General features: G+C 69.2%; 55 protein-coding genes, 1 tRNA gene and 1 pseudogene (2 of these 57 cut by a window edge). 40 read left to right on the top strand and 17 right to left on the bottom strand.

Annotation, left to right across the window (positions count from 1 at the left end; genetic code table 11):
- A protein-coding gene (locus tag SM754_RS08285) for a DUF92 domain-containing protein (RefSeq protein WP_323675750.1) crosses the window boundary here: on the bottom strand, positions 1–1,176 show its 5' portion. It extends 159 nt beyond the left edge of the window; 1,176 of the gene's 1,335 nt are visible here — the first part of the coding sequence; the start codon lies at positions 1,174–1,176; the stop codon falls past the left edge of the window.
- 148 nt (positions 1,177–1,324) lie between these two features.
- Here SM754_RS08285 and gcvT point away from each other — a divergent pair, with 148 nt between their 5' ends.
- Positions 1,325–2,470, top strand: a complete 1,146-nt coding sequence (gene gcvT / locus SM754_RS08280) for a glycine cleavage system aminomethyltransferase GcvT (RefSeq protein WP_323675749.1) — start codon at positions 1,325–1,327, stop codon at positions 2,468–2,470.
- Entirely contained in the window at positions 2,467–2,850 is a 384-nt protein-coding gene (gene gcvH / locus SM754_RS08275; protein ID WP_323675748.1) for a glycine cleavage system protein GcvH, read from the top strand. Before gcvT ends, gcvH begins: the two co-directional genes overlap by 4 nt.
- A 474-nt stretch (positions 2,851–3,324) precedes the next feature.
- Here gcvH and SM754_RS08270 read toward each other — a convergent pair whose 3' ends face one another.
- A complete protein-coding gene (locus tag SM754_RS08270; RefSeq protein WP_323675747.1) occupies positions 3,325–4,281 on the bottom strand; it encodes a nucleoside hydrolase in 957 nt (318 codons plus the stop codon).
- A 128-nt stretch (positions 4,282–4,409) separates the two neighbouring features.
- Between SM754_RS08270 and SM754_RS08265 the strand changes: the two genes are divergently transcribed.
- From SM754_RS08265 to gcvPB, 3 genes are all read left to right on the top strand, one after another.
- Positions 4,410–5,411: a PfkB family carbohydrate kinase gene (locus tag SM754_RS08265; RefSeq protein WP_323675746.1), complete on the top strand. Its 1,002-nt coding sequence runs from the start codon at positions 4,410–4,412 to the stop codon at positions 5,409–5,411.
- Positions 5,412–5,728: 317 nt separating this feature from the next.
- Entirely contained in the window at positions 5,729–7,066 is a 1,338-nt protein-coding gene (gene gcvPA, locus SM754_RS08260; RefSeq protein WP_323675745.1) for an aminomethyl-transferring glycine dehydrogenase subunit GcvPA, read from the top strand.
- Complete coding sequence (gene gcvPB / locus SM754_RS08255) at positions 7,063–8,532, top strand: aminomethyl-transferring glycine dehydrogenase subunit GcvPB (protein ID WP_323675744.1); 1,470 nt, start codon at positions 7,063–7,065, stop codon at positions 8,530–8,532. The genes gcvPA and gcvPB overlap by 4 nt, the downstream gene beginning before the upstream one ends.
- A 96-nt stretch (positions 8,533–8,628) precedes the next feature.
- On the opposite strand, the gene SM754_RS08250 is transcribed toward gcvPB, so the two are convergent.
- Positions 8,629–8,796, bottom strand: a complete 168-nt coding sequence (locus tag SM754_RS08250) for a DUF7838 family putative zinc beta-ribbon protein (protein ID WP_323675743.1) — start codon at positions 8,794–8,796, stop codon at positions 8,629–8,631.
- A 274-nt stretch (positions 8,797–9,070) separates the two neighbouring features.
- Between SM754_RS08250 and SM754_RS08245 the strand changes: the two genes are divergently transcribed.
- The 4 genes from SM754_RS08245 (at position 9,071) to SM754_RS08230 (ending at position 11,327) form a co-directional block, all read left to right on the top strand.
- Positions 9,071–9,319 carry a hypothetical protein gene (locus SM754_RS08245; protein ID WP_323675742.1) on the top strand — a complete coding sequence of 83 codons (249 nt, stop codon included), beginning with the start codon at positions 9,071–9,073 and terminating at the stop codon, positions 9,317–9,319.
- Positions 9,320–9,488: 169 nt separating this feature from the next.
- Positions 9,489–9,866, top strand: a complete 378-nt coding sequence (locus SM754_RS08240) for a hypothetical protein (protein ID WP_323675741.1) — start codon at positions 9,489–9,491, stop codon at positions 9,864–9,866.
- On the top strand, positions 9,853–10,665 hold the full coding sequence (locus tag SM754_RS08235; RefSeq protein ID WP_323675740.1) for a hypothetical protein: 813 nt from the start codon (positions 9,853–9,855) through the stop codon (positions 10,663–10,665). The genes SM754_RS08240 and SM754_RS08235 overlap by 14 nt, the downstream gene beginning before the upstream one ends.
- A 128-nt stretch (positions 10,666–10,793) precedes the next feature.
- A complete protein-coding gene (locus SM754_RS08230; RefSeq protein ID WP_323675739.1) occupies positions 10,794–11,327 on the top strand; it encodes a cob(I)yrinic acid a,c-diamide adenosyltransferase in 534 nt (177 codons plus the stop codon).
- Positions 11,328–11,373: 46 nt separating this feature from the next.
- On the opposite strand, the gene SM754_RS08225 is transcribed toward SM754_RS08230, so the two are convergent.
- A complete protein-coding gene (locus tag SM754_RS08225; protein WP_323675738.1) occupies positions 11,374–12,321 on the bottom strand; it encodes an MBL fold metallo-hydrolase in 948 nt (315 codons plus the stop codon).
- Positions 12,322–12,600: 279 nt separating this feature from the next.
- Here SM754_RS08225 and SM754_RS08220 point away from each other — a divergent pair, with 279 nt between their 5' ends.
- From SM754_RS08220 to SM754_RS08185, 8 genes and pseudogenes are all read left to right on the top strand, one after another.
- Positions 12,601–12,870 (top strand): DUF7553 family protein, encoded by a 270-nt coding sequence (locus SM754_RS08220; RefSeq protein WP_323675737.1) that lies wholly within the window; start codon positions 12,601–12,603, stop codon positions 12,868–12,870.
- 45 nt (positions 12,871–12,915) lie between these two features.
- A tRNA-Val gene (locus SM754_RS08215) sits at positions 12,916–12,990 on the top strand.
- Positions 12,991–13,425: 435 nt separating this feature from the next.
- Positions 13,426–13,842 carry a hypothetical protein gene (locus SM754_RS08210; protein WP_323675736.1) on the top strand — a complete coding sequence of 139 codons (417 nt, stop codon included), beginning with the start codon at positions 13,426–13,428 and terminating at the stop codon, positions 13,840–13,842.
- An 847-nt stretch (positions 13,843–14,689) separates the two neighbouring features.
- On the top strand, positions 14,690–15,832 hold the full coding sequence (locus SM754_RS08205; protein ID WP_323675735.1) for a PstS family phosphate ABC transporter substrate-binding protein: 1,143 nt from the start codon (positions 14,690–14,692) through the stop codon (positions 15,830–15,832).
- A gap of 63 nt (positions 15,833–15,895) precedes the next feature.
- The gene (gene pstC / locus SM754_RS08200; protein WP_323675734.1) at positions 15,896–17,017 is read left to right on the top strand and encodes a phosphate ABC transporter permease subunit PstC; all 1,122 of its coding nucleotides are present in this window, start codon (positions 15,896–15,898) and stop codon (positions 17,015–17,017) included.
- Positions 17,014–19,674 carry a phosphate ABC transporter permease PstA gene (gene pstA, locus SM754_RS08195; RefSeq protein WP_323675733.1) on the top strand — a complete coding sequence of 887 codons (2,661 nt, stop codon included), beginning with the start codon at positions 17,014–17,016 and terminating at the stop codon, positions 19,672–19,674. The genes pstC and pstA overlap by 4 nt, the downstream gene beginning before the upstream one ends.
- A 70-nt stretch (positions 19,675–19,744) precedes the next feature.
- Positions 19,745–20,599 (top strand): annotated as a pseudogene (gene pstB / locus SM754_RS08190) (phosphate ABC transporter ATP-binding protein PstB); the annotation flags it as partial.
- 95 nt (positions 20,600–20,694) lie between these two features.
- On the top strand, positions 20,695–21,330 hold the full coding sequence (locus tag SM754_RS08185; protein WP_323675731.1) for a DUF8071 domain-containing protein: 636 nt from the start codon (positions 20,695–20,697) through the stop codon (positions 21,328–21,330).
- Positions 21,331–21,416: 86 nt separating this feature from the next.
- Here SM754_RS08185 and SM754_RS08180 read toward each other — a convergent pair whose 3' ends face one another.
- The 3 genes from SM754_RS08180 to SM754_RS08170 form a co-directional block, all read right to left on the bottom strand.
- Positions 21,417–21,719 carry a Sec-independent protein translocase subunit TatA/TatB gene (locus SM754_RS08180; RefSeq protein WP_323675730.1) on the bottom strand — a complete coding sequence of 101 codons (303 nt, stop codon included), beginning with the start codon at positions 21,717–21,719 and terminating at the stop codon, positions 21,417–21,419.
- A gap of 133 nt (positions 21,720–21,852) precedes the next feature.
- Positions 21,853–22,455: a YIP1 family protein gene (locus SM754_RS08175; RefSeq protein ID WP_323675729.1), complete on the bottom strand. Its 603-nt coding sequence runs from the start codon at positions 22,453–22,455 to the stop codon at positions 21,853–21,855.
- A 33-nt stretch (positions 22,456–22,488) separates the two neighbouring features.
- The gene (locus SM754_RS08170) at positions 22,489–23,214 is read right to left on the bottom strand and encodes a thymidine kinase (RefSeq protein WP_501993763.1); all 726 of its coding nucleotides are present in this window, start codon (positions 23,212–23,214) and stop codon (positions 22,489–22,491) included.
- Positions 23,215–23,779: 565 nt separating this feature from the next.
- Here SM754_RS08170 and SM754_RS08165 point away from each other — a divergent pair.
- Entirely contained in the window at positions 23,780–24,505 is a 726-nt protein-coding gene (locus tag SM754_RS08165; RefSeq protein WP_323675728.1) for a guanosine phosphorylase, read from the top strand.
- Positions 24,506–24,703: 198 nt separating this feature from the next.
- Here the strand turns inward: SM754_RS08165 and SM754_RS08160 are convergent, their stop codons facing one another.
- Entirely contained in the window at positions 24,704–25,498 is a 795-nt protein-coding gene (locus SM754_RS08160) for a DUF547 domain-containing protein (protein WP_323675727.1), read from the bottom strand.
- A 148-nt stretch (positions 25,499–25,646) separates the two neighbouring features.
- Here SM754_RS08160 and SM754_RS08155 point away from each other — a divergent pair, with 148 nt between their 5' ends.
- Entirely contained in the window at positions 25,647–27,125 is a 1,479-nt protein-coding gene (locus SM754_RS08155; RefSeq protein ID WP_323675726.1) for an HPP family protein, read from the top strand.
- Between the two features lie 137 nt (positions 27,126–27,262).
- Here the strand turns inward: SM754_RS08155 and SM754_RS08150 are convergent, their stop codons facing one another.
- Positions 27,263–28,441, bottom strand: coding sequence for an NAD-binding protein (locus SM754_RS08150; RefSeq protein ID WP_323675725.1), 1,179 nt, complete (start codon positions 28,439–28,441; stop codon positions 27,263–27,265).
- 117 nt (positions 28,442–28,558) lie between these two features.
- On the opposite strand from SM754_RS08150, the gene SM754_RS08145 reads away from it, so the two are divergent.
- The 4 genes from SM754_RS08145 to SM754_RS08130 all read left to right on the top strand — a co-directional run bounded on the left by SM754_RS08145 (position 28,559) and on the right by SM754_RS08130 (position 32,275).
- Entirely contained in the window at positions 28,559–29,833 is a 1,275-nt protein-coding gene (locus tag SM754_RS08145) for a potassium channel family protein (RefSeq protein ID WP_323675724.1), read from the top strand.
- Positions 29,834–29,888: 55 nt separating this feature from the next.
- On the top strand, positions 29,889–31,064 hold the full coding sequence (locus SM754_RS08140) for a TrkA C-terminal domain-containing protein (RefSeq protein WP_323675723.1): 1,176 nt from the start codon (positions 29,889–29,891) through the stop codon (positions 31,062–31,064).
- 67 nt (positions 31,065–31,131) lie between these two features.
- On the top strand, positions 31,132–31,404 hold the full coding sequence (locus SM754_RS08135; protein WP_323675722.1) for a ubiquitin-like small modifier protein 1: 273 nt from the start codon (positions 31,132–31,134) through the stop codon (positions 31,402–31,404).
- Positions 31,405–31,498: 94 nt separating this feature from the next.
- Complete coding sequence (locus SM754_RS08130) at positions 31,499–32,275, top strand: Nif3-like dinuclear metal center hexameric protein (protein ID WP_323675721.1); 777 nt, start codon at positions 31,499–31,501, stop codon at positions 32,273–32,275.
- Between the two features lie 43 nt (positions 32,276–32,318).
- Here the strand turns inward: SM754_RS08130 and SM754_RS08125 are convergent, their stop codons facing one another.
- Positions 32,319–32,546 carry a hypothetical protein gene (locus SM754_RS08125; RefSeq protein WP_323675720.1) on the bottom strand — a complete coding sequence of 76 codons (228 nt, stop codon included), beginning with the start codon at positions 32,544–32,546 and terminating at the stop codon, positions 32,319–32,321.
- Between the two features lie 234 nt (positions 32,547–32,780).
- Here SM754_RS08125 and SM754_RS08120 point away from each other — a divergent pair, with 234 nt between their 5' ends.
- Positions 32,781–33,665 (top strand): mechanosensitive ion channel family protein, encoded by an 885-nt coding sequence (locus SM754_RS08120; RefSeq protein ID WP_323675719.1) that lies wholly within the window; start codon positions 32,781–32,783, stop codon positions 33,663–33,665.
- A gap of 35 nt (positions 33,666–33,700) precedes the next feature.
- Here SM754_RS08120 and SM754_RS08115 read toward each other — a convergent pair whose 3' ends face one another.
- The gene (locus tag SM754_RS08115; RefSeq protein WP_323675718.1) at positions 33,701–35,050 is read right to left on the bottom strand and encodes a PAS domain-containing protein; all 1,350 of its coding nucleotides are present in this window, start codon (positions 35,048–35,050) and stop codon (positions 33,701–33,703) included.
- Between the two features lie 136 nt (positions 35,051–35,186).
- Here SM754_RS08115 and SM754_RS08110 point away from each other — a divergent pair, with 136 nt between their 5' ends.
- The 4 genes from SM754_RS08110 (at position 35,187) to SM754_RS08095 (ending at position 37,993) form a co-directional block, all read left to right on the top strand.
- Complete coding sequence (locus SM754_RS08110) at positions 35,187–36,242, top strand: deoxyhypusine synthase (protein WP_323675717.1); 1,056 nt, start codon at positions 35,187–35,189, stop codon at positions 36,240–36,242.
- Between the two features lie 88 nt (positions 36,243–36,330).
- Positions 36,331–36,795, top strand: a complete 465-nt coding sequence (locus tag SM754_RS08105) for a universal stress protein (protein ID WP_323675716.1) — start codon at positions 36,331–36,333, stop codon at positions 36,793–36,795.
- A gap of 66 nt (positions 36,796–36,861) precedes the next feature.
- Positions 36,862–37,521, top strand: coding sequence for a cyclase family protein (locus SM754_RS08100; RefSeq protein ID WP_323675715.1), 660 nt, complete (start codon positions 36,862–36,864; stop codon positions 37,519–37,521).
- Between the two features lie 187 nt (positions 37,522–37,708).
- Complete coding sequence (locus SM754_RS08095) at positions 37,709–37,993, top strand: hypothetical protein (RefSeq protein ID WP_323675714.1); 285 nt, start codon at positions 37,709–37,711, stop codon at positions 37,991–37,993.
- 265 nt (positions 37,994–38,258) lie between these two features.
- Here the strand turns inward: SM754_RS08095 and SM754_RS08090 are convergent, their stop codons facing one another.
- The 3 genes from SM754_RS08090 to heR all read right to left on the bottom strand — a co-directional run bounded on the left by SM754_RS08090 (position 38,259) and on the right by heR (position 41,570).
- Positions 38,259–40,337: a hypothetical protein gene (locus SM754_RS08090; RefSeq protein WP_323675713.1), complete on the bottom strand. Its 2,079-nt coding sequence runs from the start codon at positions 40,335–40,337 to the stop codon at positions 38,259–38,261.
- Positions 40,338–40,508: 171 nt separating this feature from the next.
- On the bottom strand, positions 40,509–40,673 hold the full coding sequence (locus SM754_RS08085; RefSeq protein WP_323675712.1) for a hypothetical protein: 165 nt from the start codon (positions 40,671–40,673) through the stop codon (positions 40,509–40,511).
- A 63-nt stretch (positions 40,674–40,736) separates the two neighbouring features.
- Positions 40,737–41,570 (bottom strand): heliorhodopsin HeR, encoded by an 834-nt coding sequence (heR, locus tag SM754_RS08080; protein WP_323675711.1) that lies wholly within the window; start codon positions 41,568–41,570, stop codon positions 40,737–40,739.
- A 421-nt stretch (positions 41,571–41,991) separates the two neighbouring features.
- Between heR and SM754_RS08075 the strand changes: the two genes are divergently transcribed.
- The 3 genes from SM754_RS08075 (at position 41,992) to SM754_RS08065 (ending at position 44,178) form a co-directional block, all read left to right on the top strand.
- Complete coding sequence (locus SM754_RS08075; protein WP_227133759.1) at positions 41,992–42,186, top strand: cold-shock protein; 195 nt, start codon at positions 41,992–41,994, stop codon at positions 42,184–42,186.
- Positions 42,187–42,338: 152 nt separating this feature from the next.
- The gene (locus SM754_RS08070) at positions 42,339–42,536 is read left to right on the top strand and encodes a heavy-metal-associated domain-containing protein (RefSeq protein WP_323675710.1); all 198 of its coding nucleotides are present in this window, start codon (positions 42,339–42,341) and stop codon (positions 42,534–42,536) included.
- Positions 42,537–42,822: 286 nt separating this feature from the next.
- Entirely contained in the window at positions 42,823–44,178 is a 1,356-nt protein-coding gene (locus SM754_RS08065) for a S8 family peptidase (RefSeq protein ID WP_323675709.1), read from the top strand.
- 16 nt (positions 44,179–44,194) lie between these two features.
- Here the strand turns inward: SM754_RS08065 and SM754_RS08060 are convergent, their stop codons facing one another.
- Entirely contained in the window at positions 44,195–45,439 is a 1,245-nt protein-coding gene (locus SM754_RS08060) for an ornithine cyclodeaminase, nickel-pincer nucleotide-dependent (RefSeq protein WP_323675708.1), read from the bottom strand.
- A gap of 151 nt (positions 45,440–45,590) precedes the next feature.
- On the opposite strand from SM754_RS08060, the gene SM754_RS08055 reads away from it, so the two are divergent.
- Positions 45,591–46,190, top strand: coding sequence for a class I SAM-dependent methyltransferase (locus tag SM754_RS08055; RefSeq protein WP_323675707.1), 600 nt, complete (start codon positions 45,591–45,593; stop codon positions 46,188–46,190).
- A gap of 145 nt (positions 46,191–46,335) precedes the next feature.
- Here the strand turns inward: SM754_RS08055 and SM754_RS08050 are convergent, their stop codons facing one another.
- Positions 46,336–46,620: a translation initiation factor eIF-1A gene (locus SM754_RS08050; protein WP_227133752.1), complete on the bottom strand. Its 285-nt coding sequence runs from the start codon at positions 46,618–46,620 to the stop codon at positions 46,336–46,338.
- Between the two features lie 139 nt (positions 46,621–46,759).
- Here SM754_RS08050 and SM754_RS08045 point away from each other — a divergent pair, with 139 nt between their 5' ends.
- Together SM754_RS08045 and SM754_RS08040 are read left to right on the top strand one after the other, a co-directional pair.
- Complete coding sequence (locus tag SM754_RS08045) at positions 46,760–47,236, top strand: dihydrofolate reductase (protein WP_323675706.1); 477 nt, start codon at positions 46,760–46,762, stop codon at positions 47,234–47,236.
- 135 nt (positions 47,237–47,371) lie between these two features.
- The gene (locus tag SM754_RS08040; RefSeq protein ID WP_323675705.1) at positions 47,372–47,983 is read left to right on the top strand and encodes a translation initiation factor IF-2 subunit beta; all 612 of its coding nucleotides are present in this window, start codon (positions 47,372–47,374) and stop codon (positions 47,981–47,983) included.
- A gap of 146 nt (positions 47,984–48,129) precedes the next feature.
- Here SM754_RS08040 and msrB read toward each other — a convergent pair whose 3' ends face one another.
- Positions 48,130–48,543, bottom strand: a complete 414-nt coding sequence (gene msrB, locus SM754_RS08035; RefSeq protein ID WP_323675704.1) for a peptide-methionine (R)-S-oxide reductase MsrB — start codon at positions 48,541–48,543, stop codon at positions 48,130–48,132.
- 113 nt (positions 48,544–48,656) lie between these two features.
- Between msrB and SM754_RS08030 the strand changes: the two genes are divergently transcribed.
- The 6 genes from SM754_RS08030 to bioD all read left to right on the top strand — a co-directional run.
- On the top strand, positions 48,657–49,502 hold the full coding sequence (locus tag SM754_RS08030) for a COX15/CtaA family protein (protein WP_323675703.1): 846 nt from the start codon (positions 48,657–48,659) through the stop codon (positions 49,500–49,502).
- 226 nt (positions 49,503–49,728) lie between these two features.
- Positions 49,729–51,405 (top strand): Na+/H+ antiporter NhaC family protein, encoded by a 1,677-nt coding sequence (locus SM754_RS08025; protein ID WP_323675702.1) that lies wholly within the window; start codon positions 49,729–49,731, stop codon positions 51,403–51,405.
- Positions 51,406–51,515: 110 nt separating this feature from the next.
- Positions 51,516–52,643 carry a biotin synthase BioB gene (gene bioB / locus SM754_RS08020; RefSeq protein WP_323675701.1) on the top strand — a complete coding sequence of 376 codons (1,128 nt, stop codon included), beginning with the start codon at positions 51,516–51,518 and terminating at the stop codon, positions 52,641–52,643.
- A gap of 21 nt (positions 52,644–52,664) precedes the next feature.
- On the top strand, positions 52,665–53,765 hold the full coding sequence (gene bioU / locus SM754_RS08015; protein ID WP_323675700.1) for a (S)-8-amino-7-oxononanoate synthase BioU: 1,101 nt from the start codon (positions 52,665–52,667) through the stop codon (positions 53,763–53,765).
- A 119-nt stretch (positions 53,766–53,884) separates the two neighbouring features.
- Entirely contained in the window at positions 53,885–55,117 is a 1,233-nt protein-coding gene (locus tag SM754_RS08010) for an aminotransferase class I/II-fold pyridoxal phosphate-dependent enzyme (RefSeq protein WP_323675699.1), read from the top strand.
- Between the two features lie 5 nt (positions 55,118–55,122).
- Positions 55,123–55,765 carry the 5' portion of a dethiobiotin synthase gene (bioD, locus tag SM754_RS08005; RefSeq protein WP_323675698.1) on the top strand. It continues 62 nt past the right edge of the window, so 643 of the gene's 705 nt are visible here — the first part of the coding sequence; its start codon is at positions 55,123–55,125; the stop codon falls past the right edge of the window.

The raw sequence follows: 55,765 nt of genomic DNA, 5'->3' as shown, positions 1-55,765 counted from the left end.
CGCCGCGAACACCACGCCGGCGCCCGCGACGCCGACCGCGGGGAACAGCGCGTACGCGGCCGCGGCGACGAGTGCTGCGCCGACGAACCCCGCGAGCTCGCCCTGCCACGTGACGGCGCCGTCGGTCCCGGGGTCGACGCGCTCGAACGTCGTCACGAGCCGCGGGTCGTCGTAGACCGCGCCGATCTCGCTGGAGAGCGTGTCGCTCATCGCGGTCGCGAGACTCCCGACGAACGCGAACAGGTACACGTCCTCCGCGAGCGGGACGTACCCGGGTCCGACCGCGGCGTACCCGACGACCGCCGCGAGCGCGACCGCGGAGTTCCCGAGAACGTTCCCGCTCCCCCTGGCGCCCTCGTTGTCCTCCGCGACGCCGCGCGCGGCCTTCTCCTCGTACCTGAACTTCGTCGACAACCCGCCGACGCCGTAGAACGCGATGAGTATCGCGAACCACTCCAGGCCGCCGAGGACGATGGTGAGCAGCCCCAGCAGGACGCCCGTGAGCATCCCGGGGACGCTCGCGGTCTCAAGGTAGTACGAGACGTACCCGAACGCGACCGTGACGCCGACCGCGAGCGCCACCTCGCCGCCGTCGGGGTTCGCGACGAGGTCCTCGAGGAACCAGAGCGTGAGCGCGACCGACCAGAGCACGAGCGGGTCGTCGCGCTCGAACAGCGCCGCGCGGACGAGCGCGCCCAAGACGGCTCCGGCGACCGCGAGGAAGGCGAGTTCGGGGAGTGCGTCGCGGACGCTCGCGCCCTCCCGGAACAGCGTGAACGCGGCACCGGGGACGAACGCGACCGACCCGCCCGCGGCGAACCCGGCGCTCGCCGCGAACGGGTCCGGGTACCGCTGTTTGACGGCTTCGCTCGTGAGGTTCCCCCAGACGAGCAGGAGGACCGTCCCGACGAACACGCCCAGCGAGAGCTCCGCGATGAACCCGAGGATACCGAGGCCCGTGGCGGCGAGCGTGAACCCGATGAGGCCGTAGAGCCGGTCCTCCTCGCGGTCACCGGGACGCGCGAACAGTTCGAACAGCGGCCCCTCGTCGACGGCGGCGGTGAACGCGAGGACGACCGCCGGGATGGCGACCGCCAGTCGACCGAGGACGGGCACCGCGAGCACGAGCGACCCGACGAGCGCGAACGCGCCCGCTCGTCGAACGGTCCGATTCACGCGCCGTCGTTTTCCCGGACGTTACTTACCTGTTCCGAACGCGTCGGCGCACTCACGGACGAACCCGCCGCGTCGCGTGACAGTCGGGACGGGGGCGCGGGGAACCGGGATACGAAAGCATTACTTGCCGGCGGGCGACGACTCCGGTATGGCCCTGGAGACGCCGCCGTTGCGCGACCGTCACGCCGAGGCCGGCGCGAAGTTCACCGAGTTCGGCGGGTGGGACATGCCCGTCGAGTTCGATGGCATCCGCGCCGAGCACGAGGCCGTCCGGTCGACCGCGGGCATCTTCGACGTCTCGCACATGAGCGAGATCGAGGTGTCTGGACCGGACGCCGAACGGCTCATGCAGCGCTTGACGACGAACGACGTCACCGCGCTCGACGCCGGTGACGCGCAGTACTCGACGATCACCGACGATGACGGCGACATCATCGACGACACGGTCGTCTACCGGCTCCCCGGGACCGACGGCGGTTCCGGAGCGGACGCGGGCGAGTCGGACGGCGGGAGCGAGTCGTCGTTCCTGTTCGTGCCGAACGCCGGACACGCCAAGCAGATGCACGACCGGTGGACCGCGTACCGCGACGAGCACGACCTGGACGCGACGGTGTACGACGCGACGTACGACTACGGGATGTTCGCCGTCCAGGGCCCGGATGCGATCGGGCACGTCGACGACGCGACGGACGTCGCGGTCGAGGACCTGTCGCGGTTCAGTTCGACGTGGGCGACGGTCGCCGGCGTCGAGTGCCTCGTCGCGCGAACGGGGTACACGGGCGAGGACGGCGTGGAGCTCGTCGCCCCGTGGAATCACGCGCCCGAGGTGTGGGCGGCGTTCGCCGAGGAGCGCGACGTGACGCGGTGCGGGCTCGGCGCGCGCGACACCCTCCGGCTCGAAGCCGGACTCCTCCTCTCCGGCCAGGACTTCGACCACGAGACCGACCCGCGGAACCCCTACGAGGCCGGGATCGGGTTCACGGTGAAGCTCGACACCGAGTTCGTCGGCCGCGACGCCTTAGAGCAGGCGAAGGCGGAGGGCATCGACGAGAAGCTCGTCGGGTTCCGGCTCGTGGACCGCGGCGTCCCCCGGCACGGGTACGACGTCACGGACACCGACGACATCGTCGTCGGCGAAGTGACGAGCGGCACGATGAGTCCGACGCTCGACGACCCCATCGGGCTCGCGTACGTATCGACCGACCACACGGACCCGGGGACCACGCTGCGCGTCGTGGTCCGCGGGCAGTCGAAGAAAGCACGCGTCGAATCACTCCCCTTCTACGAACGATGAGCTTCGACATCCCCGACGACCGACGGTACATGGAATCGCACGAGTACGCGGCCCGCGACGGCGACACGGTCCGCGTCGGCATCAGCGACTTCGCGCAGGACGAGCTCGGCGACGTGGTGTTCGTCGAACTCCCCGACGTCGGCGACGACGTCACTCACGACGAGGCGTTCGGCGTCGTCGAGTCCATCAAGGCAGTGAGCGACCTCTACGCGCCCGTCAGCGGCGAGGTCACGGCCGTGAACGAGGACCTCTTCGACGCACCGGAACTCGTCAACGACGACCCCTACGGCGACGGCTGGATGCTCGAGATCAGCCTGAGCGACGAGAGCGAACTCGACGACCTCCTCTCGGCGGACGAGTACGACGCACAGGTCGCCTGAGTCGCGGTCGATTCCCTCTCGCAGAACTACCGTAACGGACTCAGAGAACGGTCTTCGAGTATCCACTCCTCTTCCCAGAAGTCCGAGTCAGCGTTCCGTCGACTGAATCGGTAGAGACAGGTCACAGACATGACACTCAGTCAGATTTTCTATTCTGGGGTATTCACGGGGAAACCCACCCAGTGCCATCACAGATAGAACATTTCACAGTGCTGCCCTTCAAGGCGGCACGATCAGCTTTACAACAGGTCTTGCAAGAGTATGTGCCCTTCTTATTTTTGCAAACTCCTTCCCCATCGCAATGCCCACACGTTACGTGTGTGTCTCCCATACCATCTGTCCTCGCGCAAAATGTATAAATCCAGCCATTAGATTTCTAACTATTCGAACCCTATCATCGTTAGTTCTGCATCCCTGTCGAACGGGTGACTCGGGGTTTCGACTGTGAATCGAAGCGGGCAGATGTTCTGCGCGTTACCGCGAGCGTTCGGGGTCGCCGTGCAGGAGCATGTCGGCGAACATCGTCTCGAAGGCGTCGGCGTCGATTTCCTCGACGACTCGCGTTCTGGGTTCGCCGTCGGTGATGGCGAGTTCGTCGACCATGCTGTAGCCGCGCGTGAGGCCTTCGCGTTCGTCGACGTCGACGTGATACGTGTTCGCCTGCGTGACGAGGTCCGGTGCGAGGGCGCAGGCGACGGTGAGGGAGTCGGGTTGGGTGGTGGCGTCGACGCCGAGGCGTTCCTTGCTGAACTCGCGGGGGTGTTCGGTGATTGTCGTGAAGAACTCGGCGTACTCGCTGTCGGCGTCCTCGAACACGGCGAGTGCGTCGCTTTCGAGCATCGCCTGCCGGACGGTGAGGCCCCAGTCGACGAGCGTGACGTCCAGTTCGTTCAGGACGACCTTCGCGGCGTCGGGGTCTACCCAGAAGTTGTACTCCGCGCTCGGGGTGTCGTTCCCGAGCGTGTTCACGGCGCCACCCATGACCAAGACGTCGTCGAGGAGCGCGCCGAGTTCGGGTTCGCGGCGGAGCGCGAGCGCGACGTTCGTGAGCGGGCCGATGCAGACGAGCGTCACCTCGCCGGGGTGTTCGCGGGCAGTCTCGACGATGGCGTCCGGCCCGTAGCCCTCGGCCGACGGGACGCCGGTGTCGGGGTATATCTCGCCACCGAGGCCGCCGTCGCCGTGGATGTGGTCGACGTGCTCGTGGTCCTTCACGAGCGGTGTGCGTGCGCCCTCGTAGACCGGGACCGCGTCGCCCTTCCCGGCGAGCTGGAGGGTGTACTTGGCGTTCGCGACCTGATGGTCGAACTCGACGTTCCCCGCGACGATCGTGAGCGCCTCCAGGTCGACGCTGTCGGCGAGCGCGGCCATGAGGATGCCCATCGTGTCGTCCCCTGCGGTGTCGGTGTCGATGAGTACGCGACGTCCCATGCCTGGGGAGAGCACGACCGGTACCATAATCGCGTCGGCACGGTCCGGACGGGGCGAGGCGGGGCGGGCGCGCCGGCCTGCGCGTCGAGTCGGGAACGCTCTTCGCCGTGGCGGGCGTCGGGGCGGGTATGAGCAGGGTCGTGAGCTTCGGGAGCGTGAACGTCGACCACGTCCGGTACTGCGACCGGGCGTGGCTCGACGACGCCGCCGAGACGTACGCGTGGTTCCCGGAACCGGGAGAGACAGTCAGTGTCGAGTCCGTGCCGGCGTCGTTCGCCGAGGCGTTCCACGAGACGTTCCTCGGCGGGAAGGGCGCGAACCAGGCGGTCGCGGCGGCGAGCGCGGGCGCGGACGCGTCGTTCGTCGGTGCGGTCGGCGTGGACGCGGGCGAGCACGCGGTCCGCGAAGGGCTCGCGTCCCGCGGCGTGGACGTCTCCGGGGTGGAGGATGCACCGGGGCCGACGGGCGCGGCGTACGTCGCGGTGGACGACGCGACGGGCGAGAACCACATCGCGGTCGTCCCCGGTGCGAACGCGTGGGTCGACGCGGCGACCGCGCGCCGGCACGCCGACGCGCTCCGGGGCGCCGACTGCGTGCTCCTCCAGAACGAGCTCCCTGGGGACGCCGTGCTGGGTGCGCTCGACGTGCTCGCAGCGGCCGACGCGGACGGCGGCGGAAGCGACGCGGCCGGAACCGGCGACGGCGACCGGCCGCTGGTCGTGTACGACCCCGCGCCGGCGGACGCCGCGGCCGAGCGCGCGCTCGCCCACGGGTGCGTCGACGTCGTGACGCCCAACGCCGGCGAGCACGCGCGACTCCGGGACGCCATCGAGGCGTTCGACGGCGTCGTCGTGCGGACGCGTGGGGCCGACGGCGTCGCCGTCTCACCGGGCGCGCGCGGTCCGTGGACCGGCGAGGCGTTCGAGCGACGGCCGCCCGCGGTCGACCCCGTCGACACGACGGGCGCGGGCGACGTCTTCGGCGGGTTCCTGGCCGCCGAGCTCGCGCGCGGCACCGCGATGCCCCGCGCCGTCGAGCTCGCGACCGTCGCCGCCGCGCTCTCGACGACCGTCGAAGGCGTGCAGAGCGCGGCGCCCGACCGCGAGACCGTCCGCTCGTCCCTCGCGTGACCGCGCTTCCGGCGTCGTACCCGGCGCGAGCGTCCGTCGCTCGCCGACCGGCGAGCGGGCGCGGCAACTATCGCGAGTAGTATGCAGGAACGAACCTATCGAACCGAGCACAAACGCATCATCTGAGCACGTTCGTGGATACTCTCGGGCCCGGAACCGTACCGCTCATGTGGGAGGGGTTCGAACCGCCGGCAGAGAACCGACGCCGTCGGCGACGGGCGCGTCGCGGTCGCCGCTCGCGCCGCGGACGGACACCGACCATCACCCACGCATCCACCACGCATGACACCAGCCACAGACCAGGAGGGCGCCGGCGCATGAACGGACGAGACACCACCGGAACGCCGTACGCACCGCACAGCGACGCGGAGACCCGGACGATGCTCGACGCCATCGGCGTCGATAGCGAGGAGGAGCTGTTCGACATCCCCGAGGGCGTCCGGTTCGACGGCGACCTCGGTATCGACGCGCGGACCGAACGCGAGATCCGCGCGGAGATGGCGGACGAGCTCGCGAAGAACCGCGACCTCGTCGAACTGCTCGGGCGCGGGCACTACGACTACTACGTCCCGAGCGCGATCGAGCACCTCGCGGACCGCTCGGAGTTCCTGACGAGCTACACGCAGTACCAGCCGGAGGTCACGCAGGGGTTCCTGCAGGCGCTGTTCGAGTACCAGAGCCTGCTCGTCGAGCTCACGGGCCTCGGCATCGCGAACTGCTCGATGTACGACGCCGCGACCGCGCTCGGCGAGGCCGCGACGCTCGCCGAACGCCTCCGCGCCACCTCCGGAAGACGCGTCCTCGTCCCCGAGCACCTCGAGAGCGGCCGCCGGGAGGTGCTCGCGAACTACGTCGCCGGCACCGACCTCGTCGTCGAATCGTACGCGATGGACGACGGGAACGTCGACGTCGACGCGCTCACCGAGCGCGTGGACGAGGAGTCCGTGATGGTGTACGCGGAGACGCCGACCGTCCGCGGCTGTATCGAGGAGCACCTCGACGCGGTCGGCGACCTCGCCGACGACGCCGACGCGCTGTTCGTGCTCGGGAGCGACCCCGTCTCGCTCGCGCTCCTCGAGGAGCCCGCGAGCGTCGGCGCGGACGTCGTCGTCGGGTCCGCGAGCGCCCTCGGCCTCCCGCAGAGCTACGGGATGGACCTCGGGCTGTTCGCGTGCCGCGAGGACTTCGTCCGGCAGGTCCCCGGTCGACTCGTCGGCGCGAGCACGGACGCCGACGGCACGCGCACGTACACGCTCACCTTGCAGACGCGCGAACAGCACATCCGTCGGGAGCGCGCGACATCGAACATCTGTACGAACCAGGCGTGGGTCGCGCTCCGCGCCGCGATGCACGCGACCGGCCTCGGCGCGGACGGCCTCGCTGACCTCGCGAAGCGCGACGTCGCGGACGCCCGCGACCTCGCCGCGCGCGTCGACGACGTCGAGGGCGTCCAAGCACCGCATCACGACCGTCATCACCTGCGCGAGTTCGTCGCGCACACCGACCAGCCCGCGACGGCCATCGCCGACGACCTCGTCGACGAAGGGTACGCGGTCCACGTCCTCGACGAACACCACGTCCAGCTCTGTACCGTGGGGACGACCGACGCTGAGCGCGACGACTTCGTCGCCGCGCTCGCGGAGGTGGCACGATGACTGGCGACGCTCCCGACGCCGAGTCGGGGACCGAGGACGGGTTCCACTTCGACCAGGCGCGCTGGAGCGACGGCGACCGCCACGAACCCCTGAGCGCCGAGAAGCGCACGACCGAGGCCGAGTACGAGGACAGCCCGCTCCCCGACGACCTGACCCGGGACGAGCTGGAGCTTCCGAAGCTCGAGGAACCGGACCTCGTCCGGCACTACACGCGGCTGTCGGAGATGAACTACGGGATCGACAGCGGCCCGTACCCGCTGGGGTCGTGCACGATGAAGTACAACCCGGCGTTCACCGAGGACGTCGCCGCGGACCCGAGCGGCCTCGTGCACCCGGACCGACCGGTCGAGGCCGTGCAGGGCACCCTCTCGGTGCTGCATTCGCTCCAGGACTACCTCGCGCGCATCGGCGGGATGGACGCGGTGACGCTCCAGCCGCCGGCGGGCGCCGCGGGCGAGTTCACTGGCGTGCTCGTCGCGGACGCGTACCACGAGCACAACGGCGAGGACCGCTCGGAGATCATCGTCCCGGAGAGCGCGCACGGGACGAACTTCGCGAGCGCCGCCCTCGCCGGGTTCGACGTCGTGAGCCTCCCCGGTGGCGAGGACGGTCGAGTCGACCTCGCCGCGCTCGAGGGCGCACTGAGCGACGACACCGCACTGCTGATGCTCACGAACCCGAACACGCTCGGGCTCTTCGAGCGCGACATCGAGGAGGTCGCGGACATGGTCCACGACGCCGGCGGCCTGCTGTACTACGACGGCGCGAACCTGAACGCGCTCCTCGGCCGCGGCCGCCCCGGCGACATGGGGTTCGACGTCATGCACTACAACGTCCACAAGACGTTCGCCACCCCCCACGGCGGCGGCGGTCCCGGCGCCGGCCCGGTCGGCGTCGTCGACGACCTCGCCGAGTTCCTTCCGGACCCACAGGTCGTCGAAGCACCCGACGAGACCGCCCTCAGGTACGAGTTCGAGACGCCCGAGCGGTCCATCGGGAAGGTCCACGGGAAGTACGGGAACTGGCTCGTGCTCGCGAAGGCGTACGCGTACATCGCGCGCCTCGGCGACGACGGCCTCAGCGACGCGAGCGCGAAGGCGGTGCTGAACGCGAACTACCTCGCCACGCAGGTCGAGTACGACGTGCCCTACGGGCCGTTCCACCACGAGTTCGTCGCAAGCGCCGGCGATCAGGACGCTGCGGACGTCGCGAAACGCATGCTCGACTACGGCGTGCACCCGCCGACGACGAAGTGGCCGGAGATCGTGAGCGAGGCGCTCATGACCGAACCCACGGAGATAGAGGGCAAGCGCACGCTCGACCAGCTCGCTCGCGCGTTCAACGAGGTCGCAGGCGAGGACGACGAGACGCTCGCCACGGCGCCCGAACGCACGACCGCGGCGCGCATCGATCAGACCGAAGCTGCACGCGACCTCCGCCTCAGCTGGCGCACGCTCGAGAAGTAGCGGCACCCATCCCCGTTCTCGTGCGAGGCAGTCGCTCAAGCGCGACGGCGCTATCGCTCGACGGTCGAGGACTCGCAGAGCAGAGAACGTCGGGACTCAGGCTTCGGACGTGTCGACCTCGCCGTTGACCTGTACGAACCCGTAGTCGCAGTCCGGGCAGTGCCACTTGACCTTCTCGCCGAGGTGCAGCGTCGTACTGGCTGCTCTGTAGAAGACGCGGTCGTCGTCGCAGTCCGGGCAGTAGTGCTCTAACTCGAGGCTCATATCTGTGGTTTTCCGGGTCGCGCAGTTGAACGTACCGATTTCGTGGACGACCGCCCGTCCGGCCCCGACCCGATAAACCGCATCCTGCGATAGCAAATCCGCGAGGAAGTCTCGTCGACGTGCACCACCGGACGGCGGCGAGAAGCACGCTACCCACGGTTCTGCCCGTCCGCGCCGTCGAGATCGACGCGAGCCGTAGTCCCGTTCGGTCCAAGTGAAAGCCGCGTTTGAGCCAAGCGCGGGAATGAAGTACCATCGAATCGAGATGTCAGATATGCCTACCGCCCAGTCCTCCACCACGTCCGTGACGCCGACACGGCTCGCGAGCGCAACCGCCGCCCTCCTCGGGATCGCGCTCGCGAGCTACGGCGGCTACACGCAGTACACCATCGCGAGCCGGGTCGCCGCCAACGCCTGCGACGGGTGCTCGCCCTGGCATCCACTCTTCGTCCTCGCACCGCTCGTCGTCGGCATCACACTCCTCGCGGCCGGGTCCTACGCGTTCGCGAAGACGACCTGCTGACCAGCGACGTCATCGACTGCAGGCACCTCGCGGACTGGCTCCGCGGACGTCAGTCGACCGCGATGATACCGGTCTACCGTACTCGTGTTCTCCGGTAGCGTTCGTGGAGACGATGCTCGGGTGCAAGTTCGGCCTCGGTTTTTTTCCGCCATCGAGGCGACGACGAGCTATGGCAGACCACAAGTGCTGGCTCGTCGTCGCGGTCGCCGACGACGGCGACCCCGAGTTGCTCCGGGACGCCGTCCTCGACGACTGCCCGGAGCTGGCGGCCGGACAGCGAGAGGGCGACGCCGTCGTCTTCCAGGGAACGTGCCACTATCTACGGCCACTCCGACCCGCACTCGAGGACGTGGCCGACCACGTCGACCACCTCGTGTTCGTCGCCTCACTCGAAGGAGGCGGTGGCGCTACGCACAGCGAGTATCACGCCAACCCGACGGACCTTCGCCACCCCGACGACGAGATCCGGAACGAACAGAGCCGCTGGGAGACGTTCTCCCACTTCGACTACTACGCGTCGCGGTACGGGGTCGATGGCGCCATCTGACTCCGACTCGGTCGAGGCGTACTGCGAGCGCATCGCCGACGCCGAGCCCTCCGCGCGGGACGCCCTCGCTGGCGACCTCCAGCGGTACGTCCTCACCGACCTGCCGCGGTGGATAGAGGTCACCGACGATGCCGTCCAAGCCATCGCGCCCTTCGTCGACGCCGACTCGCCGACGGTCAGGGCGACGGCCGTCTTCGTGCTCCGGTACGTCGCGGAGTTCGACCCGGACCGGTTGACCTTCGAGCGCTCGCGTGCGGCGACGCCAGTCCTGGAGGCGTTCGAGGACGCTGACCGCCGCGTCAGGCAGGTCGCCACGAATCCCTTCAACACGGGGACACTGGTGAGCGACGCCCTCGAAGACGACGCGTTCCGACCGAAGTCGAAGGCGTGGGTCGCGGAGACGCTCCTCGAACGGCTCCGGGAGCCGGTTCCCGTGGTCCGGAAGCGCGCCGCCTGGCACGTCGAGAAGAACGCCGTCGCACTCGGCGCCGCCCACCCCGACGTCGAGTCGGTCGTCGCCGCGCTCGTCGATGCGTTCGAGGACCCACTGGATGCGAACGCGCCCGACCGTCGAGCCAGGAGCCCCCGGTACGCGGCCCTCAGGGCGCTCGAGGCGCTCGCCCCGGTGGAACCGGGGTCGGTCTCGAACCACGTCGACGCCGTCGCCGCGTTCCTCGACGACGACCGACTCGGGGTTCCAAATCGGGCCGAGGGCGTGCTCGTGAGCCTCCACGAGGCCGGCTGTCTGTCGGGCAGCGACGCCCCCGAAGCGGTCGATGACTTCCCCGACGACCGCTGAGACCCGACGTCGGCCCAGCTCGCAAGACGCTGCCACGGCCACCGTAACGCGAATTCTATATCGCGTTTGTTGGTTTATCGCACGTGTTCCGGGCGATAGTTAAGTGCCAGCGGGCCCGACGGTGTCGCATGAAGATATACACCGGTCGCGGCGACGAGGGGATGACCGACCTGCGGGACATGAGTCGCGTGTCGAAGACCAGTCCGCGCATCGAGGCGTACGGGACCGTCGACGAGTTGAACGCGCTCATCGGCACCGTCCGGCCGACCGGTCACGACGACGTCGACGATATCCTGGAAGGCGTCCAGAACCACCTGCACGTCGTGCAGGCGGACTTCGCGAACCCGGACCCGGACGAGGGCGACCCGCAGGTGCGCGAGACGCACGTGGACGAGGTCGAGGAGTGGATCGACGCGTTCGAGGACGAGCTCGACCCGCTGGAGTCGTTCATCCTCCCGACGGGCTCGGAGAAGGGCTCGCGGCTGCATCACGCCCGGACCGTGTGTCGGCGCGCGGAGCGGCGCGCGGTGGAGTTCGCCGCTGGCGACCCGGTGAACGCCGAAGCCATCCAGTACCTGAACCGGCTGTCGGACGGGCTCTTCACGTGGGCGCGCGTGGTGAACAAACGCGACGGCGTCCGCGAGGAGAATCCGACGTACTGACCGCGGTCGACGAACCCGCGGTCTTCGAACCGGCCGCGAGGAGTTCTCAGGTGCGTTCGTAGACGACCATCCCGCCTTGCTCGCGTCGCGTCACCTCGCCGCGGGCTTCGAGGACGTCCAGGTGACCGACGGCCTCGCTCATCCCGCTGAACTGCTCGGTCGCGGGCAGGTCCTCGAAGAGTCCGTCCATCACGTCGACCGCGGTGGTCGGGCCGTCGAGGAGGCCGTGGACGTTCTCGGTGCGGTCCTCGTGTGCGGCGAGGATCTCGTCGATGCGCGTGACGGGGTCGTCGATGACCTCGCGGTGCCCGGGGAGCATGCGGTCGTAGTCGGCGTCGCGGAGGCGTTCGAGTGCGTCGTTGAACGCGGGGAGGACGCGCGGGCGGTCGTCGTGGTGGTCCATCGGCGGTTGGAGGAGTGGGTTCGGGGTGATGTCGGGGAGGACGTTGTCGCCGACGATGACGCGTCGTTCGTCGTCGTGGTCGTACGCGAACGTGAGTTCGCCGGGGGCGTGGCCGCGCGTGGTACCGACGTGGAGCGTGGTATCGGCGACGGTGACGGTGTCGTCGGCGTCGAGGACGCGGTCGGTGTCGACGTCGGGTGCGTACTGGACGTACGCTTCTGGGAGTTCGGTGACCGTTCTGGCGGTCGACTGGGCCATGCCGTGGCGTTGGAAGAACTCGCTGAAGAACGACTGTTCGTACTGGAGGCGCTCCGCGAAGGCGCCGATGATGTGTGCGGCGGGGTCGCTGGCGAGGACGCGTGCCCCCTGGTCGCGGAAGCGTTTCGCGAGCCCGAAGTGGTCGGGGTGGGGGTGCGTGACGAGTACCTGCTCGATGTCGTCGGGGTCGAGTCCGCGTGCGTCGAGTTCGGTGAGGAGCGTCGACCAGGCTTCCTCGCTCGCGGGGCCGGGGTCGACGATGGTCCGCCCGGCGACGTAGGCGTTGACCGGGCCGACCTGGAAGGGGGTCGGGATAGAGAGTCGTTCGAACACGCGAGTGGCGTACGCGATGGTGCTGGTAAACGGTTTGGGCTGAAGCAGGAGAGAGCCGTGCCGCGGCGGGGCCGCGTGATGCCCACGGCTCGTTCGCGGGTCGTCGGTCACGAGGCGACGACCTGGTGGTTGGGACAGACGGTTCGCGTGGCGGGGTTCGCCCGCCGCCACGGTTTTAGGTATGCCTAAATCATTGGTAAAGCTGCCGGTTTCGGCTGGCCTAAACTGAGGCGAGGCGTCGGCGACAGATTCTTGTCCTATCCAGACCAACAGTATCGTATGAACAAGCACTTCGAAGACACTCGGTACTACCTCAAGCGAGCCGGCGAGCACGCGACCGCGGGCATCAAGGAGGAACTCGAACCCGTCATCGACCGCGTGAACGAGCTTCGCGGAATCGAACAGGAACCCGAGCCGTCGCGCGTCGAACAGCTCCAGGCGGACCTGAAGGAGATAGAGGAGCGCGCGGAGGGCGAGGCGCGCGAGCGCATCGTCGAGGCCCGCGAGAAGGTGGCTGCGTACCGCGACCGCGAGACGCAGTCCGCCTGAGGAACGGAACCCTTTAGTTCACCAACCGGGTACTCACGAGTGCCTGGGTTGGTGGTCTAGCCAGGTTATGACGGCTCCTTCACACGGAGCAGGCCGGCGGTTCGAATCCGCCCCAACCCATTTCCTTCTGCACTTTTGCGGAGTCGCGGCGCTTCCGCCGTAACGCGATTTAACTCTGAGTCTCCTGTAAGTTGGTCGCGTCCAACGCGTGCGGGTCGACCACGTCTGCCGATAACGAGAAAGGAGAATCGCGATGATGCCAAATCTACCGACGTCAGATCTGCACCGTTTCAAATAGGATGTCATAGTGAGGAATACGCCCCGACCTTCTCGCGGAAGACAGCGTCGGGTCGTGCAGTTACTAAGGCCTACAAAACTCGAAATTTATATTGTAGAGGCTGTGTTGAAACCCTCAGAAGGTGACAGTTCTTGACCCGGTTGTGGTCAAGATAGAGCGCCTACATAACAGGAGCGGCCAGTTGAGGTGCTTCCTGATTTAATAGTAGTAGCAGATGACCACAAGGGATTAGATACCACGGTCAAAAACATCGAAAAATGCCCTCCTCTCGACGTACCGTACTCGGACTCGTTGGTGGAACGATCAGCGGAGGTCTTGCTGGCTGTACGGGTTCAAACACCTCCTCGGTTGACCTTGGAGTATCAAATACGACGTCCGAGAAGCAGTCGCTATACATCGAAATTCTCCCGGCGAGTGTGGAGGAAGGGATATCAGAAAACGCATTATTTGCAGCGTGGTTCGAGGTGGGTGCAGACCGATCAGATAAGTCGTACAAACAGAAAGAAAAGATATTCGCTGAACAGAAAGCCCTCGTCCGGGTGAAGACTGACAACGGCTATATCGGGGAATACACGTTTATCCCCGATTGCCCGGCTGACGGAAAGACAGGTGAAGCGATCGAAGTGAGACTCGTATCCCCTAATCACATCCAATTTAGCCAGAACTCGTGCTGATACGTATGCAGGCCTATGTAACGTCTGTTTCACCGTGATAAATGTCGAACTGATGTGGTTTCAACAGAGCCATTGTAGATATTCAGAGCTACTCATCCATATCAAACAGCTCCCGACGAAGCTGTCGCTTCTGTTCTTCCGTGCGCTGGTCGTAGTGTTCTTCAAGAACAGCAGGTGAGACATCCATTCGGTCGGAGACGAGTTCTTTTGAGTGACCATCATCCAACCATGCGGTGATGGCTGACCGGTGGATGGAGTGCGGCCTCATCGAGTCGGGACAGTCAGAAGCGTGTTCCCATGCCGTCGCTTCACAAGCCTCGATCTCACGTCCGACCGTACACGTCGTTGAATAATAGCACGGACGCGTTCGCGCTCGAATATGTCTGCGTAGCGTCGTTCTCGCGGGACGACCGTATTCCGTCGTAAGTAGATGGTTCGGAGCTTGCTTCTTCGAAGTCGTGCTGTCGGTGAGTGGTGGGGATGGGAGCTGGCCGTGAGGTTGGGGGGGGGAGTGTAGTGGGTGGAGTATATAGACGACGGAGTGGGGTGTGATGACACGCGTGTTGGGGTCCGTTGGTCGACGGTTCGACTCGTGCGTTCGGGGTCGAGTGTGGGTTCTTCGGTCGGGGTTCCGCTCGCCGGTCGTGGCTCGCCCGGGCGGCCTGGTAACTGGTATCGTGCGTTCTGGTGCGTCCTCTCGACGTTCTACGGGTCGTTCGTCGATTCGCCTTCCAACCGTCCTGTGAGAATATACCACTATATATCGATATGTTCAGTATGGAAGTTCTGTAGTCGCCTATAGGAATATTAGCAACCGCTTTAGTACGAATCCGCCATGGTACCCGTAATGGCGGAAGACCCGGAGCGGTATCCCGGTAGGGCATCGCGGCGTGAATTCATCGCCACGGCCGGCGTCGCTGGGGTGGCGGCGACGGCGGGTTGTATGGGCGACTCGCTGCGTGGTGCGCGGCGCGCGGAGGGCGCGTCGACGTCCACCGAGACCGCGTCGTCCGGGGAGTCTGGTGGAGAGTCTGACGGGGCGTCGGGCGGCCCTGGCACGCTGACCTCCGGTGGCTCGTCGACGGTGTACCCGATCATGAACTCGGGCGGGTCGTACTGGAACGCGAACCGGCCCGCGAGCGACGCCGAGTACTGGCCGCACGACGAGTACGGTATCGACACGGACGAGAACCTCGCGGATTACTGGGCCGGGCTGTACGGGTTCGAGCCGGGCGAAGACGGGAAGGCGCCGTTCCGGTTCACGGTCGCGCTCTCGCACTCGGGGACGGGCGTCGAGAAGGTGATGGACGAGCAGATCGATATCGGGAACTCCTCGGGGGACGTCGAGGACGAACTCCCGGACCGCGAGTCCTACGAGCAGTTCACGGACCACGTCGTCGGCGTCGACGGCCAGCCGCTCGTCGTCTCCGAGGAGATCGCCGACGCCGGCGTCGAGCAGATCACCGGCCAGCAGCTCAAGGACCTCTACAAGGGCCGTCTCACGAACTGGAGCGAGCTCGGCGGTCCCGACAGGGAGATCCAGGTGCTCGGTCGCGTGAAGGGCTCCGGGACGCGGACCTCGTTCGTCTCGAACGTCTTCGGGAACCCCGGGGAGGACACCTCGGTCGCGAACCGGTTCGGGCAGAATCAGCGGCTCGCGGAAGCGATCGGGCAGGCCGACAACGCCATCAGTTACCTGGCGTTGACGTTCATCGACGCCGACGGCGTCTCGCCCATCGCGCTCGAGTGGGAGGGGACGACGTACAGCTATCGGGACGACCGGAACGGTCTGGACTCGAAGGCGTACCCGCTGAGTCGCGACCTGCACGCGTACACGTGGGATGGGACGAGCGAGCAGGAGGCGGCGTTCCTCCGGATGCTCCTGAGCGACTTCGGGCAGGACACGTTCGTGGAGCCGAACAACTACTTCGCGCTCGGGGACCGCCGACAGGAGGCGCAGCTCGCGAAGCTCCCCGAGCCGACGAACTGACGCGACCGCGACGGGCGACAGGAACGAGAGACGAACGACGCGACAGACCCTACAAGATACGAAATGTCCAGCAACTTCATATCGAACGCTCGCACAACACTCCTCGGCCAGGACGCGTCGGAGGGCGCGCTGCTCACGGTCGGCCTGGCGGCGCTCTTGCTCGTCGCGACCGTGGGCGTCTTCCTCGTCGCGCCGGCGCTCGCGCTCCCGACGCTCGGCCTGTTCGCGCTCGCGACCGTGGTCTCGTGGGTGACGCATCAGGCGGAGACCGCGCGACTGCTGACGCTCGTCGCGACGGTATCGACCGTGTTGACGGTGACGTTCATCACGGTGTACCTGTTCGCGAGCGCGTTCCCCGCGGTCGGCGAACACGGACTCGGGCTGTTCCTGATTCCGGTCGTCGACGGGGAGGTCCGGTGGTTCTTCTGGCTCGACGCGGTCCTCCCGTCGGGCGAGACGTATTGGAACCCGCTCTCGGGCGTGTACTCGCTGATTCCGACGATATGGGCGACGGTCATCGTGACGACGATCTCGGCGTTCGTCGCCGGGCCGCTCGGGTTGTTCGGTGCGCTGTTCATCAGTGAGGTCGCAAGCGATGGCGTGCGCGAGGTCGTCAAGCCCGCCGTGGAGGTCCTTGCGGGCATCCCCTCCATCGTCTACGGGTTCATCGGGTTCCAGGTACTGAACGGGTTCATCCAGACGTCGTTCCTCGACGACGGTGCGTCGTTCCTCATCGCGGGGCTGGTCGTCGGGTTGATGGCGCTCCCGACGGTCGTGTCGGTCGCCGAGGACGCGCTGTCGAGCGTTCCGCGCTCGATGAAGGACGGGTCGGTCGCGATGGGGGCGACGCAGTGGCAGACGATGAAGTCCATCTCGATCCCCGCGGCGTTCTCCGGTATCTCGGCGGGGCTCATCTTGGGGCTCGGTCGCGCGATCGGTGAGACGATGGCTGTCGCGGCGATCATGGCGGCTGGCGTCGGGTTGTCGAACCCGCTGTTCGACGTGTTCGACGCGAGCGCGACGCTGACGAGTCTCATCGCGACGAACTACGGGAGCGCTTCGGAGAGCACCATCGACGTGCTGTTCGTCGCGGGCGTCATCCTGTTCGTCATCGTCGCCGGGATGAGCGTCATCTCGCAGTTCATCGAGCGTCGCATGAAGGAGAAGCTGCGGGGGCAAGCATGAGTGACGCGTACGCTCGGGACACGACGCTCGTCGGTGCGGACTCGCGGCTGTACGACCGCGCGCTCGACGGCGTCATCTCGCTGACGGTCGTCGGGTTCGCGGTCGCACTGCTGACGCTCGTGCAGGTGGTCGGGCTCGCGGCGAGCGGCGCGGTGCTGGGCGAGTTCCTGCTGGCGTTGACCGCGGTCACGGCCGGTGGCGTCGGCGTCGTCGCCGCGCTCTCGTGGGCGAACGTCGTGCCCGTCACGTCCGAGCGGTTGCGTGGCGTCGCCGGTGGGTTGCTCGTGTCGACGGTGCTGTTGACTGGGGTGGCGTACGCGTCCGGGTTGACGCTCGCGGCGCTGCTCGGGTGGCTGCTCGTCGTCGAGGCGGTGGTCGTGGTCGCCGCGGGCGCCGCGAGTCGACTGGGTGTCGTGGAGACGACGCCGGATGCGAGCGCTGGCCTGCTCGCCGGTGGCGCGTTCGGCGTCGTCGGGTTGGCCGTCGGCGCGGGCGTCGGTGGGTCGCTCGTCGGGTTCGAGTCGCTGGCGTGGGTCGCGGTCGCCGGGGTCGTCGGCGCCGCGCTCCTCGTTGTCACGGTCGTCGCACGCGAGGACGTCGGGTCGACGGTGCCCGCCGGACTGATCGTCGGCGTGCTCGGCGCGACCATCGCGTCGGCCGCCATCGGCGTCGGCTGGGAGTGGAACCCGGCGGTCGTCTCCGGCGGGTTCACGGGCGGTGTCGTCGTCCCGATATTCGTCCTGACGGGGTCGCTGCTGTCGGCGTGGTCGGCGGCGAAGGCCCGCGAGGGCTTCGGCGCGCAGGGCCGCCAGTACGGGACCTTCCTCGTCATCAACCTGAACGCGCTCCTGATGCTCGTCGTGATGGCGGCCATCGTCGTGTTCGTGACGCTGAAGGGCGCCGGGTACGCGTTCCACGGCTTCGAGATTGGCGCGGCGTCGGCGTTCCTCGCGACGCTCCCGTTGCTGGCGCTGGCCGCGAGTCGCGCGAGCCAGCCGGCCGGGACGGAGGAGTGGCGCGGCGGCGCCCGGCAGCTGCTCCGGGTGCTCCCGGTGTCCGCGGTCGGTGCGCTCTCGGCGCTGTTCGCGTACGTGGTCGTGACGGGGCGCGCACTCGCGTACGACTTCACGTACACGGTGCAGGTGAACCGCCAGCCGGAGGTCATGGAGACGAGCGTCTCGGTGACGCGCTCGCTCGTCGTCGGCTCGCCGCTCGTGCTCGTCGCGAGCGTCGCCCTGCTCGCGTACTTCTTCCGGCGGTACGGCAGCCTCGAGAACGTCGGGGACGACCTCCCGCTCGTCGCGCAGGTGCGTCGTGCGCTCCCGCTCGTCGTCGGAGCGCTCGTGGTGCTCGGCGGCGCGTTCGGTATCCTCGGCGCGAACCCGTTCGGAGTGACGGCGCTCGGTGGGACGGTCGCGTACTGGGTGGTGACCGTCGCCGCGGTCGCCGCGATGGCCCTCGCGCTCGCGCCGCTCGCGGCCGTGCTCGCCGGCGGTGACCCGCGGAACGTCGGCGAGCGCGCGGTCCGGGTCGCGCCGCTGTTCGTCGTCGGCGCGTTCGGCGGGCTGTCGGTGCTGCTCGCGAGCGCGTTCCTGGAGTCGACCGCGCGGACGGTCCCGAACGTCGCCGGCGTCCCGGTGGTGCCGTTCGCGGCGTTCGTCGGCGCCGCCGGCTTCCTCGCGGTCGCCCTCCTCCTCGCGTTCGGGAAGGGGAACGTCGAGGAGTCCATCACCGGGCGGTTGGTCGCCGAGGAGGTGACGCTCAGTCTCGCCGCGGCCGCCGGGTTCGTCGGCGTGCTCGGTGCGCACGTCGCCGGCACGGGCGTCCCGTTCCGCGTCGGGTCGTTCGCGGTCGCCACGCAGGGGTCGCTGTCGTGGCCGATGGCGATGCAGGCGTACATCCCGCTGGGCGTCGAACCCGGCGGTATCTTCCCGGCGGTCGTCGGGACGATATGGCTGGTCGTGGGCGCGACCGCGTTCGCGATCCCGCTCGGCCTCGGCGCGGCGGTGTTCCTCACGGAGTACGCCGAGCAGGGTCGGTTCACGAACCTCGTGGAGATCGCGACGAACGCGCTCTGGAGCACGCCGAGCATCGTCTTCGGGCTGTTCGGGGCGGCGTTCCTCATCCCGCGACTGGGTGGCGACGAGTCGCTGCTCGCGGGGATGCTCGTCCTCGGGTTCATGCTCCTCCCACTCGTCCTCATCACGAGTCGCGAGTCCATCATGGCGGTCCCGGACGAGTACCGGGACGCGAGCGCGGCGCTCGGCGTGGACCAGTGGACGACCATCCGGAGCGTCGTCGTCCCGGCGGCGATGCCGGGCGTCATCACGGGCGTCATCCTCGGCGTCGGCCGGATCGCGGGCGAGACCGCGCCGCTCATCCTCGTCCTCGGCTCCACGCTGAACGCGACGGAGTCCGTGGACGTCATCGGCGGATTCCGGTTCATCGCCGAGCCGCCGTTCGTCGTGAACGACGCGCTCACGGCGGCGTCGGCGAGCCTGCCGACGCAGGTGTGGGCGGTCATCGCGGCGGGCGTGAGCGGGTCGCCGTCGATGGGGTGGGCGAGCGCGTTCATCCTCCTGATGGTCGTCCTCTCGTTCTACGCGGTCGGTATCACGGCGCGAACGATCTTCCGGCGGAAACTCGACTATGAGTAAGCAAGAATCAGACTTCGACGACGACAGCACAGGCATCGAGACCGCGAGCACGGAGTCCTCGACATCGACGACGGTCGCGGGCGAGACCGCCGAGCAGACCCGTGACGAATGGACGTCCTTCGAGTTCGAGGGTGAGGCGAAGCTCTCGGTGGAGGACCTGAACGTGTGGTACGGCGACGACCACGCGCTGAAGGACGTGTCGATGGACATCCCGGAGAACTCGGTGACGGCGCTCATCGGCCCCTCCGGCTGCGGGAAATCCACCTATCTGCGGTGTCTGAACCGGATGAACGACCGCATCAAGGCCGCCCGCATCGAGGGCAGCGTCGAGCTCGGCGGCACCGAGATCTACGACGCGAACGCGAACCTCGTCGAGTTACGCAAGCGCATCGGGATGGTGTTCCAGGCCCCCAACCCCTTCCCGAAGAGCATCAAGGAGAACATCAGCTACGGCCCGCGCAAGCACGGCGACCTGGACACCGGGCTGCTCGCGCGGTTGTTCGGGCGCGACGACACCGACGAGGAGCTCGAGCTCGTCGAGCGCGCGCTCAGGCAGGCCGCCCTCTGGGACGAGGTCTCGGACCGCCTCGACGACAACGCCCTCGGGCTGTCGGGCGGCCAACAGCAGCGGCTGTGCATCGCGCGAGCGCTGGCGGTCGACCCCGAGGTCATCCTCATGGACGAACCGGCGTCGGCGCTGGACCCCATCGCCACGAGCAAGATCGAGGACCTCGTGGACGAGCTCAGCGAGGAGTACACCGTCGTCATCGTCACGCACAACATGCAGCAGGCCGCCCGCATCAGCGACCAGACCGCCGTCTTCCTCACCGGCGGCGAACTCGTCGAGTACGACGACACCGACAAGATCTTCGAGAACCCCGAGAGCCAGCGCGTCGAGGACTACATCACCGGCAAGTTCGGATAACGCCGCGCCCCGGCTCGCCATCGTCGTCGTCGTTCGTCCAAGTCGTCGTTTCACCTTCCGGTATCTTGATGTTATCCGTGGGTTGTCGTTTTCGTATGGAGCGTCCTCCAGACGACGAGACGGCGACCGACGGGCCGGCGTGGAAGGCCCTGGCCCCCGCGTCCTCCACGACGACGCTGGACAGCTTGAAGAGAAGGCTCTCCGCGATTCCGAACGCGGCAGCGGCCGCGACCGCGGCGTTCCCGGGCGCCCGCCTCCGGCGGGTCGTCTTCGGGCGGAACGCGGCCGTCTCCGTCGCACTGGTGTTCCTCGCGGGCGTCCTCGCGGTCGGCGCCGCCGACCACGTGACGACGACGGTCGGGTACGAGACCCTCGAGTCCTGGGCGCACGGCACGTGGACGGGGACGAGTCCCGAACCGCTCGCGTTCGTCGCCTGCGGCGCGCTCGTCGCGCTCGGCGCGGCGAGCGCGCTCGCGAACTCGGGGATCGTCCCGACGGCCGTCCTCGTCGCCGCCCCCGTCTTCGGTGCCGCCGCGACGCGCTACGGGACCACCTACGTCGACCCCCACCTCGGGGCGCGCGTCGTCTCGCTCCCCGAAGCGCTCGCGTTCGCGGCCGCCGTCGCCGCCGTCGCCGCGATTCCACTCGCCATCGCCGGGTTCGTCCTCGCTGCTGGCCTCCGAACCGCCGCCGAGCCCGCCCTGGCTGCGGTCCGCGACGCCCGCGACTGACCCGCCCGAGCGGGGTCAGGGCCGTCGACGAGCGATGGAGCGTGGAAGCGCGGTCCCGGAAGCGAGCGGTCGAAGGAGGGTCGTGTTCAGGCGGAGGGTGCGTCGCGGTCCGTGTCGACCTCGCGGTCCGCGTCCACGTCGTACTCGTCGCCGTCGACGTGCTCGTCGGCGTCCGCGTTCGCGGGTGCGTCCTCGGCGGCGTCGAGGGTGGTCGCCTCGCGGATCTCTCGCTCGACCTCGTCGCGGCCCTTCTGGAACTCGCCCATGGCCTCGCCGCTCGCTCGTGCGAGCTTCGGGAGCTTGTTCGCGCCGAACAGGAGGACGGCGAGCATGAGGACGATGGCGAGCTCGGGCCCGCCGATGCCGCCGATGAACAGCTGGAATGACATTCTGTATCGAGGTTCTAGACGGACCCAGAGAACATAAGTGCGCGCTATCGGGCCCGTAACGCGCTGGCGAGCCGTTTCTCGGCGTAATCGGACGCGGCGGTCGAGGCGGGCGGGCGTCCGCCGGAAGGGGTCGTCAGATGATGAACCAGTTGCGGAGGAGCGTCTCGATGGCGGCGAGCGCGCGGAACCCGTAGCCGTACGCGACGACGCCGGGGACGAGCGAGAGGACGAACGCGCGCCACGTCGAGACGCGATGGACGACGCCGACGCCGACGACGAGGAGCGCGAACGCGTACACCCCGCAGACCGCGCGGACCTCGGGCGTGGGGATGCCGGCGAACACGCACGGTGCGGTCGCGTACCCGAGCACCTGAACGGTCTCGCTGACGCCGCCGCGGTCGGGCGCGAGCGCGGCGAGCAGGAGCGTCTCGACGGCGGCGAGTAGGTGCAGGCCGGCGGGCGCGACGAGGAGCACGGCGACGCCGAGCCAGAGCGCGCCCGAGAGCAGTTCGCTGTCAGCGATCACGGGGTAGGCGTCCGGGACGAGCGCGAACCGCGTGGCCTCCGCGACGAGGACGACGAGCATCGCGAACGTCAACCCGGGTGCCTGGTCGCCGGGAGCGACGCCCGTCCGGTAGAACCGCGACGGTGCGGTCGCGACCTCGAACCACGCACGGAGCACCGCTCGCGGTCCGCGGTCGCGGCCGCCCTCCGCGGACTCGACCCACTGCGTCATCGGACCACCCGCGGGAGAGCGACGGTCATCGTGTCACTCGTCCGCCGGCGGCGCGGACGCCTGGTCGGCGATTTCGGCGTCGTCCGGTCGGTCACCCTCCGATTTGTCGACATCCGCTCGGTCGTGGTCCGCTCGGTCGTCGTCGGTGAACTCGTCGAGACTCCGGTCGAGCGACCCGGTCTGGAGCGTGTGACAGTTCCGGCAGCGCGCCTCGTAGGACTCCTCGGCGCCGACGAGGATGGTGGGGTCGTCGACGTGCGCAGGCTCGCCCTCGACGAGCCGCTGGTTGCGCGTCGCGGGTTCGCCGCACACGGAGCAGATTGCCTGGAACTTCTCGACGTACTCGGCGGTCGCCATCAGCTCGGGGAGCGGGTGGAACGGTTCGCCGCGGAACGTCTGGTCGGTCCCGGAGACGACGACGCGATGCCCGTCGCTCGCGAGCGCGTCGCAGACCTTGACGAGCGTGTCGTCGAAGAAGTTCGCCTCGTCGACCGCGACGACGTCCTCGTCCGTGACGTGCTCGACGATCTCCCAGACGCCCTCGCCCTCGTTCGGGACCGCAGTCGCGTCCCAGTCCCGACCCTCGTGACTCCCGATGACGTCGTCGCCGTACCGGTCGTCGACCGCGGGCGTGAACACGGCCACGTCCTGCTCGGCGATGCGCGCGCGCCGGAGCCGCCGCAGCAACTCCTCGGTCTTCCCGGAGAACATGCTCCCCGTTATGACCTCCACCCAACCGCTGTTCGTGATGGCGTGCATTCGACAGCCACGAAGCACGGCGGGTGCGAAAAACTTCCGACAACCTTTTTTCTTCGTTGGGTGCGCCGGAGGCGCACCGCGCCTCGAAAAAACGTTGATGAAAAAAGGCCGCGAGCGCCCACGGCGCTCGCGGTGAGTGCGCTTGACCGCAACCGCCGCCGCTCCACAACCGCCACCCGCAACCGCCGCACGCGCCGCCGGCGCGGCGCGTGCCGCTCGCGGCCCGGTCAGTGAGTCGAATCGAGCGTTCGACCGCCGGGTGGCGCGCGGTGGCGCGGTCGCGCGAGTGACGACGAGCGCGAGCGCGCTGACACCGTGCGAGGGACGGTCCGCGAGCGCAGCGAGCGGGGCGTCGGCTGGGGAGGACGAGGCGCGGAGCGGTTCGATGCGGTCGCGGTGCCGTGTGACCCACACAGGAGCCGTCGAGCACGAGCACCAAAGCCCACCGAACACGCCAGACACCAACCAGAAGTTTACGTCTCGTGTAAACCCCGGGAGCGGACATGCCACCACGCCCGGACCGCGGAACGCGGCGTTTTTGTCACGCACCACCGAATCCGCGAGCATGGCCAAACAACCGCATCTCCTCGTCGAGGAAGGCGACGTCCACGAAACAGCTATCGTCCCCGGTGACCCCGGGCGCGTCGACCGCATCGCCGCGATGTGCGACGACAGCGAGGTCGTCGCCGAGAACCGCGAGTACAAGGTCGTGAACGCGACGTACGACGACACCGACCTCACCATCTGCTCGACCGGCATCGGCTGCCCGAGCGCCGCCATCGCCGTCGAGGAACTCGCCGCCGTCGGCGTCGAGACGTTCATCCGCTGCGGGACCACCGGCGCCCTCCAGGAAGGCATCGAGATCGGCGACATGATCGTCGCCACCGGCGCCGCGAAGAACGAAGGCACCAGCAAGCGCTACGAAGCCGTCGAGTACCCCGCCGTCCCCGACTACGACGTCCTCAGCGGGCTCGTCGACGGCGCGGAGGCGAACGGCGAAGACGTCCACGTCGGCGCCATCGCGAGCGACGACGCGTTCTACGCCGAGACCGACGAGCACGTCGAGGACTGGGAGCGCGCCGGCATCCTCGCCGTCGAGATGGAGGCCGCGACGCTGTTCACGCTCGCACGCCGCAAGGGCCTGCAAGCGGGCGCCATCTGCACGGTCGACGGGAACCTCGTCGAAGGCACCCAGAAGGGCGCGACCGACGACGACGAACTCCCCGAGAAAGCGAAGAACAACGTCGAGCGCGCCATCCAGATCACGCTCGACGCCGCCGCGGGGATTTAAGCACGAAGCCGCGGCGAACGTCGGCGTGCCCTGACCGTTCGTCGTCCGCGCGACTCAGGCGGGAGTGCAGTCGACCCGCGGACGCCCGAGACTGCCTGCTCGCCACACCCACTCCGGGTTCGAGACGGACCCGAGCCCGTCGACAGCGCCAGCGTCACAGCGAGCCTCGTTACGCCGACAGCGTCACAGCGAGCGTCGTCACGCGTCCGCGTACCGGCCGAGCTTCAGCGTCCAGTCGTACTCCGTCCACGCGAGCGACGGAGTCGTGTCCGCCGGTACCGCGTCGTGCGCGTGGAGGAAGCGCCTGATACCTGCTTTCCCGCCGAAGTCGCCGCGGTACCACGAGAACAGCTTCGGGACCGTCGCCGTTCCCGTCGTCGGGTCGTAGCTGACCTCGGCATCGAGGTAGCCCCGCGTCGACGCGTCGAGTTGCTCGTCGACGTCGTCGGCGGTGTACGCGAGCACCGGCGGGCACGACGCCGCGCCACAGTTCAGCGCGAAGTGAATCCGGGGGTCGACGTCGTCCACGCGATGCCGGCGCTCGAACCGACTCCGCCGGAGTCGCGGCACGTACCCGAGCCCGATACCGCTCCGGGAGCGCCTGAGGATACCGTGCTCGACGTCGTCGACGCTCAGGGACTCGCCCGCGACCGTGAGGAGGTTCCGGCGGAAGATCGGGCGTCGCGGGACGAGTCCACGCTCCTCGAACAGCTGCGGGTCGCGCTCGAGGTGGTCCTGAACCGACGCGTTGTAGACGTTCAGCCAGAACGCCAGCCGCGCGGCGTCAGGGTCGAGTGCGTCGACGAGCGTCCGCGAGTCGAGCGCCGCGAGCGCCCGCCGGTACCTCGCAGGGGCGCCGTTGCCGGCCTTCGTCGCTCGCACGTACCCGACCGAGAGCGCCACCGGGTCCGCGGGGACGCTGCCGTCGCTCTCACCGAACTCGGTGCTCGCGTCCGCCTCGGTCGCCGCGTCGAGCCCGTCGTCGTCCGCCATGCCCGACGGTTAGGAGCGACCGATGATAAGCGGTGGGCGGCCGTGCAGGCCGGGCGCGGCGACGACGCTCGCGACGACACGTGACCCGCGTACTCGAGACCCACACCGGAGGGAATCGCTTTACTACCTCCCCACGGAACCACCGGCTATGTTCGAGCGGTGGCGGCCGCGGTTCTGGAGCGCGTGGCGGCGCGTCCGCCGGATAGAGCGCCGCGAACTCCAGGAGTTCAGGAACTGGGTCGAGCACACCGGGAACCTCCTGCATCTGTCCGTGATCACGTTCGTCCCACTGCTCATCGCGTTCGTCACGTACGTCTCCCAGGTGAGCGAGGACGTGTCGTTCCTCCTGTTCCCGCCGCTGGCGTCGGGCACGTACACGCTGTTCGCGAACCCCGAGAGCAAGTACGCCTCTCCCGTGCGGTTCGTCGGCGGCCTCACCGCGGGCGCGCTCTGCGGGCTGTTAGCGGTTCGGGCAGCGGACGTGCTGCCGTGGGCGACGGGGAGTCCCGCGACGACGGCGGCGAGCGCAGCGGTCGCCATCTTCGCCGTCGGCACGGTGACGTGGGCGGCGGACGTGGAGGCACCGTCGGCGTTCTCCGCGGCGCTCCTGACGCTCGTCGCGGACTACGGCGAGGTCGTCCCGTACGTCCTCGGTATCGTGGTGGCGTCGTCGTTCGTCGCGGGCGTGTTCTACGCGTGGCGCGAGCTGATCTACGACCGGCGCGCGCAGTACCTCTACCAGACGACGAAGAGCGACGACCGCGTGCTCGTCCCGGTCGTCGGCGACCAGGGACGGGAGGCGGCGTTGTTCGCGGCGCATCTCGCGGGCGCACACGAGGCAGGGAAGGTGGTCCTCCTGGACGTGGTCGCGGACGACGCGGTCGCAGCCGCGGAGGACGCCATCGCGACCGAACGCGCGACCGGTGACGACGCGCCCGTCGACGGTGACGATGCCGTCGAGGACGCGACGACGGACGCGCGCGAGCAGGTCGCGGGACAGGCGGCGATGCGGTTGGAGCGCCTCGCGAGCCGGGTCCGGACGCGGGTCGGGGTGCCCTGCGAGGTCGTCGTCGCGAGCGCGGCGTCCGGCCGGACGAACGTGACGCTGCGCGCGGCCGAGGAGGCGAACTGCGACCTCATCGTCGCGCCCTACGAGGAGTCCCACGGCTCGCTCTCCGGGTACCTGAAGGGGTTGTTCGAGGCGCCGGTGGACGTGGTCGTGTTCCGCGGCGGCGACGACGAGTTCGACCAGACGTGGCGTAACGTTCTCGTCTCGGTCGGTCGTCCGGGCGATACGGCCCACGCGATGCTGGACTTCGCGACGCGCGTCGCCGGCCGCGCCGGCACGCTCGCGGTCTGTCACTGCATCGGCGCGGAGAGCCAGCGGCGGCGCGCGGAGGCGATGCTCGCGAACCTCGTGGAGACGTTCGACGCCGGGTTCGAGACGCGCGTGTCGCGAGCGAGCATCGAGCGGTTCCTCGCGGCGAACGCCACCCAGTACGACCTCGTCGTCGTCGGCGCGAGCACGGACCGGTCGGCGGCGTCGCGGTTCCTCGCCCCGCCGACGTTCGAGCGCATCACGGACGTGAAGACGGACGTCGCCATCGTCCACCGCGGCAAGCACTGACCGTCCGTCGACCGCACCGAGGGATTCCACGTCGCGGACGCCCGCCTCGCGGCCAAGAACGGACTCGCCCAACCGTCTCCCCGAGCGTCGACTCGTCTCCGTCCCCTCGTTCGACGTGTCGAAGCGCCGACCCTCGGTCAGTCCTCGCTCTCGTTCGACGTGGCGAGCGGACCGCCGACGAGCCGGTTCGCGATGCTCTCGGAGTCGGTGTTCCCGAGCGCGGACTCGACGAGGAGGTGGCCGCCGATGAGCGCGGGACTGATGACGGTGTCCGCGCCGGCGCGCTTGAGTTTGTCGACGTTCTCGCGGTCGGTCGCGGCCGCGACGATGATCACGTCGGGGCGGAGTTCGCGCGCGGTGAGGATGGCGAGCGCGTCGTTCGCGTCGTCGTTCGTCGCCGCGACCACCGCTCTGGCGCGGTCGATGTGCACGCGCTGGAGGGGCTCCTCGTCGCTCGGGTCCGCGACGACCAGCGGCACGTCGCGTTCCTTCAGCTCGGGGAGGTTCGAGTTCTCCGGTTTCGCGACGACGACGAAGTCCACCTTCGCGTCGACGAGTTCGCTCAGTATCGGTTCGGTCAGGTCGCCGTATCCGAGGACGACGACGTGGTCCTCGAGGAGTTCGAGTTCTGATTCGTTCATGCGTCCGAGTGCGGTCTCGAAGCGGGCTTCGAGCAGTGGTGCGAACAGCGCGCCGAGTGCCGCGGTGAAGCTGGTGACGCCGACGACGAGCACGCTCACCGCGAACAGTTCACCGATGGTCGAGTCGGGCGTGATGTCGCCGTAGCCGACGGTGCTCGCGGTGACGACGGTGAAGTAGAACGCGTCCGCGAGCGACTCGACGCTCGGGAACTCGTCGCGGAGCGCCCACGTCCCGACGGTCCCGTATATCTGCGCGCCGACGAGCGCGAGCCCCGCCGCGATCTGGGAGTTCGTGAGCGACATCTCGCGGTCGAAGCGCTCGCGGTTCCACCAGCAGACACCGGTCGCGATGACCGACAGCACGACGAGCGGGATGGAGAACACGCTCGACTGCACGAGCCCCTGCGCGGCGGCGACGGGGAGGAGGACGACCGCGGACAGCCAGGAGACGTGGAGCGCACGCCGCATCGACGCGGCGGCGACGAGCAGCACGAACCCGGTGAGGGTGCCCGTGAACCCCGCCGCCTGCTGGACGCCGCTCGGGACGTACGCGGCGAGCGGTCCGGCGGTCGGGCTCGTGATGTTCACGAGCCCGGTCGCGACGGAGAGGACGGCGACCGCGCTGACGAGCGCCGCGGTCGCGCCGACGCCGGTCGGCCGGGCTCGCAACTCCATGCCCCGGCGTGCACGCCCGGCGGACTTAACGCTCTCGGCTCCGGACGACGGCGTCAGCCCGCGACCGCGGCGGTTCGGGCGACACCCATTTCACCGAGGGGCGTGTCCCCGGTGCGTATGGCTTCGCTTCCCGTCGAGTTCCTCTTCGGCATCTACCTCGGCCTCCTCACGGGGATCGTTCCGGCGTTCGTCTCCGGCACCCTCGGGTTCGCGTTCAAGTACCTCACGGGCGTCACGCTCCCCGGGCTCGGGGTCGTCGTGCTCGCGGTCGCGATCGCCGGCATCAACGGCGGCCTCATGGGCCTGCTGGACCCGGCAGTGGCGAGTTCGCCGCGCGTGGTGACGGCCGTCGTCGTCGTGATGATGCTGTCGCTGTACGCGCACAGTCAGGGCGACAAGCTCGGGGTGGCGCTCCCCAAGCGGTTCTCGCTCCGGCGGCTCCGCGAGCGCACGCTCTCGGCGGACGTCCTCGACGTGTTCGGCGGCGTCACGGTGACGGTCACGGGCGCGGTCGGCGACGTGGAGGGATACCCGCCGCTGCCCGCGGACGTCCGCGGGAAGATAGCCGAGTCGACGTGGTCGTTCCCCGGCGACCTCCCGCTCTCGGAGCTGGAGTCGCGGCTCGCGGACCGGCTGCGGACGGAGTTCGACCTCGCGGACGTCGCGGTGAGCGTGGACTCGCGCGGGCGAGCGTCGGTGTCGGCGGCGCCGCCGACGGGGACGCTCTCGCGGTCGGTACCGAAGGGGAAGCGCGCGGTGTCGGTGACGGCGTTGCTCCCGACGGGCGTCGCTCGCGGCGACGAGGTGGTGGCGGCGACCGCGGACGCGTCGGTGCGCGCGACGGTGCTGTCGGCGCGGACGACCGGCGACGACCCGCCGGAACCGCGGCCGTCGACGACGGCGGAGAGCGAGGACGTCGTCACGGACGGCGGGACGGACGAGGCGGCCGCCGCCGCTGGGCCGGTGGCGGCGCCGACGACGGAGGGCGGCGAGGGCCGCGTGACGCTCGCGGTCGACCGCCAGGAGGCGACCGCGCTCTTGCGCGCGGACCGGGCTCGCGTCCGCGTCTGCTCGCGGGGCACGCACCGCGAGTTCGAGCTGGTGTCGCTCCTGCGGCGCGCCGGGAACCGCTTCCGGCGCGTCACGGTCCGCGCCGACGGGGCGCTCGACGGGACGACCATCGGCGAGGCGGGCGTCCGTGACGCGTACGGCGTCGCGGTCCTCGCCGTCCGGGAGTCGACGCCGAGCGGGAGCGCGAAGAAGCGCGGCGAGAGCGCGGAGAGCCGCTGGCGGTTCTCGCCGCACGGCGACGTCGCGCTCGGGGCGGGCGACGAACTGTTCGTGGTCGGCCGGACGGACGCACTCGACGCGTTCGTGGAGGTGGTCGCGTGAGCGAACGCAGTGAGCGAACGCGAGTACGGCTGATCGCAGGTCAGGAGGTGGTCGCGTGAGCTCGCATTCGCTGGTCGCGGTGGCGGTTCAGGTGGGGTCGCTCGCGGCGCTGGCCGGGGGCGTGGGTTTTCTCGTCGCGGTCGTCTACCGCTGGTGGGGCCGCGAGCGCGTCCCGGAGGGCATCGCGCTCCTGCTGGGGTTGACGGCGGTCGCGCTCGTGTTGAACACCGAGCAGACCCTGAAGCAGGTGCTCGATAGCGGCGGTGGTGGTGGGTTCGACGAGTGGGAGGCGGCGCGGACGGTGACGACGTTCACGGCGAGCGCGATCGTCGCCGACCTCGGTCGGCGCGTCGGCGACCGGGGGGCGGCGCGCGCGTTCGCCGAGGGGGCGACGGCGCGGTTCGACCGGGACCTCGCGCGGGTGGTGCGCGCCGGGGGGCGCGTGCTCTCGGTGACGCTCCCGGATGAGGTCGACGACATCGACGGCTACGACCCGGTGCCGGCGGAGACGAAGGCGGCGTTCGCCGGCGAGCGGTTCGTGTTCCCGCGGCGCGTCACCGTCGGCGAGCTCGAGGACCGCATCCGCGCGCGCCTGGAGGACGACTACGGCGTCGGGTACGTCGACGTGGCGGTGACCGCGGAGGGCGACGTGACGTACCTCGCGGTCGGTGCGCGCGAGGCCGGTATCGGGCCGACGCTCGCGCCGGGCGCGGCGGCGGTCGCGGTGCAGGCGGACCCGGCGAACGCCGCGAGCGCGGGCGACGTCGTGCAGGTGTGGACGACTGGCGCGGACGGGGAGCCGGCGCGCGTCGCGAACGCGGAGGTCCGTGCCGCGGTCGACGACGTGGTGACGCTCGTCCTCGACGACGACGACGCCGCGGCGCTCGCGGACGACGTCGCGTACCGGCTCGCGACGCTCCCGAGCGCGCCCGCGGTGGACCGCGAGTTCGCCGCGCTCCTGCGGGCCGCGGACGAGACGATGGGCGCGGTCGTCGTGGACGCGGACAGCCCGCTCCAGGGGTCGGTCGTCGGCGCGCTCGACGTCACGGTCGCTGCCATCCGTCGACCCGACCGCGGCGTCACGCCCATCCCGGCGCGGGACACGCCCATCGAGGTCGGCGCGACGCTGTACGTCGTCGCCCGCCCCGACGCGCTCCGGGCGTTCGAGAGCGCGGCGCAGGTGGACGCCGACTCATCCGGGAACGCGGGCGTCGACGCGGACGACGACTGACTCGCGACGACCGCCGGTCGCGGCGACGTCCGAAATCGACTTCTGGGAGCGCGACCGACTCCCGGTCGTGCACTGGAAACTGTTCGCGGACCTGCGGGAGCGCGCCGGCGCGGAGACGGTCTCGGTCGGCGACCCCGAGACGGTTGGGGAGGCACTCGACGCGCTGCTCGCCGAGCACGACGCGCTCCGCGAGCGCGTACTCGACGGCGACGGTGCCGTCGTCGCGGACGTGAACGTCCTGAAGAACGGCGCGAACGTCTTCGACACGGGCGACGGCCTCGACGAACCGGTCGACGGCGACGACGAGCTCGCGCTGTTCCCCCCCGTCTCCGGCGGGTGAGCCGGTCGACGCGCGGCCGGGTCGTTCGAACCCCGGGCGCGACGCGGCCGCCCGAACCGGCGGTCTGAAGGCGCCGGCGAGCGCACCGTCGGGTATGCGACTGTCGACGTTCTGCGACCGGCTGGACGCCGAGCTCCGGACGAGCGACTACGCGGCCCTGGACGCGAGCGCGAACGGCCTCCAGGTCGGGCCGCGCGAGCGCGAGGTCGAACGCGTCGCGTTCGCCACGGACGGCGTCCGCGAGACCATCGAACTGGCGGCGGACTGGGGAGCGGACGCGTTGGTCAGCCATCACGGCGTCTCCTGGGGTGGCATCGAGCGCGTCACCGAGCGCGCACACGACCGTATCGCGCCGCTCGTCCGGAACGACGTCGCCCTCTACGTCTCGCATCTCCCGCTCGACGGCCATCAGGAGCTCGGGAACGCCGCCGGCGTCGCCGACGTCCTTGAGCTCGACGCACGCGAGCCGTTCGGCGCCGTCGGCCCCGAGCACGCCGGCACGCGCGGCCGGCTCCCGGCCGCGACGACGAGCGACGCGCTCCGGGACGCGCTCGCTAGCGACCTCGCCACCGGCGGGCAGCCAGTGCAGGTCCTCGACCACGGCCCGGACGAACTCCGGGACGTCGCCATCGTCACCGGCGACGGCTCCGATTACGTCGACGAAGCCGCCAGGAAGGACGTGGACGTCCTCGTCACCGGCGAAGCGAAACAGAAGACGTACCACGAGGCCCGCGAGGCCGGCCTCACCGTCGTCCTCGCCGGCCACTACGCCACCGAGACGTTCGGCGTCCGCAACCTCCGGTCCTGGATCGAGACCGAATGGGACGAGGACGTCGAGACGACGTTCTTCGACGTCCCGACCGGACTCTGAAGCACCCGCCCGCTCCCCGCGACCTGCTCGCGACCGTCACGACCTACACCTCCGGTTCGTTCCGCGCGTGCGAGACCTCGCGGTCGCTCGTCGCCCGCACCAGGTCCTCCGCGCTGTACTCGGTCTCGTCGTCCCCGTCGAGTTCCGACACCGCCACCGTCGTCCCGTCCGCGGACCACGCCGCGCGCAACCCGTCTCGCTCGATGGCGTCGAAGTCCGTCTGCGCGAGCTCGTACGCGAGCACGTCGGCGTCCGTCTGACCAAGCGGCATCGGGTACCATCTCGCCACCCATCCCCGTGTAGGTTTCCCCGCGAGACCGCCGCCGGAGCACGGCGCTGGCGAAGGCACCCGTCCCCGCAATCGAACCAGCCGAGACACGCCACCGAACCGGCCGATATCCGCCATCGAACCGACCGATATCCGCCATCGAACCGGCCGAGACCCGCCACCGAACTGGCTGATACCCGCCACATACTGAAGGCCGTCCTCGACCCTACCTCGAACGTGCTCCCCCGGGTCGTCCGCACGTCGAACGCGCTCCAGTTGCGTCCGGCCAGACGGCTCTTCGAGGAGTTCTTCGCGCTCGCGTTGGACGCCTCGGTCCTCGTCGTCGTCGTCGCGGCGATCTACTTCCCTGGGCGATACCTCCTCGTACCCGCCCTCGGCTGGCTCCTCGACGCGCTGAACGTCGACGACGCGTTCGCGCTCCCCGCCGTGAACCTCCTCCAGGCGATCATCCTCCTGTTCGCTGCGTTCGCGGGCTTCACCGTGTCGGGGCTCGCGAGTTTCCTCGCCGCGACGCAAGCCATCACGGCCGGGGCGACGATCGCGATCGGGTTCGCGAGCAGGGACGTCCTCGGGAACCTCGTCAGCGGCGCGTTCATCGTCCTCGACCCGACGTACAACATCGGCGACTGGATCCAGTGGAACGACAGCGAGGGCATCATCGAGGACATCAGCTTCCGCGTGACGCGCATCCACACCTTCGACAACGAACTCGTCGTCGTCCCGAACAGCGAACTGACGGCGAACGCGGTCACGAACCCCGCGGCGAAGGACCGCTTGCGCGTGACCACGACGTTCGGTATCGGGTACGAGGACGACATCGAGCGCGCACAGTCCGTCATCGTCGAGACAGTTCTGGCGAACGACGACATCGTCGACCGCCCCGGCCCCACCGTCCGCGTCGCGGAACTCGGGGACAACGCGATACTCCTCGACGCGCGCTTCTGGATCGCGGACCCCGCGCGGAGCGACTTCGTTCGCATCCGGTCGGACCTCACCACCGCAGTGAAGTCGCGGTTCGACGAGGAAGGCATCAGTCTCCCCGCGCCCCAGCGCGAACTCTCGGGCGCGGTCGCGACGACCCGCGTCGACGGCGAGCACTGAAGCGACGTCCCGACCACCGCCAGCGCCGTGCGCACTCACTCGATGCGCGGCAGTTCGATCGTGACGGTCGTGCCAGCGTCGACGTCGTACGTGACCGTGCCGTCGGCGAAGTCGACGATCCAGTCAGTGAGCCAGAGGCCGAGGCCGCTCGCGTGCTCGAGGGGCGTCTCCGTCTGCGAGCGGAGCGCGTCGAGCTCCGCGGCCGGGAGGCCTGGGCCGTCGTCGGTGACGGCGACCGCGACGGTCCGCTCACGGCGTCGGACGACGACGTCGACGGTGGGGTCGTCGTCGTGCTCGAACGCGTTCTCGACGACGTTCTCGACCGCCACCTCGAACAGCGGCGGCACCGACGCGACCGCACTCTCGGGGGCGTCGACGGTCACGTTCCCGTCCGCGGGCACGACGGTGTCGACGGCGTGCTCCACGATGGAGACGACGTCGGCGGATTCGGGTGCGTTCCCATCGAGGCCGGTGAGTTCCTCGACGACGTTCGCCTTCGCGCCGAGCTCGACGAGGTTCTCCGCGACGTACTCGATGCGGTCGGTGTAGTCGCCGACGGCGTTGCACTCGGCGTCGACGAGCTGGGTCATCCCGAGGACGACGTTCATGTCGTTCCGGAGGTTGTGGCGGAGCACGCGGTTCAGGACGCGCAGCATCTGGTCTCGCCGCCGGCGTTCGGTGACGTCCCGGAGGACGCCGACGGAACCAGCGTAGTGCCCGTCGTCGTCCGATGGGAGGAGTGCGAGGTTCAGTTCCGCTGGGACGCCGGTTCCGTCGGCGTCCTCGACGGTCACCGGTACCTGTTCGCTCGTCGCGTCGGCGTCGGCGACGAGCGACTGGATGGCGTCGATGCACGCCTCGATGTCGTCCGCCGGGAGGACCGCGGTGGCGAACGCGCCGACGACGTCGTCGCGGTCGTACGAGAACTCGTGGGCGTCGAGCGCCGCCTGGTTGATGTACTCGATGCGGCCGTCCGCGTCGAGCCGATAGATGCCGTCGTCGACGCTCTCGAGGATGGATTCGAAGCGGTCGCGTTCCACGGCCGGGGTCCTGTCGGTGACGGTGACGACGAGACGATCGCCGGCCCTGCTCGCGGACGCGGACACGGGCCGGCCGGAGACGGTGCCGACCGCGAGACGATGTTCGCCGTCGTCGGTCGCGAGCGCCGCGTCGACGGCACCGTCGACGAGCGCCGCCTCGTCGGGCGCGTCGACGAACAGCGACTGCCAGTCCGCGTCGACGACCGCATCGCGGTCCACGTCGAGCAGGTCGCAGAGCGCGTCGTTCGCGTCCACGACGTGCCCGGTCGCGTCGACGACGGCAACGCCGTCGGTCGTCGCGTCCAGCACGGCGTCGAGCACGCCCGACGCGCTCCTCTCGTCCATGCCCCGGCGGTACTGTCTGTGGCGGGAAAACGGTTCGTGCTAGAGAAGGTGGTCGCGTCGTCGACGCCGCCGGCAGTCCTCCCGCACGAGCCGGGAATCCGAGTCGTTGAAACGCGTGGCCGTCGGACAGGGGAGCATGACCGAGGACACCCACGACGGCGGCGAGGACCACGACCACGACGACCACGAGCACGCGGAGCCCGAGCGGGAGACGTTCCATCACGACCCGATCGGGCACGCGGACGTCCGCGGCGGGATGACCGTCGGCGAGCTCGTCGAGGAGTACGGGCACGCGGGCATCGGTGCGGCGGACGTCAACGAGGCGGTGGACGTCGCCGCGGAGATGTTCGGCGACGACGACACGACGGTGTTCATGGGGCTGGCGGGCGCGATGGTGCCGACGGGGATGCGCCAGGTCGTCGCGGACCTCGTCCGGGACGGGTACGTGGACGTGCTCGTGACGACGGGCGCGAACCTCACGCACGACGCCATCGAGGCGATCGGCGGGAAGCACCACCACGGCGCCGAGGGCTGTCCCGGGAAGTCGGCGCGCGAGCACGACGAACAGCTCCGGGACGAGGAGGTCGACCGCATCTACAACGTCTACCTGCCCCAGGAGCACTTCGCGCTGTTCGAGTCCCATCTCCGGGACGAGGTGTTCCCGGAAATCGAGGAGACGGTGACGATCGCGCGCCTCTGCGAGGAGCTCGGGCGTGCGAACGCCGAGGTGAACGAGCGCGAGGGCATCGACGAGGACGCCGGATTGGCGGCGGCGTGCTACGAGCACGACGTCCCCGTGTACTGTCCCGCGGTCCAGGATTCGGTGCTCGGCCTGCAGGCGTGGATGTACACGCAGGTGACGGACTTCCAGTTGGACGCCACGGGCGACATGGGGCCGCTGACGGACCTGGCGTTCGACGCCGAGAGCGCGGGCGCGTTCGTCGTCGGCGGTGGCGTCCCGAAGAACTTCGTGCTACAGACGATGCTCGTGTCGCCGGACGCGTACGATTACGCCGTCCAGCTCACGATGGACCCGCCGCATACCGGTGGGTTGTCGGGTGCGACGCTCGACGAGGCGCGGTCGTGGGGGAAGCTCGAGAAGGCGGCGCGGAACGCGAGCGTGTACGCCGACGCCACCATCACGCTCCCGCTCCTGGCCGCCGCGGCACGGGAACGCGTCGGGAGCGAGTGAGGCCGCTCGAGGCCGGGTCCGAGCCCGACAGCGCGGGTTCCGTTCGTTCGGAGGTAGCTTCTTGGTCGCTGCGCGCCTCCATCTCGTTGTGACGTTACTCGTCCCCTACGACGGCTCCGCGCTCTCGAAGACCGCGCTCTCGCGCGCACAGACGTTCGCCGAGTACACCGACGACGACCTGCTCGCGCTCGTCGTCATCCCCGACGAACCCGGGTACGCGCACCGACACGCGTGGCTGGAGCCCGAGGACACGTTCGACGTCGGCGTCATCGAGCGGCGACTCACGCAGCAGATCCGTGACGTCGCGCCGGCCGCGGAGGTACGCGCGGAGTTCGTCGAGAACACGGAGCCGACGGCGGACACGACGACCGTGGTCGTTCGCGCCATCAAGGAGGTCGCTGCCGAGGTCGCGGCGCGCGTGGTGTTCGTCGGCAGTCAGAACGCGGGGAAGGTGACGCGACCGCTCGCGAGCATCGGCGGCACCGTCGCCGACGACGCGCGGTACGACGTCCACATCGTCCGGCATCCCGACGCGGAGTTCGCGGAGCGGTGAGCGTCGTCCCGTCGACGTCGCCGCGCAACCAGCATCGCTTTCTCGCCGGTGGGCGTCACCTCGGGCATGACGCTCTCCGACCTGACTCACAGTGTCGCCGACGGGATGCCGGTCTATCCGGGGACGACGCCCGTCGAGTTCGAGCAGACGACGTCGGTCGCCGAGGACGGTGCGCGAGCGCACGTGTTGACGCTTCAGACGCACGCGGGGACGCACGTCGACGCGCCGTGTCACATGCGCGAGGGCGCGTCGTGCCTGGACGCGTTCGCCGTCGACGACTTCCGGTTCGACGCCGTCGCCGTCGACTGCACCGGCCACGGCGCCCGCGACCCCATCACGGTCGAGGATCTCCCGGCTGCGAGCGTGGCGGCGGACGCGGACCTGCTCGCGTTCGCGACCGGGTGGAGCGAGCACTGGGGAACCGACCGCTACCGCGACCATCCCTACCTCGCCGGTGACGCGGCCGCGTGGTGCGCCGACCACGACTGCGCGGTCGGCGTCGAGGGGTTCAGTCCGGACCCGACGCCGAGCGCGAGCCCGGAGCGGGAGCGAGCCAGCGAACCCGACGGCTACCCGGCGCACGACGCGCTGTTCGCGGGCGGCCAGTTCATCGTCGAGAACCTCGCGGCCGTCTCGGCGCTCCCCGAGTCGTTCGTCCTGCACGCGTACCCGCTCCCGCTCGAAGGCGGCGACGGCTGTCCCGTGCGGGCGGTCGCCGAGCACTGACGACGTCGACCGCGGTCGCCACGGGGACGCGAACGGGGCGTCGTCCGGCAACCACGGCACCAACATGAACTTTTATTATAGACCGGGGCTGTGGTAGTGACACGATGAACGCAGTACACGCGGCACTCCCCCGCACCACCACGCCAGACCGAACCCGGAATACCACACCACCCACCCCGAACCCCACATGAGCACCCGAACCGACGCCACGTACGACGAGCCCGCGACCACGAGCCAGCGCACCGACCCGACGACCAGCGAGTTTTCCACGCGCCCCGAGGACCCGCGAGTCACCGGCGACGACGCGCGACCGACGACGCGCGACTCGCGGCCGACGAGCGACGACACACCCGCGCCCGACGAGAGCGTCCCGTGGACCGAGCGCTGCAAGCGCCAGTTCTCCACCACCAGCACCGCGCGGATGCGGAACCTCAACGACGACGAGAACCACGCGATGCACGACGGCGTCTGACCGCGACGGGATACGCGACGGCGGCTGACCGCAGAGCGATACACGACGACGCGTCGCACGTCCTCGCAGGACGAACGCGAGCGAAGGGAATCCTCAAGTCCACCGCGCCGGTACCGTCGACCGGCCGATGACGACCCCACCGGGCCGAGCCGGGGTGGCACCCGCGCGACGACGAGCCCTATGAGTACCGAGGCCGTTCTCCGAGCCGCTCCCCGCCAGCGGTGGCGCCGGCGGGCGACGGCCGAGTGGTCGGCGCCGAGCGCACCTACAGTTTCTCCGCTCGCTTCGCTTGCTCGGTGCGTTCGCGCGCTTGCTGGAGGCGTTTGTCGGTCGCGAGTCCGAGGTCGTCGGGGACGGCGTCGCTGGCTTCGGCGAGCTTGTCGGTGACGCGGTCGAGGCGGTCGACGACGGTCGCGAGCTGCTTGTCCGCGTTCTCGCGGTCGCCCGCGTCGGCGCGGTCGGCAGCGCGTTCGGCGGCGTCGACGACCGCGGCGAGCGCGTTCGCGAGTCCGTCCACGGAGTTCGCGCGGCCGTCGGCGTCGTCGGTGTCGACGGCCTCGACCTGCGCCTGGGTCTCCGCTGCGACGTCTGCGACGTACGTCGCGAGCGGCGTCTTCCCGGTCGTCGCGTTCTCGACGCGGACGCGGTCCTCGTCGCCGGGGTTGACGCGGAACGCGCCGACCTCGTCGTCGCCGTCCCGGACCTCGGTCGTGAACGCGCCGTCGCGATGCACGTAGAGCCCGTCGCGCTCGTCGATGGGGGCGTCGTAGAGCGTCCCGCCGAAGTCGTCCGCGACCGCGACCCGCGAGAGGTCCCGGTCGGTCTCCCGCCCGTCGACGTCGAGTTTCACGGCGTGCTCGCGGGCGACGAGCGGTATCTCGCCGTCGACGCCGGCGACCGTCGTCCCGCCGTCCTCTGACGACGACGCGCCACCGGCCGTCGACACGGGTTCGCTGTGCGGCGCGACCCCCGCGCCGTTCACCGTGAGCGTGTGCTCGCCTTCGGGGACGTCCCGGACGACGGCGACACCGCGGAACGTCGGAACGGCGACCGGGTCGCTCTCCAGGAGCGCAACCGCCTCGGTCTCGGTCGTCTCGGTCGTCACGCCGTCGCCGTCGGGGGCGTCGGGCGCGCTCACTGCGCTCGTGACGAACGCGACGACCCGGTTCGCGGGCGAGGGCTCGCCGATGGCGTCGTAGCGCTCGGCGAGCGCGCCGCGATGCCGGGGGTCGGTGATGTCGGTCGCGGGGTTCTCGTACCGCGGGTCGTCCCAGGGGACGCCCGTGGTCGTGATGTGACTCGCGAACGCGTCCTCTGCGAACGCCGGGACCGCGAACTCGAAGCTCAACTGCGGGCCGACGTGGTCGTCGATGTGCTCGAGGGCAGCCGTCGGGGCCAGGTCGTAGGTCTCGTCGGCGCTCCCGTCGTCCTGGTCCTCGTGCTCGAAGACGAGTCCGTTCTCGCGCGCCGGCAGGTCCTCGGGGGGTGAATCGAGCGCGTCGAACGAACGGACGGTGACCGCGTCGGGGACGAAGTCGGCGCTGGTGACGTCCGGGAGGCGTTCGTGGTCGTAGACGGGCGTCCCGTCGAGTTCCGGGACGGCGAACGGGAGCGCGAGCCCCTCGTCGCGCGGCAGCCCGTACGCGAGCGGGATGGCGGCGGCGTCCTCGACGCTATCGACGACGCTGTTCGTGACGTCCGCGACGTCGCCGTCGATGGGGAACCGCTCGAAGTTGTCCTCGTTCGCGTTCACGGACAGGCCGCTGGAGTGTGACCCGAGTTCCGAGAGGACGCGTGGCCGACCGTCGGGGTCGGGGTCGAGGAACTCGTTGTTCGGGACCGACCGCGAGTGCGAGCTCGCGACGTACAGCGCCGGGTCGCCGGAGTCCGTGTCGACGAAGACCTGGAGGAGCTCCCAGTCGTGCCAGTGGAAGTTCGTCGTGAACTGGTCGAACGCCGAGTAGAACCAGTACTGGACGACCGCGAGCGGTGCGTTCGCGTACTCGCGGACGTTGTAGAACACGCGCGGTTCGGGGGGGTCGCGGTACCCGCCGGCTTCGACGTAGCCGTTGAGCGCGTCGAACCCGTCGACGATCGTGTCGCCGTCGTGCTCGCGCTCGAACTGTCGCGGGTCGGTCGGGAACCACCGTTCGCGCCCGTCGAAGACGAGCGTCGGCGTGAACCGTGCGGCGAGGTCGCGAGCGCGGTCGTCCTCGACGGTCGTGCTCTCGGCGTCGTCGCCCGCCTCGAGGAGCGAGCAGCCCGCGACCGAGGTGGCGGCGCCGGTCGCCGCAGCCGCGAGCACGGCTCGTCGCCCGACGTCGCCCCGGTCGTTCGCAGTCATCGACTCACCCGCGGCGTCGGCCGCGTCGCTGGAGCGTTCGCGCGGGACATACGTCGTTCGAACGGGACGATTGGAAAGATACGCTACCCTAAGTGACTCGGAGCACATAGTTTCGTTCCTCGCGGCCGCGTCACGACGAGGGGCGCTGGAGGAGGCCGTGGCCGGACTCTCTCAGGACGGGTGCTGGTGGCGGAGTCGCTGTGCGATACCGTCGGGGACGGGAAGTCCGCAGTCGCCGCACACCCAGTTCGCGTGTCGGCCGCCGGGGCGACGGTCCATGTCCTGCCGGTAGCGGAGGCGCGCACCGCACTGGCAGGTGTGGGTCGAGAGCGCCATACGTGGTCGGTAGGACGCGATAGCGTGAAAAGTGACTCGGCGAGAGGAGCGCGAGCGGTGCGCTCAGATCGGCGAGTTCACCGTGCCGAAGTACACCTGCCACGCGAGCAGTGACTTCGCGACGAGACTGAGCACGATGTACGCGCGCTCGCCGAACAGGTAGTCCTCCCAGCGCCAGGTCTCGCGGTACTGGAGGATCATGTTGATCGCGAAGAAGTTGAAGAACACGAAGATGGACGCGAAGATCGCGATGACGAAGTCCGGGACCTGACCGTTGCTCGCGACGATGGACCCGCCGAGGGAGATGCCGATGACGACCCACGGGACGACCCCGGCGAGCGTCCCGATGAGGTACGTCGTCCAGTCGGTCCGGTCGGTGGTCTGGTTGTGTCGCTCCATCGCGAGCCCGGAGAGGTTCATGACGGCGACGAGCCCGAAGAGCGCGACGAGCGTGCCGACGTCCCAGATGCCGGCGAGCATCGCGATGACGACGATCATGAGCGACGCGCTCACGGCGTACTCGTACCACCGGTAGGGGTTCATGCCGCGGTCGAGGGCGGCGACGTAGCTGTCGTAGCGGACGGTCGCGACGATGGCGTGAGCGAGCGCGGAGATGAGGAGGAACCCGGCGACGAGCAACGGCAGGGTGACCTCCGTCCAGAGGGCGCTCGTCGGGACGATGGCGTCGGTCACTGGATTCAGTTCGTATCGCGTGAACGTGAGCGGCCACTGGACGGGTTCGGCGATCGCGAGCATGGCGGCGCCCTGGACGAAGTGGAGGACGGCCATGACGGCGTTCCAGCGTCGGAGGCGCTTGTAGCGCGGGAGCGCCGACAGTTCGGCAGTCGATTCCGCGGTCGACGCGTCGGCGCTGTCGGGTGTCGGACGGGCGGACATACGGCTCACATATATGTGAACAGACACCATAACCCTTCGTGCGAACCGCGCGTCGCGGTGGTGTGACGCCGCGGGGGTCGAACCAACGTTGAGTATCCTCACGTCGAGCGACCACCACGTCGAACGTCCCTCACACCGGGTGCCGCGAGTACACGTGTCGTGGCGATGAGTGCCAGCGAGCGCCGGAACGCACCACGGAGCGACAATGCGTGGGAATGAATGCCAGTCGCCCGCGAACTGTGGATGCATCGATAGTTCGAACCGGTCGTGACTGAACGGTCACCGAGACGCAGCTATCCCGACACATCGAGAACAAATATCCAAAGTAAGCAGATGTTAGAAAACGCACGTAGCCTGTTCTCCGTTTTTAAAGGACAAATACACAAACCTTATCCGTACTGTTGTCCTTCGTTCAATTGCAATGGCAAACGGTAAGGTTGATTTCTTCAACGACACAGGCGGCTACGGTTTCATTTCCACCGAGGACTCCGACGACGACGTTTTCTTCCACATGGAAGACGTGGGCGGCGAGGACCTGACGGAAGGCACCGAGATCGAATTCGACATCGAACAGGCCCCCAAGGGCCCCCGCGCGAAGAACGTTCTTCGCGTCTAATTCAGGTTCACGCCGTCGCCTAACGGCGACGTTTCAGACCTCGATTCTCTCAGACACCACCACCCGAGAGCGCTCGCGCCGTCGACCGTCGACGACACCGAGCGTTCGAGCAGTCCGTCAATCGTTTCACGCTCGACACCCACCGGTCGGGTATGACGACAGATCTCACCGTCACCGGGATGTCCTGTGAGCACTGCGAGCAGACCGTCGAGGACGCGCTCGCTGACGTGGACGGCGTCACCGACGCCAGCGCGGACAACGAGGCCGACACCGTCACCGTGGAGGGCGACGCGGACGTCGACGCGCTCGTCGCCGCCGTCGAGGACGCGGGCTACGACGCGACCGCCTGAAGACGACTACGGCAGCGACGACGGGAACTCCTGAGCGAGCGCTCGACGGCCGAGCCACGGCCACGAGTCGGACAGTCGTCTTCGCGGCGCCACGGACGGTCGTCAGTCGTCGTCACCGCCTTCGATGACGGCGTTCGAACCGCCGCCGGGCGACGATACGACGGGCGTATAGAGCCAATACCTATCTCCAAGTGATATTTTCAGCAAATAGTACCGGTGCCGCGTCGGTTTCGGTGGTCGGTAGGGATGAAATACCAATACCCGCAGCGTCCGCACGTCGACGCGCATGGTAGATATCGACAGGCGCACGTTCCTGACGGTCAGTGGCGCGACACTCGGTGGCATCGCGACGGGATCGACGGTCACCGCGGCGACGCGAACCGACCGGTTCATCGTCCAGACGAAGAGCAAGGGCCGACTCGACGGTCTCGACGTCGTCCACGAGATGCCCGGCGTGAAGTACGCAGTCGTCGAAGGGAGCGAGAACGAGCTTCGGCGGTCGAAGCGCGTGAAGGACTTCGCGCCCGACGTCGAGATCACGCTGAACGAACCCGAGGCGAACGCGCAAGCTCCGACGTTCGAGGCCGCTGACGCGAGCGACTACGAGGGCCAGCCCGGTGACTTCTATCAGTGGGACAAAGCCGACCTGAACGTCCCGGAAGCCCACGAGACGACCGAGGGTGAGGGGACGCGCGTCGCGGTGATCGACTCCGGGGTGCTGGAGACGCACCCGGACCTCGCCGGGCCACTGAACCTGGACCTCTCGCGGAACTTCACGGGCGACGGCGGTGACCACAACCCCGTCGGCGGCGACGACCACGGCACGCACGTCGCGGGCATCGTCGCTGCGGACAACGGCGGCGGCATCGGCGTGAACGGCACCGCCCCGAAGACCGACCTCGTCGACTGCCGCGTTTTCTCTGGAGAGGGCGCGTCGTTCGCTGACGTCGTCGCCGCGGTCGTCTACAGCGCGAACGTCGACGCGGACGTTGCGAACCTCTCATTGGGTGCGTACCCGATCCCGCGTCAGGCCAACGGGCAGTTCTACGGCAAAGTGCTGAACAGCGCGATGACGTACGCGAACAAGGAAGGCACCCTGCTCGTCATCGCCGCCGGGAACGACGAGGCGGACCTCCAGCACGACAAGAACTTCATCAGCCTCCCGAACGAGGGTGCACAAGCGGTCTCGGTGTCCGCGACCGGCCCCATCGGATACGGGTGGGACGCCGACGGCGACGGCGAAGTAACGGACCTCGCTGCACCGCCGGAGAGCCCGGCGTTCTACACGAACTACGGGACGAACGCCGTCACGCTCGGTGCGCCGGGCGGTGACGCGGACTCCGACGCTATCGGGACTGGTGTTCCCTGGTTCAACGACCTCGTCTTCAACACCGTGTTCACCTACGAGGACACCGACGGCGACGGCGAACCGGACACGCAGGTGCCGGGGTACGGTTGGAAGGCTGGGACGTCGATGGCGTCGCCGAACGTCGCGGGTGCGGCGGCGCTCGTCAAGTCCGCGAATCCGAACTACAGCGCGAACCAGGTCGAGGCGGCGCTCAAGCAGGCCGCCGACGTCCCCGAGGACTACGACAAGGCGTACTACGGGAGTGGGTACCTGAACATAGTCGACGCGCTCTGACGCGAGCGCTCCCCGTTCAGTCGTCGGTCGCGTCGTCGAGGAGTTTGTCGGCGAGCGTCGGGACGAACGTGCCGACGTCGGTCACCATCCCGACCGCCTGCGAGCTCCCGCGGTCGAGTAGTTGGGTGACGGTCGAGGGGTCGATGTCGACGCAGACGACTGGGGTCGTCGACGGGAGGCAGTTCCCGACCGCGACCGAGTGCAGGAGCGTGGAGAGCATGAGGACGACGTCGGCGTCGTGGGCCTGTTCGCGGATGGCGTTCTGGGCGTCGACGGCGTCAGTGATGGTGTCCGGGAGCGGGCCGTCGTCGCGGATGCTGCCCGCGAGCACGTAGTCGACGTCGTGCTGGATGCACTCGTACATCACGCCCGAGTCGACGATGCCCGTCTCGACCGCCGCCTCGATGCCGCCGGCGCGGATGACCTCGCTGATCGCGTAGATGTGATGCTTGTGGCCCTTCCGCGGGCTCTCGAGGGTCTCGACGTCGAGGCCGAGGCTCGTCCCGTACATCGAGCGCTCCATGTCGTGGACCGCGAACCCGTTCCCCGTGGATAAAGCGTCCACGTAGCCCTCGCGGACGAGTTCGGCGAACGCCGGCCCCGCCCCGGAGTGCAGGAGCGCGGGGCCCGTGACCGCGAGGACGCGCCCGCCATCGGCTTTCGCCTCGCGGATGACGTCGGCGACGTCCTCGATGAGGCTCTCGCTCGGGCGCTCGGGCGACACTCCGCCCTGCATGAACCCGAACGGGCCGCTGTCGCCGCGCGGCCGGTCCGGCGGGTCGACGCGCACCCCGAACTCGTCCGTGACGACGAGGTCGCCTTCCTCGATGGCGTTCAGGACCTTCGTATACGCTCGCGGCCCGCCGTCCGCGTCGGGGTCGACGACGATCGCGCAGTCCATCTCGATATTCTCGACGGGCAGCCAGTCGCCGTCGTGCCGGACCTCGGTCGGGTGGTTCGTCGTCGAGTAGAACCCGGTCGGGACGACCTGATCGCCGGGCGCGGGTTCGAGCTGGGCGTCGTGGGGGTCCGGGACGGTCGCACCGGTCTGGTGGAGCTCGTGGAGTATCTCGTGGAGGGTCGTCTCGTCGTCCGCTTGGACGAGCATCCGGCAGTACGACTCGGCCATCTTGTGGCGGCCGACGTCGAACTGTTCGACGTCGAAGTCACCGCCCATCTCCATGATGGTCGTCATGCATCGCTGGAGCGTCCCGGAGTCGATGACGTGCCCTTCGAGCTCGATGGGGCGTGCGACGGTCATGCTCGTTCGGACGGCCACCGACGCCTTGAGCGTTCGGCCCGCGACAGACGCCGCGTCCCGACGGCCGGGACGCGGACCGGTTGCGGACCGGTCGGCGAGCCGGTGGAGGGTCCGCCATCGCATCTAAACGGCTCCACGCCGTACGGGGTTCATGAACCGGAACGACGTGCGGCGGGCGTGGGACGCGGTCGCGGAGACGTACGCCGAGTCCCGCGACCCGACCGGGAACGACGCCGACCTCGTCGAGGAGCTCCGCGAGTACCTCCCCGACGACCCGGTGGTCCTCGACGTCGGCTGCGGTGACGGCGCCCGGACGCTCGCGAACCTCCCCGCGGACGCCATCGGCGTCGACGTCTCCCGACGCGCCCTCGAACTCGCGTCCGAGACCGTGCCGGCGGCGAGACTCCTCCAGGGCGACATGACGAACCTGCCGCTGGTCGACGACAGCGTCGACGCCATCACCGCCTACCACGCCGTCTTCCACGTCGCGCGCGACGACCACCCCGAGGTCTACCGCGAGTTCGCTCGCGTTCTCAAGCCCGGCGGATACCTCCTCATGACACTCCCGACCGGCCGGTTCGAGACCGTCCGCGAGGACTGGATGGGCGGCCGGATGTTCTTCTCCGCGCCCGGCGAGCGCGCGACCGTCGACCAGCTCGAGGCGGCCGGGTTCGGCGACGTCCATCGCGTCACCGCGGACGACCCGCTCGGCACGAAGAGCCTCTTCGCGTTCGCGACGCTCGACGAGTGAATTCAAACCCCGACCGGCGTTCGCGGGACCTGCGGCGGTCGGACTCCGCGCTTCGAGGCGGGTCGGTCGAAGAAGGTTTGGTCGCTCGAACTCGGCCGCGAGCGGTCGCTCGTCGCGCCGACGTCCGGCGGTCAGCTAGGAGAAGTCAGTCGATGTGTCCTTCCGCGCGCAGCTGGTCGGCGTCCTCGTCGGTGTACCGCCACTCGACGTTCGCCTTCTCGTCCTGCCAGTCCCACGGCTCGGCGATGACGACGTCGCCCTCGTTGATCCAGACGCGGTACTTCATTCGACCGGGGATGCGGCCCATCCGGTCCTCGCCGTCGGCGCAGCGGAGCTGCACGTGGTTGCCGCCGTTGTGCTCTGTCACTACGGCGAACACTTCGTCGTCGTTGGGCATTCGGAGGTTCTTGCGCCCAGTATTTTCACTCACAGTCGCTATTAGGGAGAGATAGACTTAAGTATGTTGATTGGCGTGCCAGCACGCCGCACGGCGGCGCCCGTACCGATTCAGCGCCGGCGACCCGTCGGAAGTCGAGACGTTCACGGCAGTCGCCCCCGTAGCCGGCGACATGCAGATAATCTCCGTCGCGGCCGTCGCCGAGAACGGCGTCATCGGGCAGGGAGACTCGCTCCCCTGGCACCTCCCCCACGAATCGAAGCGGTACCGCGAGCGCGTCACCGACGACGTCGTCGCGCTCGGCCGGCACACGTTCGAGCTGTTCGACGACGTCCCCGGACGCGACCAGGTCGTCCTCTCGCGGACCGAACGCGACTGGCCGCAGGACACCGCCCATCACGCGAGCGACGTCGACGACGCCGTCGCGACCGCGGACCGGCTCGACGGCGACGTGCTCTACGTCCTCGGTGGGAGCGCCATCTACGGCCTCTTCCTCGACGTCGCCGACCGCCAGCTGTTGAGTCGCGTCCACGGCGAGTACGACGGCGACGCGTACTACCCCGACTTCGACGAGGACGACTGGGAGCTCGTCGAGACGACCGAGTACGACGGGTACGCGCTCGAAGACTGGCGTCGCCGGGACGACTGACGGACTCGTTGCCCGACGAGCGCGCCGAGACGACTGACGGACTCGTTTCCTTTTCGTAGATCGGCCTGGAGTGGCCGTGCGACGCGTCCACGCTCGTCTCGGAGGGGCTTTACGTACCCACGTCGTCACGTACGTATGGAATACGCTACAGCGCTCGACAGAGCCTACGACGTGCTGCCCGAGACACCGCGAGAAGGCGGTGACCGTCTGCAGGTCCCCGACCCGGAGGGGCAGACCGACGGTGCGTTCACGCGCCTGACGAACCTCGAAGCCATCTCGAAGGCCCTCAGCCGCGACGCGGATCACCTCCACCGGTCCATCCAGCGCGACCTCGGGACGAGCGGGCAGTTCGACGGCTCCACCGCTCGCTACAGCGGGTCGTTCGACATCGCCGACTTCCAGGCCGCCATCGACGCGTACGTCACCGAGTTCGTCACGTGCAGCGAGTGCGGCCTGCCGGACACGCGCCTCGTCACCGAGGACGGCGTCGACATGCTGCGCTGCGAGGCCTGTGGTGCGTTCCGGCCCGTCGCGAAGTCCTCGAAGCAGTCCTCCTCGACGGTCACCGAGGACGTCGAGTCCGGCCGCACGTACCAGGTCGAGATCACGGGGACCGGCCGGAAGGGCGACGGCGTCGCGAAGAAGAACGGCTACACTATCTTCGTCTCCGGCGCTCGCGAAGGCCAGGTCGTCGACGCGTACATCGAGTCCGTCAGCGGCGACCTCGCGTTCGCGCGCGTCGCCTGACCCGACGGCCGACAGTCGGGACCCACGACCAGAACTCGGCGACGGTCGACCGACCGAGAACGACGCTACTGCGGTCTTCTTCGCGGGACTCGACGGCGAGCCGTCGGCCCGCTCCGTCGACCGTCGCCGAGATCGTCCGCGAGGGCTTATTCGTCGTCGTCGAACTCGATGGAGACCGAGTTGATGCAGAACCGCTTCCCGGTGGGTTCGGGTCCGTCGTCGAAGACGTGCCCGAGGTGGCTGTCGCAGTTCGCGCACACGACCTCGATGCGCTTCATGCCGTGAGAGAGGTCCTCTCGCTTCTCGATGTTCGCGTCCTCGGCGGCGTGGAACGACGGCCAGCCGCAGCCGTGGTCGAACTTCGTCTCCGAGTCGAACAGGACCTCGCCGCAGCCCTTGCAGCGGTACTTCCCGTCCTCGAAGTGGTCGACGTAGTCGCCCGAGAACCGCGCTTCGGTCCCGGCTTCTCGCATCACGTGGTAGGACTCGTCGTCGAGGCGCTCGCGCCACTCCGCGTCGCTCTCTGGGACGTCGCGCTCGCTCGCATCTGACTCGCTCATGGCCACCGGTAGGCGTCGGAGGGCAATAAACGGTCGCCGGGCGACGTGGTTCGCGAGCCGAACGGCGCTGCGAGAGCGAGCGACGTAAGTACACCCTGTCCGAAGACGCGCGTATGAACGACGAGCGCGACAGCTACCTGTCCGCGCGCGGGTTCCGGCGACTCGCCGCGGTGACGGTCGGCGCCACGTTCCTCACCATCCTCCTGGGTGTGTCGACGAAAGCGACCGGTGCGGGACTGGCGTGCCAGGCGCGCTGGCCGGTCTGCGACGGCGGGTTCCTGAACCTGTTCCCGCGGTCCGTGCCGAGTTCCTTCGAGATGATCCATCGCGTGGTCGCGGGCCTCACCGGGCCGTTCATCCTCGCGACCGCCGTGCTCGCGTGGGTCGACGACCACGGCCGCGGCGTCCGACTGGCGGCGACCGCGGCGCTCGCGCTGCTGCCGCTGCAGGTGTTCCTCGGCCGGCAGACGGTCCTCGAGTTCACCGGCCCCATCCTGTTCCTGCACTACTGGACGGCGATGAGCATCTTCGCGGGCGTGGTCGTCGCGACGGCGCTCGTCCTCCGCGACGTCGTCGACGTGAGCGCGTACCGGCGTGCGCTCGCGGTCGCCGCGGTCGCCCAGCCGGTGCTCGTGCTGTTCGGCGCGCAGGTGCTGTCGCGGTACACGCCGCCCGTGCAGACCGCGCACTACGCGGTGTCGCTCACCATCCTCGCGGCGCTCGCGTTCGCGGTCGTCGGCGGGTGGCGCGTGCTGGACCCGCGGGCTCGCTGGCTCGCCGCCGGCGCACTCGCGGTGTTCCCCGTCCAGATCGCGTTCGGTCGCGTCGCCGTCGGCGGCGCCAGCGGGACGGTACTCGCCGCGCACGCCGTCGCCATCGGGCTCGTGTTCGTGCTCGCGGTCGGCGCCGCCCTGGTCGCGTATCGCGTCGCGCCGGGCGCACGGCCGACCACCGCCTGAACGCCTCACGCCCGGCCGAACGGCCTCGACCACCGTCCGAGCGACCTCGACTGCCGTCCGATGACCCTCGACCGGCCTCTGAACAGCCTCGGCGGCCGTTCGAACGCGCCTGACTCGCCGTGCCCGAGCATATAAATCAGCGCGTGCAGTGACCATGGTCGCCTCTTGTATCACACGAATCCGGAAAACGATTTTAAACCGTCCGGCCGTTGCTGGTTGACGAACCATGGCGGTAGAGAGCATCGATGCAGGCGCATGGTCACTCGTCCCGCCGTTGCTCGCCATCAGTCTGGCGTGGTACACGCGGGACGCACTCATCGGGCTGTTCGTCGGCATCGCCACAGCCGGCCCGGTCTACGGCGCGCTGTCACCGGAGGCCGTCGGCGTCCCGCCCGACCTCGTCGGGAGCGCGCTCGGGGACCTCGTCGGCGGGATGTACGGGCTCCGGCTCGTCCCCGAGATAATCGCGACGGCGCCGCTGTTCTCGTCGGCGTGGTACGTCGAGAACGTCCTCATCGCGCTGTTCGCCATCGGCGGGATGATCGGGCTCATGATACGCGCCGGCGCGCTCCAGGGCGTCGTCGAGGCGCTCGCGGAACGCGTCGACGACGACGCCGGCGCGGAGAAGGCGGCGTTCCTCGCGGGCATCGCCATCCACATAGACGACTACTTCAACTGTCTCGTGGTCGGCTCGATGATGCGGCCGTTGACCGACAAGTTCGACGTGTCGCGCGCGAAGCTCGCGTACTACGTCGACAGCGCGGGCTCCCCGGCCGCCCGGCTCGCGTTCTACTCCACGTGGGGTGTCGCACTCGTCGGGTTCATCGGCGGGGGACTCGAAGCGGCCGCGCAGAACGGCCAGCTCACCGGCAGCCTCTCGTCGATGGTGACGACGAACGCCGACGGCCAGGCGACCGCCGCCGTCAACGAGGTCTGGCCGCTGTTCCTGAACGCGCTGTTCACGGGGTTCTACTCGTGGATCGCGCTGTTCATCGCCGCGGGCGTCGCCTGGCAGGTCGTCCCGAACTTCGGGCCGATGCGCGAGGAGGAGCGCCGTGGCCGCGAGGAGGGGAAGGTCGTTGCGGACGACGACGACCCGATGATCTCCCGCGAGATGGACCAGTACGAGATGAGCGACGCGGCGACGCCGGACTGGCGGAACTTCGCCATCCCGCTCGGCGTGATGATCGCGGTCGCGCTCGGGTCGATGTTCGTGACCGCGAGCCCGTGGCTCGTCGCGGACTCGATGAACGAGGCGTTCGCCGTCGGCGGGTTCGCGCTGATGCTCCCCGGGAGCGGCGCGTGGTCGTTCTCGCCGGGCGCGTTCCGCCTCGGGCTCGCCGCCGTGACCGCGCTCGTCGTCGCGTTCGTCCTCTATCGCGCGAAGGGCGACATCCCGACGAACGACGACGCGACGACCGCACTGACCACCGGCATGAAGGGAATCTTCCTCGCCGCGCTCATCCTCACGTTCGCGTCGAGCATCCAGAACGCCGTCACCGTCCTCGGTATCGGCGGGTTCGTCTCCCAGTGGTTCAATGGCGTGCCCGCGTTCCTCATCCCGCTCGCGCTGTTCCTCGTCACCGCGTTCGTGAGCTTCTCGGACGGGTCGTCGTGGTCGACGTACGGAATCATGTTCCCCATCGCCGTCCCGGTGGCGCTCACGACGGACGCGAACCTCGTCCTCGTGCTCGGCGCGGTGTTCTCGGGCGGCATCTTCGGCGACCACTCGTCGCCGATCAGCGACACGACCGTGCTGGCGTCGTCGACGAGCGGGAGCGACCACATGACTCACGTCCGCACGCAGATACCCTACGCGGCCGTCACCGCTGGCGGTGCGGCCGTGCTGTTCGTCCTGTTCGGACTCGTGCTTCCCGAAGGGTTCCGCATCATCCCGTACTGACTGCACGGATTCGGGGTGCGGGTTCCGTTCGGGATGGGGGTCGCGTTCGCCCGGTTCGTTTCGGTCGCCAGACCCCAAGCATTATAGTCTCGTCAACCGCGAGCTAGCGTGTGGTTTACGAGACTGGGAACCGGACGGTGGACGACGCCGTCGAGCGCGTGCTCGCCGGCGAGGTCCTCGACCGACGCGACGGCCTGGCGCTGATAGCGCAGCCGGTCGAGGCGCTGGCACCGGCCGCGGACCACGTCCGGAGCGAGTTCGGCGACGACACCGTCGACGCCTGCTCCATCGTGAACGCGAAGGCCGGGAACTGCGCCGAGGACTGCGGGTTCTGCGCGCAGTCCGTCCACTTCGACACCGGCATCGACACGTACGGACTGCTGGACCCCGAGGAGATACTCGACGCCGCGAGGCGCGCCGAACGCGACGGCGCCCAGCGCTTCGGCATCGTCGTCGCCGAGAAGGGCGTCTCGAAGGAGCGTCGGCCCGACGAGTGGGACGACGTGATACGCGCCATCCGGCTCGTTCGCGACGAGACCGCCGTCGAGGTCGACGCGAGCCTCGGCATCCTCACCGAGGAGGAGGCCGGCATCCTCGCCGACGAGGGCATCAATCACTACAATCACAACATCGAGACGAGCCCGCGGTACTTCCCGGAGATCGTCGACACCCACAGCTTCGAGGACCGGGTCGCGACCCTGGAGGTCGCGAAGGACGCCGGGATGGACCTCTGCGCGGGCGTCATCCTCGGGATGGGCGAGAGCCCGACCGACCGCGTCGACGCTGCCATCGCACTCCAAGACGTCGGCGTCTCCAGCCTCCCCGTGAACGTCCTCAATCCCGTCGAGGGCACCGCGATGGGCGGTATGGACTCGGCGGATATCTCGACCGAGGCGATACTGAAGACCGTCGCCGTCTACCGGCTGCTCCACCCGCACGCGAGAGTGCGGCTGACGGGTGGACGCGAGGTGAACCTCGCGATGGACGAACAGCACCTGCCGTTCGAGGCGGGCGCGGACGGCATCCTCACCGGCGACTACCTCACCACGGGTGGGCAATCGGCCGGCGACGACATCGAGATAATCGAGCGCGCCGGCCTGGAACCCAACCGGGACGTCAACGACTTCGACCCGGACGCGGTGAAGGCCGCAAGCGACGACGACGCGACCCCAGAGGCGCCACCCGAGACCGCCGCGGGGACCGCGACGAGTACCGCCAGCCAACCAGACGACGACTGAACACGCGAACCCGACTTACGCATGACCGACGACATCACGTTCGCCGTACTCGGCACCGGTGGCATCGGCCGACGAACGCTCGAGGTATCGCAGCACAAGGACGGCGTCACGCCCGTCGTGGCGTGCGACCGGAACGGCATCGCGGTCGACCACGACGGCCTCGACGTCGACGAACTGCTCGACGCGACGGAGGGCAATATCGCGAGCGAGGAACGGTACGACGACAAGGCGGGTGCAGGCGATACGACAGGGAACGACGGCGGTCCCGTGACCGATGGCGGGACCGCGGTCAAGCAGCACGGCGAGGACGCCGGCGTCGTCGCGAGCGCACAGGCGGAGCCGACGGATTCGCCCATCCAGGACGTCATCGACGAGACCGTCGCGGAAGGCGTCGACGCGGTCCTGCTCGCGCTCCCGAACCTCGAACACGACTTCATCCCGAACGTCGCGGAGCGGTTCGCGGACGCGGGCTACGACGGTGTCGTCGTCGACGTCCTGAAGCGCTCGCGGGTCATCGAACTGCTCGACGAGCGCGAGGCGATGTTCCGGGACGCCGGGATGACGTTCGTCTGCGGCGCCGGTGCGACGCCCGGGTTCCTCACCGGTGCGGCGGCGCTGGCCGCGCAGTCGTTCGTCGACGTCGAGTCCGTCGACATCTGGTGGGGGGTCGGCCTCAAGTCGGGATACGAGGACAACCGCGGGACGGTCCGCGAGGACATCGCGCACCTCGACGGCTACGACATCGAGACCGCCCGCGAGATGACGGAGGCGGAGATCGAGGCGCTCGTCGACGAGCACGACGGTCGGTTCGAATTCCACGACATGGAGCACGCCGACGACGTCCTCCTGGAGCGCGCCGGCGTCTGCGACGCCGCGGACGTCTCCGTCGGCGGCGTCCTCGACGTCCACCAGGACGAGAAACCGACGACGACGACCGTCGAGGTCACGGGGACGACGTTCGACGGGGAGACGGCGACGAACACGTTCGAGCTCGGCGACGCGACGAGCATGGAGGCGAACGTGAACGGGCCCGCGCTCGGGTACATGCGTCGCGGCGTCGAGATGAACCGCGACGGCCGCGCCGGCGTGTTCGGCCCCGCGGAACTGATGCCCGGATTCTAGCGCCGACGGGCGACGTCGCTCGCGGCCCCGGCAGCCGTTCGTTCGGGCACGACGCCGTCCTCGCGGGGCGCGCCCGATACCGGGAAGCATATCACATCGGATTCGAGTTACTGGGGTAGATGAGTGGGACGGACGACGACGCCGGCGTCGACGGGGGGGCGTCCGACCACGGGTTCGACGTCGCGCGACGCGTGGCTCGCATCCGCGAAGCGAATCTGTACCGCGACCTCCAGCCGACCGACGTCGTCGACTCGACGGCGTACTTCGCGCCCGACCCCGGCGGCGACCTGCCGGTGCTGTCGGGCGAGCGCGAGCTCGTGTTCGCGTCGAACAACTACCTCGGGCTGACCCAGGACGACCGCGTGCAGCGGGCGGCGGCCGAGGCCGCGGAGACCGTCGGCACCGGCGCCGGCGGGAGCCGCCTCGTCACCGGCGACACGCTCGTGCACCGCGACCTCGAAGCGCGCCTCGCGGAGACGAAGGGCACCGAGCGCGCGCTCGCGTTCTCCTCGGGGTACGCGGCGAACGTCGGCACCATCACCGCGCTCGACCCGGACGTCGTGTTCTCTGACGAACTGAACCACGCGAGCATCGTCGACGGCTGTCGGCTGAGCGACGCCGAGGTCGTCGTGTACGACCACTGCGACCCCACCGACCTCCGCGCGAAGCTGGCAGCGTGTGATACGCCCGGGTCGTGGCTCGTCGTCACCGACACCGTGTTCTCGATGGACGGTACCGTCGCACCGCTCGGCGCGGTGTGCGACGCCGCCGAACGCCACGGGGCGTGGGTGATGGTCGACGAGGCGCACGCGACCGGCGTCCACGACGACGGCGGCGGTATCGTGCAGCGCGACGGGCTCGCGGACCGCGTGGACGTCCAGCTCGGCACGCTCTCGAAGGCGCTCGCGAGCCAGGGCGGGTACGTGGCGGGGAGCGACGAGCTCGTCGAACTGCTCGTGAACGACGCGCGGTCGTTCGTGTTCTCGACGGGGTTGACGCCGACCGCGGCGGCGGCGGCGAGCGAGGCGCTGCACATCGCACGTCACGGCGCCATCCGCTCGCGACTCTGGGAGAACGTCGCACACCTCCGCGAGGGGCTCACGGACGTCGGGTTCGACGTCCAGGGTGACTCCCAGATACTGCCGGTGATGGTCGGCGACCGACGGGACGCGCTCGACCTCGCGAACGCGGTCCGCGACCGCGGCGTGCTCGCGCCCGCGATCCGTCCGCCGACGGTCCCCGAGGGGACGAGCCGTATCCGCGTCGCGCCGATGGCGACCCACGACCGCGTCGACATCGAGGACTGCATCCTCGCGTTCAAGGACGCCGGGGAAGCCGTCGGCCTCCTCTGACGACGATGCCGACCGATACCACCACCACGACGCTCGCGGTCGTCGGCACCGGCACGGGCGTCGGGAAGACCGTCGTCACCGCCGGCCTCACCGGACGGCTCCGGGACGCCGGCGTGGACGCGCTCGCGGTCAAGCCCTGCCAGAGCGGCCATCCGCCCGACGACGACGCGGCGTTCGTCCGCGCCGCCTGCGAGGACCCCGACGCGGCGGTCTGCCCGCAGTACCTCGAACCGGCGCTCGCACCTCGTGTCGCCGCCGAACGCGACGACGTCGACCTCTCGTACGAGACGGTGCGCGACGACGCGGCGAGCGCGCTCGCCGGGGCGGGCGACGTCGGCCTCCTCGAAGGAATCGGCGGCCTCCGCGTCCCTCTCGCCGGCGATCGCGAGGTCGTCGACCTCGTCGCGGACCTCGCCGATGCCGCCGTCGTCGTCGCCCGCAGCGGCCTCGGCACCCTCAACCACAGCGCGCTCACCGTCGACGCGCTCCGCGCCGTCGACGTCCCCGTCACGGGCGTCGTCCTGAACGACCACGCCGACGACACCGTCGCCGAACGCACCAACCCCCGCGAGCTCGAACGCATGACCGGCGTCGCCGTCCACACGCTTCCCCACCTCGCCGTCGACGACGACCCCACCGCCGCGGTCG

It is taken from the genome of Halorubellus amylolyticus (assembly GCF_034808145.1).
Taxonomy (GTDB): domain Archaea; phylum Halobacteriota; class Halobacteria; order Halobacteriales; family Natrialbaceae; genus Halorubellus.
Note: the sequence above shows the minus strand (reverse complement) of the source record. Positions and strands in the feature narration are given on the sequence as shown.

Coding starts and splice junctions, on each gene's coding strand:
- SM754_RS08095 (WP_323675714.1), top strand. CDS start 37,709: ATGAGCACCCGAACCGACGCCACGTACGACGAGCCCGCGACCACGAGC.
- SM754_RS08165 (WP_323675728.1), top strand. CDS start 23,780: ATGGCCAAACAACCGCATCTCCTCGTCGAGGAAGGCGACGTCCACGAA.
- SM754_RS08010 (WP_323675699.1), top strand. CDS start 53,885: ATGAGTGGGACGGACGACGACGCCGGCGTCGACGGGGGGGCGTCCGAC.
- SM754_RS08110 (WP_323675717.1), top strand. CDS start 35,187: ATGACCGAGGACACCCACGACGGCGGCGAGGACCACGACCACGACGAC.
- SM754_RS08180 (WP_323675730.1), bottom strand. CDS start 21,719: ATGTCATTCCAGCTGTTCATCGGCGGCATCGGCGGGCCCGAGCTCGCC.
- SM754_RS08220 (WP_323675737.1), top strand. CDS start 12,601: ATGAACAAGCACTTCGAAGACACTCGGTACTACCTCAAGCGAGCCGGC.
- gcvT (WP_323675749.1), top strand. CDS start 1,325: ATGGCCCTGGAGACGCCGCCGTTGCGCGACCGTCACGCCGAGGCCGGC.
- SM754_RS08145 (WP_323675724.1), top strand. CDS start 28,559: ATGGCTTCGCTTCCCGTCGAGTTCCTCTTCGGCATCTACCTCGGCCTC.
- SM754_RS08265 (WP_323675746.1), top strand. CDS start 4,410: ATGAGCAGGGTCGTGAGCTTCGGGAGCGTGAACGTCGACCACGTCCGG.
- bioU (WP_323675700.1), top strand. CDS start 52,665: ATGACCGACGACATCACGTTCGCCGTACTCGGCACCGGTGGCATCGGC.
- SM754_RS08025 (WP_323675702.1), top strand. CDS start 49,729: ATGGCGGTAGAGAGCATCGATGCAGGCGCATGGTCACTCGTCCCGCCG.
- SM754_RS08155 (WP_323675726.1), top strand. CDS start 25,647: ATGTTCGAGCGGTGGCGGCCGCGGTTCTGGAGCGCGTGGCGGCGCGTC.
- SM754_RS08170 (WP_501993763.1), bottom strand. CDS start 23,214: ATGCACGCCATCACGAACAGCGGTTGGGTGGAGGTCATAACGGGGAGC.
- SM754_RS08085 (WP_323675712.1), bottom strand. CDS start 40,673: ATGGCGCTCTCGACCCACACCTGCCAGTGCGGTGCGCGCCTCCGCTAC.
- SM754_RS08125 (WP_323675720.1), bottom strand. CDS start 32,546: ATGCCGCTTGGTCAGACGGACGCCGACGTGCTCGCGTACGAGCTCGCG.
- SM754_RS08060 (WP_323675708.1), bottom strand. CDS start 45,439: ATGACCGTCGCACGCCCCATCGAGCTCGAAGGGCACGTCATCGACTCC.
- gcvPA (WP_323675745.1), top strand. CDS start 5,729: ATGAACGGACGAGACACCACCGGAACGCCGTACGCACCGCACAGCGAC.
- SM754_RS08240 (WP_323675741.1), top strand. CDS start 9,489: ATGGCAGACCACAAGTGCTGGCTCGTCGTCGCGGTCGCCGACGACGGC.
- SM754_RS08270 (WP_323675747.1), bottom strand. CDS start 4,281: ATGGGACGTCGCGTACTCATCGACACCGACACCGCAGGGGACGACACG.
- SM754_RS08090 (WP_323675713.1), bottom strand. CDS start 40,337: ATGACTGCGAACGACCGGGGCGACGTCGGGCGACGAGCCGTGCTCGCG.
- msrB (WP_323675704.1), bottom strand. CDS start 48,543: ATGAGCGAGTCAGATGCGAGCGAGCGCGACGTCCCAGAGAGCGACGCG.
- gcvH (WP_323675748.1), top strand. CDS start 2,467: ATGAGCTTCGACATCCCCGACGACCGACGGTACATGGAATCGCACGAG.
- SM754_RS08230 (WP_323675739.1), top strand. CDS start 10,794: ATGAAGATATACACCGGTCGCGGCGACGAGGGGATGACCGACCTGCGG.
- SM754_RS08045 (WP_323675706.1), top strand. CDS start 46,760: ATGCAGATAATCTCCGTCGCGGCCGTCGCCGAGAACGGCGTCATCGGG.
- SM754_RS08065 (WP_323675709.1), top strand. CDS start 42,823: ATGGTAGATATCGACAGGCGCACGTTCCTGACGGTCAGTGGCGCGACA.
- heR (WP_323675711.1), bottom strand. CDS start 41,570: ATGTCCGCCCGTCCGACACCCGACAGCGCCGACGCGTCGACCGCGGAA.
- SM754_RS08030 (WP_323675703.1), top strand. CDS start 48,657: ATGAACGACGAGCGCGACAGCTACCTGTCCGCGCGCGGGTTCCGGCGA.
- gcvPB (WP_323675744.1), top strand. CDS start 7,063: ATGACTGGCGACGCTCCCGACGCCGAGTCGGGGACCGAGGACGGGTTC.
- SM754_RS08210 (WP_323675736.1), top strand. CDS start 13,426: ATGCCCTCCTCTCGACGTACCGTACTCGGACTCGTTGGTGGAACGATC.
- pstA (WP_323675733.1), top strand. CDS start 17,014: ATGAGTGACGCGTACGCTCGGGACACGACGCTCGTCGGTGCGGACTCG.
- SM754_RS08130 (WP_323675721.1), top strand. CDS start 31,499: ATGCGACTGTCGACGTTCTGCGACCGGCTGGACGCCGAGCTCCGGACG.
- SM754_RS08150 (WP_323675725.1), bottom strand. CDS start 28,441: ATGGAGTTGCGAGCCCGGCCGACCGGCGTCGGCGCGACCGCGGCGCTC.
- SM754_RS08175 (WP_323675729.1), bottom strand. CDS start 22,455: ATGACGCAGTGGGTCGAGTCCGCGGAGGGCGGCCGCGACCGCGGACCG.
- SM754_RS08185 (WP_323675731.1), top strand. CDS start 20,695: ATGGAGCGTCCTCCAGACGACGAGACGGCGACCGACGGGCCGGCGTGG.
- SM754_RS08115 (WP_323675718.1), bottom strand. CDS start 35,050: ATGGACGAGAGGAGCGCGTCGGGCGTGCTCGACGCCGTGCTGGACGCG.
- SM754_RS08100 (WP_323675715.1), top strand. CDS start 36,862: ATGACGCTCTCCGACCTGACTCACAGTGTCGCCGACGGGATGCCGGTC.
- SM754_RS08040 (WP_323675705.1), top strand. CDS start 47,372: ATGGAATACGCTACAGCGCTCGACAGAGCCTACGACGTGCTGCCCGAG.
- SM754_RS08205 (WP_323675735.1), top strand. CDS start 14,690: ATGGCGGAAGACCCGGAGCGGTATCCCGGTAGGGCATCGCGGCGTGAA.
- pstC (WP_323675734.1), top strand. CDS start 15,896: ATGTCCAGCAACTTCATATCGAACGCTCGCACAACACTCCTCGGCCAG.
- SM754_RS08245 (WP_323675742.1), top strand. CDS start 9,071: ATGCCTACCGCCCAGTCCTCCACCACGTCCGTGACGCCGACACGGCTC.
- SM754_RS08235 (WP_323675740.1), top strand. CDS start 9,853: ATGGCGCCATCTGACTCCGACTCGGTCGAGGCGTACTGCGAGCGCATC.
- SM754_RS08160 (WP_323675727.1), bottom strand. CDS start 25,498: ATGGCGGACGACGACGGGCTCGACGCGGCGACCGAGGCGGACGCGAGC.
- SM754_RS08250 (WP_323675743.1), bottom strand. CDS start 8,796: ATGAGCCTCGAGTTAGAGCACTACTGCCCGGACTGCGACGACGACCGC.
- SM754_RS08075 (WP_227133759.1), top strand. CDS start 41,992: ATGGCAAACGGTAAGGTTGATTTCTTCAACGACACAGGCGGCTACGGT.
- SM754_RS08055 (WP_323675707.1), top strand. CDS start 45,591: ATGAACCGGAACGACGTGCGGCGGGCGTGGGACGCGGTCGCGGAGACG.
- SM754_RS08070 (WP_323675710.1), top strand. CDS start 42,339: ATGACGACAGATCTCACCGTCACCGGGATGTCCTGTGAGCACTGCGAG.